At 66.8% G+C, this 53,809-nt stretch carries 63 protein-coding genes and 3 pseudogenes (1 of these 66 cut by a window edge); 43 read left to right on the plus strand and 23 right to left on the minus strand.

What is annotated here, in order from left to right:
* The 6 genes and pseudogenes from ACIQH8_RS17215 to ACIQH8_RS17240 form a co-directional block, all read right to left on the minus strand.
* Positions 1 to 612, minus strand: a pseudogene (locus ACIQH8_RS17215) (ATP/GTP-binding protein); the annotation flags it as partial.
* Positions 609 to 2,123: an SCO6880 family protein gene (locus ACIQH8_RS17220; protein ID WP_401000980.1), complete on the minus strand. Its 1,515-nt coding sequence runs from the start codon at positions 2,121 to 2,123 to the stop codon at positions 609 to 611. The gene ACIQH8_RS17220 and the pseudogene ACIQH8_RS17215, both read right to left, overlap by 4 nt.
* Positions 2,124 to 2,139: 16 nt before the next feature.
* The gene (locus tag ACIQH8_RS17225) at positions 2,140 to 3,705 is read right to left on the minus strand and encodes a hypothetical protein (RefSeq protein ID WP_401000983.1); all 1,566 of its coding nucleotides are present in this window, start codon (positions 3,703 to 3,705) and stop codon (positions 2,140 to 2,142) included.
* 2 nt (positions 3,706 to 3,707) lie between these two features.
* Positions 3,708 to 4,433, minus strand: coding sequence for a hypothetical protein (locus ACIQH8_RS17230; protein WP_401000985.1), 726 nt, complete (start codon positions 4,431 to 4,433; stop codon positions 3,708 to 3,710).
* Between the two features lie 20 nt (positions 4,434 to 4,453).
* Positions 4,454 to 4,747 carry a hypothetical protein gene (locus ACIQH8_RS17235; RefSeq protein WP_401000987.1) on the minus strand — a complete coding sequence of 98 codons (294 nt, stop codon included), beginning with the start codon at positions 4,745 to 4,747 and terminating at the stop codon, positions 4,454 to 4,456.
* A gap of 14 nt (positions 4,748 to 4,761) precedes the next feature.
* Entirely contained in the window at positions 4,762 to 5,382 is a 621-nt protein-coding gene (locus ACIQH8_RS17240; protein WP_401000990.1) for a DUF6668 family protein, read from the minus strand.
* A gap of 185 nt (positions 5,383 to 5,567) precedes the next feature.
* On the opposite strand from ACIQH8_RS17240, the gene ACIQH8_RS17245 reads away from it, so the two are divergent.
* From ACIQH8_RS17245 to ACIQH8_RS17275, 7 genes are all read left to right on the plus strand, one after another.
* Positions 5,568 to 5,813 carry a helix-turn-helix domain-containing protein gene (locus tag ACIQH8_RS17245; RefSeq protein WP_401000992.1) on the plus strand — a complete coding sequence of 82 codons (246 nt, stop codon included), beginning with the start codon at positions 5,568 to 5,570 and terminating at the stop codon, positions 5,811 to 5,813.
* Complete coding sequence (locus ACIQH8_RS17250; RefSeq protein WP_401000995.1) at positions 5,810 to 6,331, plus strand: hypothetical protein; 522 nt, start codon at positions 5,810 to 5,812, stop codon at positions 6,329 to 6,331. The genes ACIQH8_RS17245 and ACIQH8_RS17250 overlap by 4 nt, the downstream gene beginning before the upstream one ends.
* Before the next feature lie 4 nt (positions 6,332 to 6,335).
* The gene (locus ACIQH8_RS17255) at positions 6,336 to 7,403 is read left to right on the plus strand and encodes a M23 family metallopeptidase (protein WP_401000998.1); all 1,068 of its coding nucleotides are present in this window, start codon (positions 6,336 to 6,338) and stop codon (positions 7,401 to 7,403) included.
* 65 nt (positions 7,404 to 7,468) lie between these two features.
* Positions 7,469 to 8,140 carry an FHA domain-containing protein gene (locus tag ACIQH8_RS17260; protein ID WP_401001001.1) on the plus strand — a complete coding sequence of 224 codons (672 nt, stop codon included), beginning with the start codon at positions 7,469 to 7,471 and terminating at the stop codon, positions 8,138 to 8,140.
* A 115-nt stretch (positions 8,141 to 8,255) separates the two neighbouring features.
* Positions 8,256 to 8,669, plus strand: a complete 414-nt coding sequence (locus tag ACIQH8_RS17265) for a helix-turn-helix domain-containing protein (protein ID WP_401001004.1) — start codon at positions 8,256 to 8,258, stop codon at positions 8,667 to 8,669.
* Between the two features lie 87 nt (positions 8,670 to 8,756).
* On the plus strand, positions 8,757 to 8,981 hold the full coding sequence (locus ACIQH8_RS17270; RefSeq protein WP_401001006.1) for a hypothetical protein: 225 nt from the start codon (positions 8,757 to 8,759) through the stop codon (positions 8,979 to 8,981).
* Between the two features lie 220 nt (positions 8,982 to 9,201).
* Complete coding sequence (locus ACIQH8_RS17275; protein WP_401001008.1) at positions 9,202 to 11,130, plus strand: hypothetical protein; 1,929 nt, start codon at positions 9,202 to 9,204, stop codon at positions 11,128 to 11,130.
* Between the two features lie 156 nt (positions 11,131 to 11,286).
* Here ACIQH8_RS17275 and ACIQH8_RS17280 read toward each other — a convergent pair whose 3' ends face one another.
* A complete protein-coding gene (locus ACIQH8_RS17280) occupies positions 11,287 to 11,520 on the minus strand; it encodes a hypothetical protein (protein ID WP_401001010.1) in 234 nt (77 codons plus the stop codon).
* 242 nt (positions 11,521 to 11,762) lie between these two features.
* Between ACIQH8_RS17280 and ACIQH8_RS17285 the strand changes: the two genes are divergently transcribed.
* From ACIQH8_RS17285 to ACIQH8_RS17335, 11 genes and pseudogenes are all read left to right on the plus strand, one after another.
* On the plus strand, positions 11,763 to 13,241 hold the full coding sequence (locus ACIQH8_RS17285) for a ParB/RepB/Spo0J family partition protein (RefSeq protein WP_401001013.1): 1,479 nt from the start codon (positions 11,763 to 11,765) through the stop codon (positions 13,239 to 13,241).
* 457 nt (positions 13,242 to 13,698) lie between these two features.
* Entirely contained in the window at positions 13,699 to 13,932 is a 234-nt protein-coding gene (locus tag ACIQH8_RS17290; RefSeq protein WP_401001016.1) for a hypothetical protein, read from the plus strand.
* Positions 13,933 to 13,944: 12 nt separating this feature from the next.
* Positions 13,945 to 14,214 carry a hypothetical protein gene (locus ACIQH8_RS17295; RefSeq protein ID WP_401001019.1) on the plus strand — a complete coding sequence of 90 codons (270 nt, stop codon included), beginning with the start codon at positions 13,945 to 13,947 and terminating at the stop codon, positions 14,212 to 14,214.
* A 9-nt stretch (positions 14,215 to 14,223) separates the two neighbouring features.
* A complete protein-coding gene (locus ACIQH8_RS17300) occupies positions 14,224 to 14,439 on the plus strand; it encodes a hypothetical protein (protein WP_401001022.1) in 216 nt (71 codons plus the stop codon).
* 1 nt (position 14,440) lies between these two features.
* Positions 14,441 to 15,373 (plus strand): DUF3560 domain-containing protein, encoded by a 933-nt coding sequence (locus ACIQH8_RS17305; protein ID WP_401001025.1) that lies wholly within the window; start codon positions 14,441 to 14,443, stop codon positions 15,371 to 15,373.
* A gap of 320 nt (positions 15,374 to 15,693) precedes the next feature.
* Positions 15,694 to 16,107 (plus strand): DUF6573 family protein, encoded by a 414-nt coding sequence (locus tag ACIQH8_RS17310; protein WP_401001028.1) that lies wholly within the window; start codon positions 15,694 to 15,696, stop codon positions 16,105 to 16,107.
* A gap of 72 nt (positions 16,108 to 16,179) precedes the next feature.
* A complete protein-coding gene (locus tag ACIQH8_RS17315) occupies positions 16,180 to 16,512 on the plus strand; it encodes a hypothetical protein (RefSeq protein ID WP_401001031.1) in 333 nt (110 codons plus the stop codon).
* A gap of 252 nt (positions 16,513 to 16,764) precedes the next feature.
* Positions 16,765 to 17,688: a ParA family protein gene (locus ACIQH8_RS17320; protein WP_401001033.1), complete on the plus strand. Its 924-nt coding sequence runs from the start codon at positions 16,765 to 16,767 to the stop codon at positions 17,686 to 17,688.
* A complete protein-coding gene (locus tag ACIQH8_RS17325) occupies positions 17,685 to 18,149 on the plus strand; it encodes a hypothetical protein (RefSeq protein WP_401001036.1) in 465 nt (154 codons plus the stop codon). Before ACIQH8_RS17320 ends, ACIQH8_RS17325 begins: the two co-directional genes overlap by 4 nt.
* A 312-nt stretch (positions 18,150 to 18,461) precedes the next feature.
* Positions 18,462 to 18,683 (plus strand): annotated as a pseudogene (gene nrdH, locus ACIQH8_RS17330) (glutaredoxin-like protein NrdH); the annotation flags it as partial.
* Positions 18,666 to 19,145, plus strand: a complete 480-nt coding sequence (locus ACIQH8_RS17335; RefSeq protein ID WP_401001155.1) for a single-stranded DNA-binding protein — start codon at positions 18,666 to 18,668, stop codon at positions 19,143 to 19,145. The pseudogene nrdH (ACIQH8_RS17330) and the gene ACIQH8_RS17335, both read left to right, overlap by 18 nt.
* 60 nt (positions 19,146 to 19,205) lie before the next feature.
* Here ACIQH8_RS17335 and ACIQH8_RS17340 read toward each other — a convergent pair whose 3' ends face one another.
* Positions 19,206 to 19,472, minus strand: a complete 267-nt coding sequence (locus ACIQH8_RS17340; RefSeq protein WP_401001039.1) for a hypothetical protein — start codon at positions 19,470 to 19,472, stop codon at positions 19,206 to 19,208.
* A gap of 79 nt (positions 19,473 to 19,551) precedes the next feature.
* Here ACIQH8_RS17340 and ACIQH8_RS17345 point away from each other — a divergent pair, with 79 nt between their 5' ends.
* The 4 genes from ACIQH8_RS17345 (at position 19,552) to ACIQH8_RS17360 (ending at position 22,042) form a co-directional block, all read left to right on the plus strand.
* A complete protein-coding gene (locus ACIQH8_RS17345) occupies positions 19,552 to 20,442 on the plus strand; it encodes a helix-turn-helix domain-containing protein (protein WP_401001042.1) in 891 nt (296 codons plus the stop codon).
* A gap of 58 nt (positions 20,443 to 20,500) precedes the next feature.
* Positions 20,501 to 20,869, plus strand: a complete 369-nt coding sequence (locus ACIQH8_RS17350) for a hypothetical protein (RefSeq protein ID WP_401001045.1) — start codon at positions 20,501 to 20,503, stop codon at positions 20,867 to 20,869.
* Positions 20,870 to 21,044: 175 nt separating this feature from the next.
* A complete protein-coding gene (locus tag ACIQH8_RS17355) occupies positions 21,045 to 21,254 on the plus strand; it encodes an antitoxin VbhA family protein (protein ID WP_401001048.1) in 210 nt (69 codons plus the stop codon).
* On the plus strand, positions 21,251 to 22,042 hold the full coding sequence (locus tag ACIQH8_RS17360) for a Fic/DOC family protein (protein ID WP_401001051.1): 792 nt from the start codon (positions 21,251 to 21,253) through the stop codon (positions 22,040 to 22,042). The genes ACIQH8_RS17355 and ACIQH8_RS17360 overlap by 4 nt, the downstream gene beginning before the upstream one ends.
* Before the next feature lies 1 nt (position 22,043).
* On the opposite strand, the gene ACIQH8_RS17365 is transcribed toward ACIQH8_RS17360, so the two are convergent.
* From ACIQH8_RS17365 to ACIQH8_RS17380, 4 genes are all read right to left on the minus strand, one after another.
* Positions 22,044 to 22,463, minus strand: coding sequence for a hypothetical protein (locus ACIQH8_RS17365; protein WP_401001054.1), 420 nt, complete (start codon positions 22,461 to 22,463; stop codon positions 22,044 to 22,046).
* Entirely contained in the window at positions 22,460 to 22,648 is a 189-nt protein-coding gene (locus tag ACIQH8_RS17370; protein ID WP_401001057.1) for a helix-turn-helix transcriptional regulator, read from the minus strand. Before ACIQH8_RS17370 ends, ACIQH8_RS17365 begins: the two co-directional genes overlap by 4 nt.
* On the minus strand, positions 22,645 to 22,896 hold the full coding sequence (gene nrdH / locus ACIQH8_RS17375) for a glutaredoxin-like protein NrdH (protein ID WP_401001060.1): 252 nt from the start codon (positions 22,894 to 22,896) through the stop codon (positions 22,645 to 22,647). The genes ACIQH8_RS17370 and nrdH (ACIQH8_RS17375) overlap by 4 nt, the downstream gene beginning before the upstream one ends.
* Positions 22,897 to 23,167: 271 nt before the next feature.
* A complete protein-coding gene (locus tag ACIQH8_RS17380) occupies positions 23,168 to 23,530 on the minus strand; it encodes a hypothetical protein (RefSeq protein ID WP_401001063.1) in 363 nt (120 codons plus the stop codon).
* Positions 23,531 to 23,778: 248 nt separating this feature from the next.
* Between ACIQH8_RS17380 and ACIQH8_RS17385 the strand changes: the two genes are divergently transcribed.
* Genes ACIQH8_RS17385 through ACIQH8_RS17395 form a run of 3 tightly spaced genes read left to right on the plus strand, consistent with a single transcriptional unit; the run spans position 23,779 to position 26,547 of the window.
* The gene (locus tag ACIQH8_RS17385) at positions 23,779 to 24,177 is read left to right on the plus strand and encodes a plasmid mobilization protein (protein ID WP_401001066.1); all 399 of its coding nucleotides are present in this window, start codon (positions 23,779 to 23,781) and stop codon (positions 24,175 to 24,177) included.
* Positions 24,174 to 25,754 carry a relaxase/mobilization nuclease domain-containing protein gene (locus ACIQH8_RS17390; RefSeq protein ID WP_401001069.1) on the plus strand — a complete coding sequence of 527 codons (1,581 nt, stop codon included), beginning with the start codon at positions 24,174 to 24,176 and terminating at the stop codon, positions 25,752 to 25,754. Before ACIQH8_RS17385 ends, ACIQH8_RS17390 begins: the two co-directional genes overlap by 4 nt.
* Before the next feature lie 13 nt (positions 25,755 to 25,767).
* Positions 25,768 to 26,547 carry a hypothetical protein gene (locus ACIQH8_RS17395; RefSeq protein ID WP_401001072.1) on the plus strand — a complete coding sequence of 260 codons (780 nt, stop codon included), beginning with the start codon at positions 25,768 to 25,770 and terminating at the stop codon, positions 26,545 to 26,547.
* A gap of 46 nt (positions 26,548 to 26,593) precedes the next feature.
* Here the strand turns inward: ACIQH8_RS17395 and ACIQH8_RS17400 are convergent, their stop codons facing one another.
* Positions 26,594 to 26,731: a hypothetical protein gene (locus tag ACIQH8_RS17400; protein WP_401001075.1), complete on the minus strand. Its 138-nt coding sequence runs from the start codon at positions 26,729 to 26,731 to the stop codon at positions 26,594 to 26,596.
* A gap of 340 nt (positions 26,732 to 27,071) precedes the next feature.
* On the opposite strand from ACIQH8_RS17400, the gene ACIQH8_RS17405 reads away from it, so the two are divergent.
* The 9 genes from ACIQH8_RS17405 to ACIQH8_RS17445 all read left to right on the plus strand — a co-directional run bounded on the left by ACIQH8_RS17405 (position 27,072) and on the right by ACIQH8_RS17445 (position 36,833).
* Positions 27,072 to 27,506: a LexA family protein gene (locus tag ACIQH8_RS17405; RefSeq protein WP_401001077.1), complete on the plus strand. Its 435-nt coding sequence runs from the start codon at positions 27,072 to 27,074 to the stop codon at positions 27,504 to 27,506.
* Positions 27,507 to 27,537: 31 nt separating this feature from the next.
* Positions 27,538 to 28,788 carry a Y-family DNA polymerase gene (locus tag ACIQH8_RS17410; protein WP_401001080.1) on the plus strand — a complete coding sequence of 417 codons (1,251 nt, stop codon included), beginning with the start codon at positions 27,538 to 27,540 and terminating at the stop codon, positions 28,786 to 28,788.
* A gap of 11 nt (positions 28,789 to 28,799) precedes the next feature.
* Complete coding sequence (locus tag ACIQH8_RS17415) at positions 28,800 to 29,009, plus strand: hypothetical protein (RefSeq protein WP_401001083.1); 210 nt, start codon at positions 28,800 to 28,802, stop codon at positions 29,007 to 29,009.
* A gap of 37 nt (positions 29,010 to 29,046) precedes the next feature.
* Positions 29,047 to 29,760 (plus strand): SOS response-associated peptidase, encoded by a 714-nt coding sequence (locus ACIQH8_RS17420; RefSeq protein ID WP_401001086.1) that lies wholly within the window; start codon positions 29,047 to 29,049, stop codon positions 29,758 to 29,760.
* Positions 29,757 to 31,019 (plus strand): hypothetical protein, encoded by a 1,263-nt coding sequence (locus ACIQH8_RS17425; protein ID WP_401001088.1) that lies wholly within the window; start codon positions 29,757 to 29,759, stop codon positions 31,017 to 31,019. The genes ACIQH8_RS17420 and ACIQH8_RS17425 overlap by 4 nt, the downstream gene beginning before the upstream one ends.
* Entirely contained in the window at positions 31,016 to 31,453 is a 438-nt protein-coding gene (locus ACIQH8_RS17430) for a GIY-YIG nuclease family protein (RefSeq protein WP_401001091.1), read from the plus strand. Before ACIQH8_RS17425 ends, ACIQH8_RS17430 begins: the two co-directional genes overlap by 4 nt.
* 388 nt (positions 31,454 to 31,841) lie before the next feature.
* Complete coding sequence (locus tag ACIQH8_RS17435; RefSeq protein WP_401001093.1) at positions 31,842 to 32,492, plus strand: SAM-dependent DNA methyltransferase; 651 nt, start codon at positions 31,842 to 31,844, stop codon at positions 32,490 to 32,492.
* Positions 32,485 to 35,775, plus strand: a complete 3,291-nt coding sequence (locus ACIQH8_RS17440; RefSeq protein ID WP_401001096.1) for a DEAD/DEAH box helicase — start codon at positions 32,485 to 32,487, stop codon at positions 35,773 to 35,775. The genes ACIQH8_RS17435 and ACIQH8_RS17440 overlap by 8 nt, the downstream gene beginning before the upstream one ends.
* A 2-nt stretch (positions 35,776 to 35,777) precedes the next feature.
* Complete coding sequence (locus tag ACIQH8_RS17445; RefSeq protein ID WP_401001098.1) at positions 35,778 to 36,833, plus strand: Eco57I restriction-modification methylase domain-containing protein; 1,056 nt, start codon at positions 35,778 to 35,780, stop codon at positions 36,831 to 36,833.
* Positions 36,834 to 36,985: 152 nt separating this feature from the next.
* Here the strand turns inward: ACIQH8_RS17445 and ACIQH8_RS17450 are convergent, their stop codons facing one another.
* The 5 genes from ACIQH8_RS17450 to ACIQH8_RS17470 all read right to left on the minus strand — a co-directional run bounded on the left by ACIQH8_RS17450 (position 36,986) and on the right by ACIQH8_RS17470 (position 41,521).
* Complete coding sequence (locus ACIQH8_RS17450; RefSeq protein ID WP_401001100.1) at positions 36,986 to 37,447, minus strand: DUF1643 domain-containing protein; 462 nt, start codon at positions 37,445 to 37,447, stop codon at positions 36,986 to 36,988.
* Between the two features lie 621 nt (positions 37,448 to 38,068).
* A complete protein-coding gene (locus ACIQH8_RS17455; RefSeq protein WP_401001103.1) occupies positions 38,069 to 39,148 on the minus strand; it encodes an FtsX-like permease family protein in 1,080 nt (359 codons plus the stop codon).
* 86 nt (positions 39,149 to 39,234) lie between these two features.
* A complete protein-coding gene (locus ACIQH8_RS17460) occupies positions 39,235 to 39,876 on the minus strand; it encodes an ABC transporter ATP-binding protein (RefSeq protein WP_401001105.1) in 642 nt (213 codons plus the stop codon).
* The gene (locus tag ACIQH8_RS17465; RefSeq protein ID WP_401001108.1) at positions 39,873 to 40,883 is read right to left on the minus strand and encodes a peptidoglycan-binding protein; all 1,011 of its coding nucleotides are present in this window, start codon (positions 40,881 to 40,883) and stop codon (positions 39,873 to 39,875) included. Before ACIQH8_RS17465 ends, ACIQH8_RS17460 begins: the two co-directional genes overlap by 4 nt.
* Positions 40,884 to 41,029: 146 nt before the next feature.
* Entirely contained in the window at positions 41,030 to 41,521 is a 492-nt protein-coding gene (locus tag ACIQH8_RS17470) for a hypothetical protein (protein WP_401001111.1), read from the minus strand.
* A 1,008-nt stretch (positions 41,522 to 42,529) separates the two neighbouring features.
* On the opposite strand from ACIQH8_RS17470, the pseudogene ACIQH8_RS17475 reads away from it, so the two are divergent.
* Positions 42,530 to 43,433: pseudogene (locus ACIQH8_RS17475) on the plus strand (IS5 family transposase).
* Positions 43,434 to 43,501: 68 nt separating this feature from the next.
* The gene (locus ACIQH8_RS17480; RefSeq protein ID WP_401001113.1) at positions 43,502 to 44,410 is read left to right on the plus strand and encodes a DUF1214 domain-containing protein; all 909 of its coding nucleotides are present in this window, start codon (positions 43,502 to 43,504) and stop codon (positions 44,408 to 44,410) included.
* Between the two features lie 319 nt (positions 44,411 to 44,729).
* On the opposite strand, the gene ACIQH8_RS17485 is transcribed toward ACIQH8_RS17480, so the two are convergent.
* The 3 genes from ACIQH8_RS17485 to ACIQH8_RS17495 are packed head-to-tail and all read right to left on the minus strand — an operon-like array spanning position 44,730 to position 46,683.
* Positions 44,730 to 45,176 carry a hypothetical protein gene (locus ACIQH8_RS17485; protein ID WP_401001116.1) on the minus strand — a complete coding sequence of 149 codons (447 nt, stop codon included), beginning with the start codon at positions 45,174 to 45,176 and terminating at the stop codon, positions 44,730 to 44,732.
* Entirely contained in the window at positions 45,173 to 46,312 is a 1,140-nt protein-coding gene (locus tag ACIQH8_RS17490) for a helix-turn-helix domain-containing protein (protein ID WP_401001119.1), read from the minus strand. Before ACIQH8_RS17490 ends, ACIQH8_RS17485 begins: the two co-directional genes overlap by 4 nt.
* Positions 46,312 to 46,683, minus strand: coding sequence for a hypothetical protein (locus tag ACIQH8_RS17495; protein ID WP_401001121.1), 372 nt, complete (start codon positions 46,681 to 46,683; stop codon positions 46,312 to 46,314). The genes ACIQH8_RS17490 and ACIQH8_RS17495 overlap by 1 nt, the downstream gene beginning before the upstream one ends.
* A gap of 111 nt (positions 46,684 to 46,794) precedes the next feature.
* Between ACIQH8_RS17495 and ACIQH8_RS17500 the strand changes: the two genes are divergently transcribed.
* The 7 genes from ACIQH8_RS17500 (at position 46,795) to ACIQH8_RS17530 (ending at position 52,567) form a co-directional block, all read left to right on the plus strand.
* Positions 46,795 to 47,055, plus strand: coding sequence for a multiubiquitin domain-containing protein (locus tag ACIQH8_RS17500; RefSeq protein WP_401001123.1), 261 nt, complete (start codon positions 46,795 to 46,797; stop codon positions 47,053 to 47,055).
* The gene (locus tag ACIQH8_RS17505; protein WP_401001125.1) at positions 47,030 to 48,205 is read left to right on the plus strand and encodes a ThiF family adenylyltransferase; all 1,176 of its coding nucleotides are present in this window, start codon (positions 47,030 to 47,032) and stop codon (positions 48,203 to 48,205) included. The genes ACIQH8_RS17500 and ACIQH8_RS17505 overlap by 26 nt, the downstream gene beginning before the upstream one ends.
* Positions 48,202 to 48,606, plus strand: coding sequence for a DUF6527 family protein (locus ACIQH8_RS17510; protein ID WP_401001127.1), 405 nt, complete (start codon positions 48,202 to 48,204; stop codon positions 48,604 to 48,606). The genes ACIQH8_RS17505 and ACIQH8_RS17510 overlap by 4 nt, the downstream gene beginning before the upstream one ends.
* A gap of 180 nt (positions 48,607 to 48,786) precedes the next feature.
* Positions 48,787 to 49,542, plus strand: coding sequence for a hypothetical protein (locus ACIQH8_RS17515; protein WP_401001129.1), 756 nt, complete (start codon positions 48,787 to 48,789; stop codon positions 49,540 to 49,542).
* A complete protein-coding gene (locus tag ACIQH8_RS17520; protein WP_401001131.1) occupies positions 49,542 to 50,936 on the plus strand; it encodes a helix-turn-helix domain-containing protein in 1,395 nt (464 codons plus the stop codon). The genes ACIQH8_RS17515 and ACIQH8_RS17520 overlap by 1 nt, the downstream gene beginning before the upstream one ends.
* A 206-nt stretch (positions 50,937 to 51,142) precedes the next feature.
* Positions 51,143 to 51,463 carry an Lsr2 family protein gene (locus ACIQH8_RS17525; protein WP_401001134.1) on the plus strand — a complete coding sequence of 107 codons (321 nt, stop codon included), beginning with the start codon at positions 51,143 to 51,145 and terminating at the stop codon, positions 51,461 to 51,463.
* Between the two features lie 87 nt (positions 51,464 to 51,550).
* Positions 51,551 to 52,567, plus strand: coding sequence for a YhcG family protein (locus ACIQH8_RS17530; protein ID WP_401001137.1), 1,017 nt, complete (start codon positions 51,551 to 51,553; stop codon positions 52,565 to 52,567).
* 128 nt (positions 52,568 to 52,695) lie between these two features.
* Here the strand turns inward: ACIQH8_RS17530 and ACIQH8_RS17535 are convergent, their stop codons facing one another.
* Both ACIQH8_RS17535 and ACIQH8_RS17540 read right to left on the minus strand, forming a co-directional pair.
* Complete coding sequence (locus tag ACIQH8_RS17535) at positions 52,696 to 53,499, minus strand: hypothetical protein (protein ID WP_401001140.1); 804 nt, start codon at positions 53,497 to 53,499, stop codon at positions 52,696 to 52,698.
* Positions 53,500 to 53,636: 137 nt separating this feature from the next.
* A protein-coding gene (locus ACIQH8_RS17540) for a hypothetical protein (RefSeq protein ID WP_401001143.1) crosses the window boundary here: on the minus strand, positions 53,637 to 53,809 show its 3' portion. 97 nt of this gene lie beyond the right edge of the window; only the last 173 of its 270 coding nucleotides appear in the window; its start codon lies off the right edge, out of view; it ends in the stop codon at positions 53,637 to 53,639.

Here is a 53,809-nt window from a genome sequence, read left to right on the forward strand (position 1 = left end):
GAGCACCTGCATGGCGAGCTTCGCGTAGCCCGCCTCACGCAGCTGCTCGGCAGCTTCACGAGCCTCACCGGGGTCGAGGATGTTGATGTGCCCGCGGCCGCGGCCAAGGCTGATGACCTGGCCGCCGAGGGCGTCGATCAGATCCACGTAGTCGGGCTTGAGGTCGCCCAGCACGAGCGGCTGGACGCCGAAACCCGACAGCCCGAGCGCCATGCGGCGCACGAGCGTCGACTTCCCGAGCCCGGGCAGGCCGAGCACGAACACGGACGGGTTGCTGATGAGCTTCGCGATCTGGAACCAGCTGATGGGATCCGCGCAGACCGTCGCGTTCGTGAACAGGTGTCGGCCGAGCGGCACGCCGACCATCGGCGTGCCCGACCCGACCGCGAACGGGAAGAGACCGCACACCTGAACGGTGGTGCCGCGCCACTCGTCGACGGGCTGGATGATGCTCGATTCGCCGCGGCCACGGCCGAACCAGCCACGCGGCCCGGGCCGCTTCACCGCGGCGGCCTGGCGGGCGGCGCGATCTTCGAGCTTGCGCGCTTTCCGCGTCAGGCGGGTGCTGCTCTTGGTCTGGTTGCGGGGCCGGAGCTCCGTCGGCTCGATCACAGCTGCTCCTTGATCGACGTCGGCACTCGGAGGTGCTGCGGTAGCACCAGTCCGAGCGGGAGGGCCGCGGCGAACGCCGAGTCCTGCGACCCGTACACCGGGCGTAGTCGGATGCGGGCGGTCGCCGATAGGTTGTCGATCGCCGCGCGGGCATCCGCGAGGCCATCGCTGCTGAGCACGGTCGCGGTGACGAGCATGCCGAAGTTCACGAGCCCGGCGCCGGAGGCTTCCTCGTTTGCCGTGGCGATCGCCGCCCGCGCGCCGAGCACGGCGCGGGCGGACGGCTTGTTCGTCGAGCCGATGTTGAACGTCGATGCGCTCACGTCGGCCTCGACGATGCCGGCCGCTCGAGCGGCGTCGATCGGGCGGTAGAGCATCGTGATCCGCTTGCGGGCGATGTCGCGGTGCGGGGCGAGCAGCCGGGTCAGGATGCTCGACTGCACGACGCCACGCGGCGCCGTGCTCATCTGCCACGTCACCGACGTGCCGGAGTCGTGCCGGTACGAGTCCCAGCGCGCCTCAGCTGCGCTCGGGCCCACGTTGGGCCAGCTGAGCTCCGGCGGCTCGCCGGCCGCGTTCGCCTGGTCGACGTAGGGCGCGATCGCCGGGTCATACGCGATCGCCACTGCTTCGCAGAGCTCCTGCGCGTTCAGGGGGCGAGCGGCGCCGGCGCCGGTCGACGCGAGGCCGTGCGTCAGGCCCGGGAGGCGGGCTGCGAGCTCGCGGGCCATCTCTTCGGCCGAGCGCTTCTTGCCGCCCACACGCGACGTCGCATTGAACGTGATCGACACGTAGGCCTTCACCGTCGCCGAGCCAGCCGGGTAGCGCTCGACGACCTCGTTGAGAACCGACTGCGCGAGCACCGGGGCGTCGTCGTCGATGCGTAGCGCGACCGACTGGCGAAGCCGGGTGCCGGTGTCCGGCGCCGTCTCGACCGTGACGGCCGCGGCCTCGATGCCGGGCTCGTCGCCAAGGTTCGCGAGCCAGAGGCCCCAGTCGGCGACCCAGGCGTCGATCTGCTCGCGGTCGACGAGGGCCGAGCCGTCCGGCTCAGCGCCGATGACCACCGTGTAGTGGCCCGTCGCGGGCACGTAGATCATCGCGAACGGGCGGTTGTAACTGTCGCGGTGCTCGGAGAGCTTCGACGGCGCAGCAAGGCCGGGCAGCTGGAAGGTGCCCCAGTCGACGCGGCCGAGGGGGCCCGAACGGTAGACGTTCGTGCCGTTCGTCTTGGTCATCATCCAGCCGGCGCGCTCGCCCGTCCGTGCGAGCACGCTCTTGCCGTGCTTGTCCTTGACGCTCACCGTCAGGAGCAGCCCGGCGAACAACACCGCCGACACGAGGGCGGCGACGAGCCCGGCCGGAGTCATCATCATGATGACCGTCCAGACCGCGCCGAACAGCAGAATGCCTGTGCCGATCGAGCCGAGGCCCATCAGGCCGGCCGTCTGCGGTCGCCGGTAATTCCCGTAGGTGCGGGGCGCTTCCTCGCCCTGAATCGCAGTGCTCACGTTCGTTCCCCTCCACTCACGCACCACTCGGCCCGGCCGAGTCTTCTGCGGCGGAGCGAATCGCGCCCGCCGCTGCCTGTCCTGTTTCCTTGGCCTTCTGGATGACCTGTGCGCCGATCGCGACGCCGGCGCCAATCGGCCCGGCCGCTGCAGCTGCACCGGCCCCCGCACCGCCCGCGGCCGCGCCGCCCGCTGCAGACCCGCCGCCAGCGGTGCTCGCAGCTGCACCCGTCGACCCGGGGCCGCCCGTGGGCGTCGGCGTCGGCGGGGCCTGCTTGCCGCCGTTGTTGCTCGGGCTGGATCCGTTCGGCGCCGAGCTCGAGCTACCCGACGAACCGCTGTTCGACGAGGCGCGACGAATCGCGCCAGTAGCCATCTCGGCCGCCCCGGCAACGCCGGCCGCGCCGAGAGCCATCGCCGCGGTGCCACCGCCACCGATCGCGGCCGTCATCGGCGCGACGAAGCGCAGCAGCGCCGGCAGGGCGAGGATGACGATGAGCATCATCGCGAGGCCCGTCAAGATCGTCCAGATGCCGCCGCCGTCGCCGCGGAAGACGTCAGCACCGGTCATCTGGAACGCGGCCGCGTAGATGAGCGCAGCAGCCGGCTTGTAGAGGATGAACGCGATCGTCCAGCCCACCGTCTTCTTGAACCACTGGCTGCCCATCTCAGTGTTCGTAAAGCTCGCCGTCAGCGGCAGGATCCCCGCGAGGACCACCAGCATGCCGCCCCGCACGATCATGAGCGCGACCTGCACGTAGGCCATCAACAGCGCGAGGGAGCCCAGGATGAGCACGCCGATCATGCCGATGGGTGAGGTCGAGGACAGCATGACGATCGAGCCGACCGTCGTGCCGAAGCACGTCGATTCCCCGTCCGCCGGCCCGGCGTCGACATCGCAGTTCGTCGCGCCCTCGAGCACCCACACGCTGAACGCATCCGCCGCGGCCACGCTCAGGCCGATCACGGTCAGACCCGCGCCCGACACGACGATGAGCGTCAGCAGCGACTTCAGCAGGTCCTTGCCCGGCTGCGCGCGCTGCTCCCACGCCATCCGGATCCCCGCAACAATCGTCGACAGCACGGCGAGTCCGCCCACGTAGTACCAGAGCGATTGCTGCAGGAACGTCACCGTCGACGACGACCCCGAGGGAGCGACCGTCGGCAGGAGTGCCGCGACCGCGGCCGAGCCGCCTGAGATGAGCACGACCGCCAGCAGGATGATGCCGAGTCGGCCGAGGTGCCCTTCGCCCTCACCGCGGCGACGGCGAAGGCCGATCATCGCACCAACGGCGATCAGCGAGAGGATGCAGATCGTCAGGCCGATCCACATCACGTAGCCCAGGATCTCGTTGAACGCTGCTGCCTCCGGCGGAGTCTTCACCTCAGCAGCGCCCGATCCGCTCGTGAGGATCGGAGTCGGGACGGACACCCAGAGGGTGCCGATGCTCGCGAGAGCCTTCCCCCAGCCCTCCATCACCTGGTTCACCAGCTCGCGCAGCGAATCGTTCGCCGCGGCCGAGATGATGTTGCCGACGCCCTCGCGGCCCTGGCAGATGAAGTCGAGCGGATCGCAAGCCATGATTACGCTCCCGCCCATGGGATGTAGCCGCCCAGGTTCTGCAGCGCCGCAGGGGCGAGCGGGAGCCCGCCCGTCTCGGAAACGACCATCTTCCAGTCCCCGTCCTCCCAGGTCAGCTTGAGAGGCAGGCTCACCAGCTGACCGTCCGAGTAGTTGATGGCCAGGTCGACGGTCGCGCTTGAACCGTCGTAGGCCCCGATCTTGAAACCAGCGACTTGCCCGCGCGAGCTCGAGGTCTCCCCCGCGTTCTGGGCTGCTTCTTCGAGAGAATCCCGCCCCGGTCCTTCCTGAACCGCGTCGACGAGTCGCGGTCGCAGCGTCGCGTCGGTGCCGATCGCAAGGAAGTTCACGGCGGCGAAGAGGCTGCCCTCGGCCGTGTGCGCATAGCAGGAACGGAACCCGTCATCCTCGATCGAGCCGGGCCCGGCCCCCGTCCTGTCGACGGGAGCGGCCATCGTGCCCACGAGTTCCCAGTCGTTGTCGGGCGCGGCCGTGAGGCTGCTTTCCGTCTCGAAGCCAGAAAGGCCGCAGACGCTCTTGTCAGCATCTGCGACGGTGGGGGCCGAGGCAGTGGGGGCCGCCGAGGGCGACGGGGTCGCTCCCCCGCTGCCCAGCAGCATCGGCACCACCGCGATGATTAGGGCGAGGGCGATCACGCCGACGCCCATCGCCGCGAAGATAAAGCCCTTCTTGGCGAACGGGCTCCGTTCGGTCGACTGGTCGCTCATGTGGTGTCTCCGCTCGAGGCTCAGGCGCCCGAGAGGGCGCCGACGATGAAGGCTGCCGCGCCGATGATGAGAACGCCGGCGAGGATCCCGACGAACAGCTTGACGTGTTCGCCACCCTCACCGCGGCGGCTGTTGAACATGAACAGCACACCCAGGCCGATCAGCGCGAGGATGCCGGCGATGAGGCCGATCCACTTCGCCCAGCCGAGGATCGTCGTGACGCCCTCGAAGCCAGGGATCGGCTGGGGCTCCGGGTTCGGCAGCTCGGCGAGTACGCTCGCCGCGGCGATCGTGAACTCGGTCAGTGCGGACATGTTGTTCCCTTCGGTTAGCGCTGGAAGTCAGCGGAGATGGGGAGCTGAAGATCGGTGAGGATGTTGCGGGCATCCGAGGGCGCGCTGTCGAGTCGAACGGGGGCGCCGAGTCGCCAGGGCTCGTGCCACGGCAGCCGCCAGGTGCGGGGCACTCCCCCGCTGATTACCTCAGCGAGGTGCCGTAGTGGCTTGGGAAGCCGGCCCGGTGCGTCGGCGATGAGCACGAGCCCGCGCAGCTGCACGACGTCGCCGAGCTCGCCCGAGGCCCACTCGGTCGCGGCGCGCTGCGCTGCCTCCAGGCCGGCGTGGTTCGTGCGAGCGACGAGCACCACGCGATTCGCGATGCCTCGCCGCGCGGGCATCGGCCATGCGTGGCCGGCGGCGCGCGTTCGGCCGCCGAGCGCGGCAAGCGTCGATTCGCCAGCGCCGCCGTGCACGCCGAGCCACCATATGGTCGCGGTTGCGTGCTGCAGCTTCTGTGGAAGCCGGTCCGCCATATCCGGTGCCGGCACACCCGGCTGAGGCGCAGTCGGTCGCGGAGCCTCGGGCCTTGCCGTCGCCGGCGCAACGGGCGCAGCGGGTGTGGTCGACGCCTGTGGCGCGTTCGCCGTGACCCACGGGTTCGCGTTGTTCATGCCCTGAGCCCTCCCTTCCAGTACGCAAATCCCCCAGCCATTGTTAGGGGCGCTCCCCCAGGACGGAGAATCGCTCCACTCTGGTGTGAGTAACCCAACTTCGGGGTTGGTGGCAATCTTACCCGATATGCAGCAATCTATACCAATCTGCACGTATTTAACCGCAATTTGGGTATGATCGAACTGTGACCACCAACGATTCAGGGCAGCACTGGCCGGACAGCGCGCTCACCGCCTACGGCGAGACGATGACGGTCAGGGAGGTCGCGCAAGCGACGCGGCAGACGCCCCGCACGATCCGTGACCTCATCAACCACCCGAACCAGGCACACCGCCTCCCAGCCTCTAAGCTCGGGCGCGGTTGGATCGTCGGCAAGGTCGACCTTCGGGAGTACCTGATCCGCTACCGGAACATCGGGGGGATCAGATGACCACGCGTTCGCTCGCCGCCGCCGCCGCCGCCGCAATCGCGAGCGGCATCCTTCTGTTCACTGGCTGCACGAGCACCAACGCTCAGCAGCCGATCGCGACGAGCACGACGCAGCCAAGCTCGACGGCCCCGTTCACACCACCCAACCAGCCAGACGTCAGCGACGACCAGGAGCTCGTCGACGAGCCCGCCGCGGCCGAGCAGAGCAAGGCCGACGCGATCACCGCGGCGACTGCCACAATGACGGCGTTCGCGCGGCCCGACCTCCCCGCGGCCGAGTGGTGGAACGGCATGCTGCCTCTGCTCAGCCAGGAGGGCGCGGCCGCATACGAGGGCACGCTGCCCGAGACCATCCCCGTCACGGCCGTGCGCGGGGATGCCACCGTGCTCGAAGGCGCGACCGACGTCATCACGCTCGTCGAGGTGCCGACCGACAGTGGCCCCTATGTCATCACGCTCACCCGCTCGGATGCCTCGCAGCCGTGGCTCGTCGACCGCATCCGACCCAAGCAGGGGTAGCCGCATGTCGTCGCCCTCGAAGCTCGGCCTCGCCGCGGCGATCGGCCTGCCGATCGCCGTCGTCGCGAGCCTGCTCATGGTCATCCTGCTCGTCGTCGCACCCGGTGCCGCCGCATGCGGCGCGGGCCAGAGCAGCCGGGCAAACCCGAACGCGGTTCCTGCCGAGCCGATCGCCGGCTATAGCGGCGAGCAGCTCAAGAACGCCGCCTACATCATGAACGCGGCCATCGACCTCGGCCTCGACCGCCAAGCCCAAGTGCTCGGCGTCATGACCGCGATGGGTGAATCCAGCCTGCGCGTCATCAACTACGGCGACGAGGCCGGGCCCGACTCGCGCGGTCTGTTCCAACAGCGCGACTCGTGGGGCTCGCTCGCCGACCGGATGGACCCCACCACGTCAGCGGCTCTCTTCTTCCAGCGCCTCATGACCATCGAAGGCTGGCAGCAGCTCACCCCGACGCTCGCAATTCACAAAGTGCAGCGCAACGCTGACCCGTTCCACTACGAGCGCTTCCAGGACGCCGCCGAGAAAGTCGTTTCCGCCCTCGCCGGCGCCAGCGGCCAGTGCGCCGGTGGCGACCTGCGATTCCCGCTCTCGCCCGGCTACAACATGACCGACGACTACGGCCCCCGCCCTGACACCGGTGTCGGCGCGAGCACCTGGCACCCGGCCATCGACCTACAGCACTCCCCGAACCCGTGTGGGGATCCCGTTCACGCGATCCAGACGGGCACTGTCACTCTTGCGATCAACTCGCAGGTGTCAATCAAGCATCCGGACGGCTACACCATCTCCTACCTACACATGCGGATCGAAGACACGCTCGTGAAGGCCGGCGACAAGGTGACGCCCGGCCAGCAGATCGGCGCAGTCGGCAACGAGGGCCAATCGACCGGCTGCCACCTCGATCTGCGCATCAACGTCACAGGCAACACAAACTCGCAGATCGCGACGCTACAGCTCAGCCAGACCCTCGGTGCGCCCCGCGCCAACTTCGTAAACCCCGAAGAGTTCTACAAGCTCTTCGGGCTTGAACTCTGCCCGCCCGACACCTGCGCTCGGAGGTATTGATGGCTGAGAGCATCCCCAGCTACCCGATCGTCGAGGTCACGCTGGCCGAGGACGGCTCGGCACACATGAACGTCGCCGGATCACACGTCGACTTCCCAGCCGGCGACCCGGCCGCGACTCGACGGGCGATCATCGAACGCGCTACCGCCATCGCGGTGCAGCTCCACCGGCCCGTCCGCATGAACGCGACCGACCCGCTCGGCACGTGGCACAACGCCGTCACCCCGAACGGCGATGTCATCGACCTCGAGGCGCAAGGCGCCACGAGTCGCCAGCCGACCGTACGTTCGTCGAAGACCACACCCGCACCGGTGCTGGAATCGCCGACACAGATCACTCCATCGTCCGTCGTACGAACGCTTGACGCCCTGCCGCCGCAGGCGCCGGCAACCGCACCACAGGCCGTGCGCTGCACGGTCGTGTTCAGCACAGGCGAGGAAGCCATCGTCGACCAGCCCCTCATCGTGGGCCGCTCCCCGAAGCCCCAGGCGCACGAGGTCGCTGACGCGCTGCCGCTGCACGACGTATCGATGACCCTCTCGAAGCGGCACGCTCGGCTCGAACCCACGCACTCAGGGATCAACGTCACCGACCTCGGCTCAGCAAACGGGACGTGGGTCGTCACCGCTGATGGTCGCACGCTCCCGCTTACGCCCGGAGTCCCTCACCAGGCTGTGCCGGGTGACCGGATCGAGCTCGGCACGATCGTCGTCGGAACGGTCGGGGTCGCCGCGTGATACCCGGTTCTGCGCGGCCGCTGCGGGATAATGCGATGACGACCCCTGCGAGCCCTCCCCGACTCGCCGCCCCCACTGGGCGCGCGCTTCGGGCTCGCCAGAGCCGAGGCGACCGATGGACGACGACTACTGGGCGAGGTTCCCAGAAGCACTCACCACGGCCGACGTCGCCCGTGTCCTCCGCATCAGCGAGAGCACTGCTCGACGCCGGCTCGACGGCGCACAGGTGCCCGGCTACCGCCTCACCGAGCAATCGTGGATCGTCTTCCGTGACGAGCTTCGCAGCATGCTCGACGCGGTCAGCAACCGAGCCAGCGGCCCCGCGGCCGTCGTTGATGTCCTCGCTGACTACCCCGATGAGCTCGGCTACCGCGAGCTCATGCGGCTGCTCGGCAAGTCCAAGCCGACCGTGTACGCCTGGCTCGACGATGCCACGATCCCCGGCCACCAAGTTGAAGGGCGCTGGGTCGTATTCCGCCACGAGCTTCGCGCCGCGCTCGATGCTGTGCGGAACGTGCCGCGCCTGTAGCCCAAGCGCTCGACATCCGCAGGGGTGCGTGAGACACGCCGAGCGCACCTGCCAGTTTCTGTTACTTGATTCCGCTTGACTGTGCGCATGACGACCGAGCTTGGTGGACGCCCGTCCAAGGGGGAGCGCAAGTTCCTCGCTACGCGCGCGCCTCTCGCCTTGGCGACTGAGGCACAGGCTCGAGCCGATGAGCTCGGGCTGAGCGTCAACGACTACCTGTCGCTGTTGCTTGCCCACGACCTCGGGCTGCCCGAGTTCGCTCCCAAGCCCAAGGACCCCACGCGATTGGAGCTGCCAATCCCAGCCGCCTAACGAGAAAGAGCCCGCCGCTTGCGCGACGGGCCTCTCCAAGTATTGAGCTCAAACCCTCAAAGTTTGGCGACCACGAGGTTCGAGCTAGCTCCCCCAATAAGTGCCCGTGGAGGGAAGGCCCTTTCACGTCCATCTACTGAGAGTTGGTGGTGTCATAGTAACCCGTGCTCCCGGGTACCGCCCCGCCATTGGTGGCGATTTGACCCGCGGCGTGTCGTCGATGAGCGACGACCCGTGGGAGCTCACCCGACACCTCAGCCCGCGCGGATCCGTTCGCGTCGACACCGAGGGCGCCAACGACTACTGGCTCACGCACCGCGTCGACGACGACGCCCCCTCGACCCCGTGGGCGATGAACCTCGCCGGCCCTGACGGCCGCTACCGCTTCGTCTGCTTCGACCTCGACGCGAAGAACGGCAACGCCGCCTACGACGCCGGCCGCCTCTCCTGCTGGCTCGACGAGATCAACATCCCGCACCTGGTCTGCATCTCGGGCCCCGCTGGTGGCCGCCACGTCTGGATTCGGCTCGCCGACGCTGGCGTCGACGCCGAGCTTGTCGCCACGATCGCGCACCTCACCACGCAACTGCTCCCCTCTCTCGACGTCAACCCGCTCGTGAACGCGGCGACCGGCTGCGTCCGCCCGCCATACACACCGCACCGTCGCGGCGGCCGCTCCGAGCCGCAGGGCGACGTCGCCGTGCTCGAGCACCAGGTCGACGTCGACCAGCTGCTCGAGCTACGCACGTTCCTCGTCGACGCCGGCGCGAGCATCGCCCCGGCACCGGTCAGCCTCATCAAGGGCATGGCACACGACGGTGCCGGGCACCCGCACCTCATCGGAGCCAAGCGCGACGTGTCGGCGAGGACCCGCGAACTCATCAACGCAGCGCCGGCCGAAGACACCAGCCGCACCCTCGCCGCGGTGCTCGTCGGCTGCGCCCGCGCCCGCTGGCGCTTCGCCGACGTGAAGGCGATCGCCGAGCACTCCCCCGGGCTCGAGCACGCCCGCAGCCGCCCGGGCGCCAGCGGCACCCGGCACCCGCGGCCGCAGCGCCAGGCCGACATGACCCTCGCGGCCGAGTGGTCGCGCGCGGTCTACTTCGCCGCACAGAACCCTCTCGACTACGACGTCGAGGATCCCGAGTTCGTCGACCGCGCGATCGCCGTAAGCCGCGCCGTGGGCGCGTGCCAGAGCCTCGCCGACACGAACCCCGGCCGGTGGGGCCTCGATGGTGCCTCACGCGCCCAGCGAGGCGCGCAGGGCCGACCGAGCCACCGCGCCGTGCTCGACGCGGTGTGCCTCTACCTCGTGCAGGCCGCCCGTGCAGACGTCGAGGTCGACACCCGCCGGCTGTCGGCCGACACCGGCTACGGCCGCGAGGCGTGCCGCCTCGCCCTCGCCGCGCTCTCCACGCCCGACAGGGAGGACGACCACGAGAGCTCGTGGCTCGTGCGCGTCGACGACCCTCACGGGATCCACGGCGCACGCTTCCGACTCTCCGAACGGTTCTCCACAGAAGAAGGAGAACCAGAGTGGGCACAAGCAGCCATGCGCCCCGCCCCGACCGCGGCCCCACCAACCGCCCTACGCACCTGGTGGATGAACACTCTGAGCTCGCACCTGCAGGCGCTCGCACACGACGTGTTCTCCGCACCCGGAAGCTTGGGGCGAACTGCAGGACGCGTCTACGCTCAGCTGCCCGAGGAAGGATCCGCCGAGCTCAAGCAGCTGCAGCACATGGCCGGTCTCACCCGGCCCCAGCTGCAGCGCGCACTCCGCCGACTCCACCGAGCCGGCCTCGCCCTGCGCACGCGCACCGGCTGGGCCCGACCGGTGCCGGATGCCCGCACTGCGGCCGCTGTCGAGCTGGGCGTCGACGGCTTCTTGCTCGAGCGCCGCAACCGCTACAACCTCGAGCGGTATCGGTGGGCCTGGTGGAGTGCTGAGTGCGCGTGGATGCGCAAGCGGCACAAGAAGCGCCGCGGCCGCCGCGCACCGACCGGCGTTGCACTCTTCGCTCAGAACGATCGTCCCGACTTCCCGAGGTATCCGCGCAGCTCGGCCGGGCATCCTGACCACTCAATCGCGCTCGAGCTCGCCGCCGGCGTGCTCGCCCCACCCCGTCTGGAAGCCGCGGCAGCGTAGTCGATGGCAAGGGCCGCTCGCGGCCTGCGGCAGCCCTTGATCGAGCGACCACCCTCGACCCCAATGTGCACAGCCCAGCTATCCCAGGGCTCACCTGCACACAGTGGGGACGACGGGGCCCGGCCGCAGCCCCCTCATGCCGGCGTCGAACGCCGGCTACCCCTCGAACTCCTGGAGGAACCTCGCCCATGCGGCATCCGCATCGTCAAGAGAGGCATGATCGCTCAGGTGCACCCGCTGCAGGGGCATGCCCTCGATCTTGAGCTCGGCCCGCAGCTGTATTCCGCCATCGCCGGTCGACTGATCGATGCGCACCACCGCCGCGACGTGCTCGGGGTTGACCCACAGGGTGGGCCGGCCGTCGCTGCCAGGAAGCGGGATCAGCTTCATGGCCCGAAGCCTAACGAGGAGCCGCTGCGCGGCCCTGTGTTTCTGCGTTTTGTTTGCCTTTCCGGCCGATCATCGTAGCTCCCTCCCGGGCCTGCACTCCGGGCTTTTCGCGGCATATCCTCCCTCGGTCGCAAGCTCCCTCAGTCCGGTATTCCACGACCCTCCGCTCCGGCCCTCCCGGTCGCTATCGATTTCTCTCGCCGGAAGGCAAACAAAAACGGTTGACAACCAAGGAGAGAGCAATGGCAACCGACACCACCACCCGACCCGCTGGCGTCGTCGAGCACATCGACCCGCAGAGCATCATCATCGAGGCCAACGTGCGCCCCGGCGACACGATGAAGCCGCTGACGAAGGAGTTCATCGCGACGATCCGGGAGCACGGCGTCGTCATGCCGGTGCACGGCTACCGCGACGAGCAGGGCATCGTGTTCGTGCGGATGGGCCAGCGCCGCACCCTCGCCGCCCGCGAGGCCGGACTGGCGACCATCCCCGTGTACATCGTGGACGGCGACCAGAGCACCGCCCGCCGCATCATCGACCAGTTGATCGAGAACGAGCAGCGCGCCGACCTGACCGAGGCCGAGCGCTCGGCAGCCTGGCAGCAGCTCGCGTTCGAGGGCATGACGCCCAACAGCATCGCGAAGAAGACAGGCACAAAGGTCGCCCGCGTCAAGCAGGGCCTCGCCGTCGCTGAGAACGCCGTCGCGACCGCCGCAATCGTCGAGCACGAAATCGATCTGGAGCAGGCTGCAACGCTGATCGAGTTCGAGGACTCCCCCGAGGTCGTCGCCGAACTGATCGAGATCGCCAAGGCCGACCCCGAGCAGTTCCAGCACGCAGCCCAGCGCGCCCGCTCCGCTCGCGAACTCGCCGCGAAGATCGAGGAACACGCCGCACCGCTGCGGGAAGCCGGGTACGAAGTGCTCGCCGAGCGCCCCTACTGGGACAACGAGGACTACCTCAGCATGCATCGGCTCCGCACCGCCGACGGCGAGAGCGTCGACTCCGAAACACTCGCGACCCTCGACGGACGCGCCGTGCACGTCAGCCTGTGGCGGGTCGACGACGAGCCCCGGTTCGAGTTCTTCCTGCGCGGCTGGAAGGAAGCGGGCTACCGCGACCGCGACGCGGAGCGGGCAAGCAGCAACAGCGGCCCGATGAGCGAGGAGCAGAAGGCCGAGCGCAGGGCGCTCATCGCCAACAACAAGGCGTGGGCGGCAGCCGAGGTCGTGCGGCGCGAATGGCTCACCCAGTTCATGAGCCGCAAGACGCTGCCGAAGGACACCACCCAGTTCATCGCCCAAGGCCTCACGTTCCACCGAGGCGACGTCTACCGCGTGATGCAGGGCGGCAACAGCCTCGCTCACACGCTGCTCGGCATCGATCAGGGCACCGGGTGGCGGGCCGACAAGTTGTACGAGTTCGTCGTCGCGAACCCGACCAAGGCGCAGCACGTCAGCCTCGCGATCGTGCTCGGCGGGATCGAGGACAACACCGACAAGGGCGCGTGGCGATATCCCGACGACGAGAAGGCGGCCTACCTCGCCCAGATCGCCGCGTGGGGCTACACCCTCTCCGAGGTCGAGCAGTTGGTCATCGACGGCGCTGCCGCGAAGGCCGCCGCCCGCGCCGAGGCTGGCGTCGACTACGAGGAAGACGAGTTCGACGGCGAGGACTTCGACGCCGACGAGTTCGACGCCGACGAGTTCGAGGACTGACCAAACAGGCCGGGCGGGCGACCAGCCCGCCCGGCCCTCTCGGCCGAGCAGCCGGCGAGGGGCGACCCCCTCGCGCTCCCCCGTGCTCGAGGCCGGCGTCCTGTCAGCGGGTCATGGTTGAATTGCGCTCAGCCCAAGGATCCCCCCATCCTGGCAACGCCCCCGGCGCCTCTCTCCAAACAGCGTCGGGGGCTTCTTCGTGCGCGGCTGCGCCGCGCGGGCCCGGCGACGGAGCGCCGGACAACGAGCCGCTCCGCGGCCGGATCTCTGGGTTTTCTCGACCTGTCTGGCCGTTCATCGTAGGTCGCTCCACGGCCTACGTGCCGGGCTTTCGCGGCATATCCTCACTCGCTGCGCTCGCTCCGGTATTCCACGACCCGGCACTCCGGCCGCTCCGCTCCCAATCGATTCTCTTTGCCAGACAGGCCAAGAAAAACGTTGGAGAGAAGGAGAGCTCATGACCAACGACCTCGCAACCCACCTGCGTAAGCAGCTCGTTCGGAGCCTCGTGCAGCGCGCGATCACGTGCCCCCTCACCGGGGCCGTGCTCGACGTGCACACCGTCGCCGTCGTCAACGACGCGGACGGCGACCCCGCGATCGTCCTCTCCCCCGAGGGCGCGGAGGCGATCAAAAACGACCCCACCCGAATCGCGGCGCTCGACGCCCGCGGCTACCACTTCGCAGCGTAGGAGGCACCCGAGATGACCACCCAGACCCAGACCCCCGAACCGCGCCCGTACTGGAAGGGCGAGCAGCAGGCCGACGGAACGTGGCAGGAGGTGCCCGACTGGGACGCGATCAACGCCGCCCGCATCGCGGACGGCGCCGACGTGCCCGGCATCGTGACCCGCGACAGCCTGCTCATCAACGCCGACATGGCGACGCTGTGGAAGCAGCGCACGCGCAAGCACCCCCGAGAGCGGTTCGTCGTCGAACTGACGCCGAACGGCTCCCGCATCCGGGCCGCCTAGGCGGCGGCCGTGCTCACCCTCACCACCCCGGACGGGCAGACGGTCACCGCCCCGGACGAGCTGCACCTGGCTGCCGAGTTCGGCGAGCAGGTCGACGGCATCGACTGGGAAGCCCTCTGCCCGTTCGAGGATCACACCCTGACGTGGGAGTACATCGAGTTCTTCGCCCTCGTGCGCGACGACTCGATGCCCGGTTACAGACTTACAGACTCCGAAGGATCCTGACATGCTCACCATCACCCACACCCACGAGGCCGGAACGATCATCGAGGGCACCAGCAAGGGCGACGGCTCGGCCGCGGTGCTGAAGGCCAACCGCTGGCGCTGGGGCCGCAGCATCGCCGCGTGGTATGTGCCGAACAGCCGCGACCACCGCCCGAACCGGCACCGGATCGAGGCGACCGCGGCCGCGCTGCGCGAAGCCGGGTTCGAGGTCGAAACCGTCATCGACGACACCACCCGCACGACGGCCGAGGTCGAGGCGGGCAAGATCGCCCGGCAGGCCGATCGCGTCGACGCGCTCGAGGCCAAGGCCGAGCGCAAGAGCGCGGCCGCAGATGCCGCGTGGGAAGCCGCCAAGCGCGACCTGGCCCGCCTGCCCGAAGGCGGCGAGCCCATCAAGATCGGCCACCACTCCGAAGGCCGCCACCGCGCCGCGATCGCCCGAGCCGACCGCAGCATGGGCCACAGCGTCGCCACGCAGGCCGAAGCCGACCGCGCCGCCGAGCGGGCCGAGACAGCGACCCACACCACCGGCGCCCGATACAACCCGGTCACCGTGGCGAACCGCATCGAGAAGATCGCCGCCGACATCCGCCGAGTAGAACGCCAGATCGAGGCCGACCGCTACGACCCCGAAACCGGCTACCAGCCCGCGAGCGACGAGCTCAAGGCCGCCCGCGCGAAGCGGGCCGCGCCCCGTCTCGCCGAGCTGCGCGACCAGCTCGAATACTGGGAAGGCGTGCGCGCCCAGCAGATCGCAGACGGCACCGCGACCGGCTACACCCGTGAGCAGATCCAGAAGGGCGACCTGGTGAAGATCCGCGGCCACTGGCGCGAAGTCGTGCGCACCAACGTCAAGACGGTGAGCCTCACGACCGGCTACAGCTGGACCGACACCGCGCCCTATGCCGAGATCCAGGCGCACAAGCGCCCCTAGCTCGAGGCAGCGGGCCGGCCCGGCGCGGCCGGCCCGCGAGGGGCGACCCCTCGCACTCCCCCGCCGGCGGCCACAGGCCGCAGCCCGGCACGGAGGCCGGGCGATGAGGCCGCTGCGCGGCCCGCCCCTTCGGCGTTTGTTCGCCATTCCGGCCGATCATCGTAGCTCGCTCCGCCGGCTACGTTCCGGGCTTTCGCGGCATATCCTCACTCGCTGCGCTCGCTCCGGTATTCCACGACCCTGCTCTCCGCCGGCTCCCGCTCGCAATCGATTCTCTTGCCGGAACGGCAAACAAAACGGTTGAGAGAAGGAGAGAGCTCATGACCAGCACCGCGGACTTCTGGGCCAATGCCGAAGTCATCCACGCCTACTCACGTGCACAGGCGCTCGTCGACGGCGTGCTCGTCGACGCCACGGGCACCGCAAGCCAAGCAGGCTACCGCGTGCCCGTCGCCCTCACGCGCGGCGCGTGGGCGGCCGCCGTCGAATGGAGCCGCGACGACGGCCTGCAGGACGAGGCCGGCCGCCTCTGGGACGTGCTCTGGATGGGCCTGCACGCCGCAAAGCGCGCGAGCGGCCAGAACCGCGTCGACTTCCACGTCTACGTCGTGCCCAATGACGACGACGGTGCATCCGGCTACGGCCGCGCGTGCGTCGTGCACCTCGCACTGCACATCAGCCCCGGCGACAACGGCGAGCCCGTCATGACGATCATGCTCCCCGACGAGGACTGAGCACCGAGCAGCCCGCCCGCGAGGGCGGGCCGCTCCCCAGCCGACCGAACCCAACGCATCGAAGGAGCCACCATGACCGTCCAGACCATCGACGTCACTCCCACTCCGGCGCAGTACGTCAACGTGATCTGCCACTTGCTCACGAACGTCTACCCCACCGAGCACCAGCACCTCACCCGCTACCAGCTCATCACCGCCTGGCACGCCGTCGAGCGCGACGCCCGCGCGCTCTATTCGGACGTCGGCAAGCTGCCGCGCCCGCTCGTCGTCGAGCTCGCGAAGCTCCGCGTCGCGCAGGCCGCCGTGATCCCCGATCACCCCATCACCGAGGCGACGACTTACGCCGAGCTCAACGCCATCGACCCAACGCCCGAACTCGAGGCGATCGCGAAGGCCGGCCTCTAACCGGCCGCCTGTGAGGGGGCAGCCAGCCCCCTCACACTCCCCCGGCGAAATACTGGCAACACAAGTAACGCAAGTAATGCGTGCAATGCTGACAACGTATGTAATACTGACAACGCAGGTAACGCAAGTAATGCTGGCAACGCTGGTAACACTTAGAACACTTGCAACGCTGGCAACGCATTCAAGACACGCAACACAAGTAACGCACTGAACGCTGACAACGCTGGTATCACTTGCAATAGGGAGAGCCGAATGACCACCATCAACCGCGTAGCGCTCGAGCGCTGCATCGCCGTCATCAACGGCAAGGGGGGAGTCCTCAAGACGACCCTGGTCGCGAACCTCGGCGGCATGCTCGCCGCGAGCGGCTACCGCGTGCTCATCGTCGACCTCGACCCGCAGGGCAACCTCGCCGAAGACCTCGGCTACACCGAGGACGAGCGCAACGACGAGGGCCAGGCCCTCGCGGCCGCGCTCATGTTCGGCACGCAGCCGCAGCTGCTCGAGGGCGCGCGGGAGAACTTGGACGTGCTCATGGGCGGGCCCGAGCTCGACAGTGCGTCCGCAGGCCTCGCCGCCAAGCAGGCGAAGAACCCCGAAGGCGCGAAGCTCTCGCTGGCGAAGATCCTCGAACGTCTCGCCCCAAACTACGACTTGGTGCTGCTCGACTGCCCGCCCGGCGACGAGATGCTGCAGACCAACGCCATCGCGGCCGCCCGCTGGGCCCTGGTTCCGGTCAAGAGCGACAAGTCGAGCCGCAAGGGCCTCACCGCTGTCGCCAAGCGGCTCGACGCGGTGCTCGACGTGAACCCCGGCCTCGACCTCCTCGGCGTAGTGCTGGCCGATATCGACTCGGGTGCCCACCGCGTCGAGCGCGAGGCCCGACAGCACGTCATCGAGCTCTTCGGCTCCGATGCCGTGGTGTTCAACACCACGGTTCGCCACTCGGTCGCGACCGCAACCGCGGCACGCGAGCGCGGCCTGCTGGTCGCCGAGCTCGACGAGTTCGTGAAGAACGGGCCCAAGTGGTACGAGATCCGCCGGGGTGAAGCCGAGGCAACCGGCCTCGCGCCGCGCACGGCAACCTCCGTGGCTGACGATCTGCAGGCGATCACGGAGGAGGTCGTGGCGCGGATAATGGCTGGTGAGGCCGTCACGCAGGAGCAGATGGCATGACCGACGCACCCAGGAAGATCGGGGGGCTCGCCCCGCGAGCCGGGAGCGACGCGCCGCTGGGTCGACTGCTCCGTGAGAACCGGCCCACACCGCCCGCGGCAACGGCCGAAGCAACTTCCCCGCCCGTCGACGTGCCCGATGTCGACAAGACACCGGCCCCCGTGGCGGCCGCCCGCACGGCGAGCACCGCGAAGGCGCCGCGGAAGTCGAAGCCGACGCCGAAGCGGAGTGCGACGGCTGACACTGGCAAGGGAACGGTCACGTTCTACATGCCCCATAGCGATCGTGAGCGAGCTCGAGCAACCTTCAAGGCGACTGCCCATCTCGAAGGCGACGAGAGCTTTTCCGACTTCCTCACCAAGGCAGTGAACGCCGAGGTCGCTCGGCGCGAGCTCGAGCATGGCGGCCCGTTCGCTGGCGGGGACAGGCCACTGCCGACCGGCCGCCCGATGCGCAGCTGAGCCGCCGCCCGGCACGGAGGCCGGGCAGCGGGGGAGAGGCGCCACCGGCGCCTCGTCGACGCGGCCTCACGGCCGCGGCGTTCCTATCGCCTGACCTTCGTTCCTGACGCGCAATCATGGCCGCCCGCGGCCTACGCGCAAGCCCCTGCGGGGCCGGCTCTCCCGAGACTTTCCGCACGCGGTCGCTCACGCTCCCTTACTTCGCGCGGAAACTCTCTCCTTCGCCGCCCTCCGGGTTGACGCTCCGCCGCTTCGGGCGGCACATGCCCCGCCTATCAGGAACGAAGGCAACAGCTGAGCGAGGTGGCAGAGATGAGCGTCAAGGTCTACACGAAGCCGTCGTGCGTGCAGTGCAACGCAACCTATCGGGCGCTGGACTCGCGAGGAATCGGGTACGAGGTGATCGACCTCAGCATCGACGACCGGGCGCTCGAGGAGGTCAAGGCCCTCGGCTACCTGCAGGTGCCGGTCGTCGTGACTGCCAACGACCACTGGTCGGGATTCCGGCCGGACAAGATCGACGAGCTCACGTCGGGGGGGGGGGGGGGGGGGGGTGAGGCAGCATCGACGCGGATCCAACGCAACGCCATCGAACGAGACGAACAGAACCGATACGCAAGGAGTAGAGCAATGGCAACGCGCACCATCACCGGAAACCTGGCCGCCGACCCCGAGGTCGTGCAGGCCGGCAGCATCAAGATCACCAAGTTCCGAGTGCTCGAGAACACGGGGGAGTACCGCCGCGGCGAGTACCTCGAGCACGACACCCCGACCGTGCACTTCGTCGAAGCGAAGTTCGAGCTCGGCGAGAACGCCGTAGCGACCCTGCACAAGGGCGACGCCGTGATCGTCGTCGGCCGAGAGCACACCAACAGCTGGGGGGAGGGCGACCAGAAGCAGTATGGCCGCGTGATCGAAGCCGACAACCTCGGCCCGAGCCTCGCACGAGCCGTCGCCCAGGTGCGACGCACCACCCCCGAGGATGACGGGCAGTGACCCGTGGGGGCCGGCCACCCGGTCGGCCCCAGCCTCGATGGCGGGAGAGTGCCCGGTCGATCAGGGTTCTGCTCGCGGCCGGCCGGGTGGCCGTCGCCGCTCTTCGATCCCTTCGAGGTCCTTCGCCGCCCACACCGCGCCGCCATTCAGCTCACCGATGGGCGCCGGCAGCCAGGTCACGCCACGTCGGCGAGTGGTGCGAAGCGTCGCAGGCGTCACGCCAAGGCGCATCGCCAGCCGGCCGACGTCATACAAGTCGGCCGGGCCGGGACCGGGGTCGACCCCGGCGACCGGCCGACCGGCCGATGAAGTATTGCGCCCGCTCATACCCGCCAGCATAACAGCCACGCACACGCGCCATTTATGGTAAACTGACACGCAGACGATTCAATTACTGGGAGGCATCATGGCAGCGATCGACCACCAGACCACGACACCGACCGGCCGATGGATGCAGTGGGTTCGTCGAGTTCTACGCCAGACATCCCAGCGCCCGCCGGCCACCGGGCGACCGGCGGCAACAAAGTTCGACTCCTACTCACGGTGGCCGGTCATCATCCTCTCGGCCGCGGCGGCCGTGTCGATCTGGGGCGGTTGGGTGGAGCTCGGCCGGATGGCCGGGTTTGGTCCGGTCAATCTCCTGCCGGGCATCACCAACCTCGAGGTGGACTTGTCCATCACGCTGCCGATCGGGATGGAGACGTACGCGGCCTGGGCAATGGGCGCATGGTTGACGAAGAAGAGCATCGATCCGGCCGCCCGCGCGTACGCGAAGTGGTCGACCTTCGTCAGCCTCGCGATCGGCATGAGCGGCCAGGTCGCGTATCACTTGCTGTCGGCCGCTGGCGTGGAGCGTGCGCCGTGGCCGGTCGTCGTGGGCGTCGCTTCGGTGTCCGTGGCCGTGCTCGGCATGGCGTCGATGCTCGCCCACCGCCTCCACGTCCCGGCCGAGCGACCGGCCACCCCCGGGTTGGTGGACCAGCCGCCGGCCGAGCCTGTCGGCCAGATCGACGTCGACGTGCTGCTCGCCGACCTCGACATGGTGCAGCCGGCCGCGGCGCCTGACTCGGAGGATCGGCCGGCCGGTCGGAAGCGTCGGCCGGTCACTGCCGACGAGCGAGCGACGATTGTACAGCTGTCCGAGAGCCTGTCCGAGCGCGAGGTCGCTCGACGCATGAAGCGCTCGCGCGACACCGTGCGGCGCGTGCTCCAAGAGGCCGGAGCGAGCGAGTCGGCCAGCGAGGCGCCGGTCGCTGCGAGAACGACCCAGACGTGGCCGGTCGGTGCGGCCGCGTAACCGAGCCTCGAGGCCGCCGCCATCGATACACGTCAGAACTGTGAGAGAGGATCAATCCATGAGTGAACAGCCGGCCGTCGTTGACGATGCAGACGAGGCTTACGAAATCATCAAGTCGATCGCGCGTCGAACCGTGACCGGCTCCATCCCCGCACCGGTCATCTACGCCCTCGTCGGGAACCTCAAGAGCGCCGGCGGCTACACGCTGGCCGAAGTACTGCGGAACATGGCGAACGGGCTGCAGGCGAGCTTGAAGACCCACGACGTCTACGACAACGGCGGCGACGCGGCAGCGAACGCCGACCAGGCGGCCGCCGAGCTCAAAGCCGCCGCGAAGCTCGCCGAGCAGATCGGCCAGCATCTCGACGCTGCACAGACTGCGATCAACCAGCAGGGCTACCGCCCGCGCGAGACCAGCGGGGACTAACCCCGTTCTCGCCTAGCGACTCTCTCCCGTCTAGGCGATCGTCTGGCGACTCTCTCCCGCCGGACTGATGCAGGGCCGGCCTTTCGGGGCCGGCCTTTTCGATTGGCCGCTTCGAGCGGCCCCCTGGGCCCTGTCAGGGCGCGCGGTACGATTGAGGGCGAGGGAGGATCCCGCGATGAGCACGAAGACCGCACCGATCACGGCCGAAGAGGTCGCGCGTCGTCTCGAGATCCTGGCCGACACCCGCCACTCGATCGAGATGGAGGGCGGCAGCGTGCCGGCCGACACCGAGGCTGTGCATCAGCGCTGGGCGCACGGCGAAATCACCCTCGAAGAGATGCGCGCCGAGATCGATCGTCTGTACCCGACGACGGCGCCGCGGTGACGTCGGACGATCGCCCCTGGGAAACCGGGGCGACCGAGGACGAGCGCTGGGAGGGGTACCTGATCCCGGGTACCCACATCCTGCGGAATCTCTCGCCGCGGCCGCTACAGAGCGTGGCTGCGCTGCGCGCGTTCGAGGACTCGCATGTTCGTAGCCGGCTGATCGAGCTGCGTATGGAGCCGATCGAGGGGAACTACGACACGGAGCACTGGCGGGCGATTCACCGACACCTGTTCCAGGACGTCTATGCGTGGGCCGGCGATCTGCGCACGGTGAACATCTCGAAGGGCAAGTTCTTCGTCGCGCCGGAGCACATCCGCGGGGCCGTCGACGACATGGCGCGCGCCCTCGCCGAAGAGAACCACCTCAAGCAGCTGTCACCGCTGCGGTTCGCTGACCGGCTCACCGACTACTACCACTACCTCAACACCGTGCATCCGGGTCGGGAGGGCAACGGGCGCACGCAGCGGGCGTTCTGGGACGAGTTGGCCCGCAACGCCGGCCACCGTATCGACTGGCGCTCGGGCATGTTCCAGGAACGCAACGACGCGGCCTCGCTCGAGGCCCGCGTGAACGACAACATTGAGCCGCTGCGCGAGATGATGCGCGAGTGCGTCGTGTCGACGCCACAGTGGGCGGCACGCCAGCAGGCGATCGCCGCGGCGCGCCTCGCGGCCGCCGACTCGACCGGGCGTGCATCAGGCGCAGGAACGCCGCAGGCGGGGGCTCAGAACCCCCACCTGACGTCGCAATACCGCGGCCCCCAGGATCCCGGCCGCGGCTACTGAATCACCGCCCGTAGCCGTGTGATCCGGCCCTGAGCTCGACGCCTGGACGCCGGGGAAGTGCGGGCGTCGCAGCTCCCGTCGATATCGGCCGCGCGCCGGGCGCCGGCGCCGAGTCTGCCATCGCCATGCGCAGCTGCTCGCTGAACCCGGCCATGCGCTCGCGCGCGGCCGCGGTCGCGGCCGCAGGTTCGGCCGGCTGCTCGGCTGCGAGGCTCGCACGAGTCTCGGCGGGCAGCTTGAAGCCGGCGGGCAGAAGCCGCTCGGCATCCTCGAGCGTGGGCAGCGCGCCGAGCTCGTCGCCGCCGAGGTCGTGGAGCTCTTCGTGGTGCTCGTCGAGGCGCTGCACGAAGTAGCTGGCTTGGTGGACGTCGTATCCGATCGTCCAGGTATCGGTGCCGAGCTCGAAGCTGTGGCGGCTCATCGGGTTCCCCTTCCATCCATCACGGCGGCGCGGAAGTACCGCACCGTGCGAGGGCCGAGCTCGACGCTCGCCGGCGCGGTGCCGGCGACTCGATCGGCCTCGAGTTCAGTGGTCGAGACTCCGAGGATGCGCGCTGCCTCGCGGGGCAGCAGAAGCAGCTCGGCCTCGAGTGTCGCGGCGCTCACGCGACCGCTTCGACGACGGCGTGCCGGGCGGCGAGCTCGTCGATCTTGTCGGGCCGGAACCCCGTCCATTCGTCGTCGCCGGTGACGACCACGGGCGCCTGCAGCTTGCCTCGCCGGCGCAGCTCGTCGAGCGCCTCCGGATCGGCGCTGAGGTCGACCACTTCGTAGTCGATCCCGTGCGCGTCGAGTGCGCGATACGTCGCGTTGCACTGCACGCACGAAGGCTTGGAGTACACCGTCACAGCCATCGTCTCTCCTTCACCAGGCCCCACCATTTCGGAGGGCATCCCATCTGATAAACGGAGTGATTCAGCGGAGCGGAGGTGTGCAACCCCCCACAGCCTCAGTCTTGGTTCTTGGTGCGGAGCACCGTCCCCAGCCACCCATCCCGCACGCTCGGGGTTGCATGCCTCCGAGCCGCTGAAAGAATGCAGTGGTCAGATGGGATGCCCGCACGACTGAGGCCCGTCGAGCAGAGTCTCGACGGGCCTCAGTCGCAAGTACAGCGCGCGTAGCGCGTCACTCTTCGGAGTGCTGCTCCATAGCCTCGGTGCCACGCTTCGCGGACGTGCGCCGACGCGAACGAGGCGCCGCCCTGCCGGGCTCGGGAACCTGCGCCTGGCGCAGCTCCTTCGCCGACCATCCGGCGCCCAGCGCCGCATTCCATGCGCGCTCGTGCTCGGCGACCGCGGAACGGGTCTTGGAACCCCACTCGGCCTCGAAGTCGGCCAATGCCCTCTTGTACTCGGCGTCGATCGCCACGGCCACGTGCGCCGCGTTCGCGACGCGCTCGACGGCCGCCACACGCTCGTCGCTCTTGGCTCGCTCGAGCTCACGAGCGATACGGATTGATTCGGAGAGGTCGGTCGTCGTGTCAGTCATAGCCCCCAGCGTAACGAGCACTTCCGACGCCGACTGGTTCGGCGTTTCGTGCGGGTGCGGCTGCGCCGCGACCCGACGTTGCCGCCTGCCGCTTGCTCCGTCCGGGGCTGAGCCTCGGACGGAGCAAGCTATAGAGTTACCGCCGGTAACTCGCTTTTGATGCTGGACTGAGGAGTCCAGCACCGGCATACTGGCGTATGACGCCCCGCAACTTGCGGGGTCGCTGCGCTAGGCCGGAAGGGGGCGACGTGACCGACGAGAACGAGCGCCGCCTGTTCGGCCGCACCCGTCGTCGCAACGCGCCGGCGGGGGAGAAGCGCGACATCGTGTACCGCGTGGGCTGCACGCTCGATGAGTCGACGCAGCTGCGCGCTCGTGCCGTGGTCAAGGGCGTCACGGTGCCTCGACTGCTGTTCGAGGCTGCGATGAACGAGCACGTCGAGACGACCACCGACCGCAAGGAAGCGATCGCCGAGCTGTTCGCCGTTCGCCGTCTCCTGGCGAACATCGCGAACAACACGAACCAGCTGGCGAAGTTCGCCAACACGGAGTCGACGTTCCCGACTGAAGCGGCAGCCGTCGTCGACGAGTACCGCGCACTCGTTCCCGAGATCCAGGCCGTCGTGCGGAGGCTCGCCGACTCATGATGCCGAACGTCACGCGAGGCGACCGCTTCGGCGGTCTGCTGACGTACCTCGCAGGTGAAGGTCGTGCCAACGAGCACACCGAACCTCACCTTGTGAACGGCGACGCGGCGACGTTCACGATGTACGGCGACGGCGAGCTCGACCGTGCAACGTCGCTCGCGATCGCCGCCGACCTCGACGAGCCGCGTACCGCGTTCGGCGTCGAAGTGAACGGCGGCCACGTCTGGCATTGCTCGCTCGCGATCAAGGCCGAGGACGGTCAGCTGAGCGACGAGCAGTGGGCTGCGATCGCTCAAGACTTCGTGGATGAGATGGGCTTCACCGCGACCAGCGGCAAAGCGGACTGCCGATGGGTCGCAGTGCGACATGGCCTCTCGAAGGCCGGCAACGATCACATCCACATCGCCGTCAACCTCGTGCGCGAGGACGGCACGAAGGCGTCGATTCACAACGACTACTCGCGTGCTCAGAAGGTGGCCGGCGAGCTCGAGAAGCGGCACGGCCTGACGGTGCTGCAGTCGCGCGGCGCCGGCATCGGAGAGCGCGGCGAGAAGCCCGCCGAGCGCGCCACGGCCGAGCGCATGGGCGCTGCCGAAGTCGCATCCGTTCGACTCGAACGCGCCGTCCGTGCGGCCGCTGGCGCGTCGCTCGACGAGGGCGAGTTCGTGCGCCGGCTCCATCAGGGCGGCTTCATCGTCCGGCCGCGTTTCGCGAACGGACGCGAGGACGTGGTGACCGGCTACAGCGTCGCGCTGCGACCCCAGCCGGGCGTCCCCATCGTCTGGTACGGCGGCGGCCGACTCGCACGTGACCTCACCCTCACGCGACTGCGCGAGGGATGGCCCGACAACGTGACGAGCTCGCAGCACGCCGTCGACGAGTGGCGCGCAACATGGCGCAACCCGATGAAGTACACGGCCCAACACCCGGGCCGCGAGACGCAGGCTCCGACGCCGGATGTGTGGCACGAGCACACGCAGCAGGTCATCGCTCTACGTGACCAGTTGCGCAGGATCCCGGTCGACGATCGCGCGACGTGGGCGATCGTTGCGAAGGAGACGAGCGCCGCGTTCGCCGCATGGTCGGAGCGCCTCGAGCCGACGCCGGGCCCGCTCGCTGATGCCTCGCGTGCACTCGCTCGAGGTGCGCAGATCCGCGCCCACCAGGTGCGGCCGCGACCGTCCGGCATGGCGTCCGCCGCCGGCGCCGCCACGCTGTTCGCGATGGCCGCGAAGGGTGGCCAGGGAACCGCCGCCGAGGCGCTGATGTTCCGGCAGATCATGAAGACCGCGCAGGCACTCCACGGCATGTACCAGGCGTCTGCCGACTCGCTCGAGGCGGCACGGATCCGTGACGCGCTCGGCGCGAAGCTCGACGCCGTGCGCGAGCGGATGCCGCAGCTGCAGGGCGCGTCGACGGGCGCACCGGTTGACGCGCGGGCGGCCGAGGCGGCGCGCATCGCACAGGCCGGTCAGACGCCCATGCGGGCGCCCGGCTCACCGGTCCGTCAGCCGCTCGATCCGCAGCGGCCGACCACCAACGTCACGCCGACCGAACGCGGCGGACACGAGAGATAGAAGGGGGGCCGTCATGAGCGACAGCGACGGCATCGAAGAGGCGTTTGAGGGCGCGCTGCGAACCTCGCTCGCGGTCGCCGGCCGACTGGGGGAGCAGCTGGCACGGATGCGTGAAGAAGCACTCCGCCGTGCCGAGGCTCGCAGCCTGCAGGAGGCCCGCGAGCTGCAGGGCAGGTTCGACGCCGAGCGCGCCGCGGCGCGTGCCGAGCTCGCGCCCGTGCACGAAGCCAGCTGGTGGGATCGTGCCGGCACGGAGAACATCGCCCGCGCCTACGAGACGGCCACCACCTGGTCGAAACACGACGACGACGCACGCCGTGCGAACGAGCGAATCCGCGAAGAGGTTCGGGCCCGCTACGGCGTCGACGTCGACCGCACTGGCGCCGACCCGGCCGCCGTGCGCGAGGCCCTGGCCCGCGTCGATGCCGACCGGAACCTTGCCGACGCCGAGCGCTCCCGCGCCGACGAAGAGCGCGCCGAAGCGGCACGTCTGCTCGAGCACGCCGATCGTGTCGACGCGGCCGCCGACCGCGACCAGGACGCCACGGCAACACCAGTCGATGCACGCGAGGGCGCCGAGGTCGAGTGGGACTCGGCCGAGCGTCGCGACGCGCACGCCGCAACGCTCGACGGCAAGGCCAACGCCGAGGCCATCAACGCCTGGCGACAGGCTGACTCCGACAACGCGAAGCACCCCCGCGAAGCGGTGCGCCGCGCCGGCGGGAAGAGCCCGAAGGCACGCAAGTCCCGGCCCGGCGGCGACCGCGAGATGCAGCGCGGCCGCGGCCGGTAGCACTGGCATCGAAGCGGTGAGGGGGTGGCGATCGCCGCCCCCTCTGTCATGTGCCGAACCAGCTGAGCAGCTCCGGCACGAAGTCGGTGACGATGAACCAGGTGATGGTCGCCGACCCTGCGATGACGCGCACGAAACGAGCGCGGAGATCGCGTCGACGTCGACGAAGCTCACGCCTGGTCATCGCCGACGAGCGTGACCTGCGGTGAAGGGAGCGCCGACGTCGACGCGGTGCATCGTCAGACATGGCCGGGCCCTCCCTTCCTTTGCTTCCCATGGGCTGTAATACGCCGCTGAAATCGGGCATGCCCATCGCAGGAAGTTCTGCGAGGGTCGGACTCGCCCGCCTACCTACAAGGGGTGGGTGCGGCGGGGCGAAGTCGCCAAAGTTCGTACGGAAGGAGAGAGGGCCAGGGCTGCCGGCTGTGCTCAAGAATGCACGGCCAGCGCGAGATCAAGTTCGCGGGCGGGGAAGGGGCGTGCCTACAATTCGAACATCAGTTCGAATGTTGGCAGGGGGTCCCATGCTCGCTGTCCTGGCGCCGGTCAGCGTCGTCGACGTGCCGCGACTGCTCGCTCACGCGGCGCCCGTCGCCGTGTCGGCGGGTTTTCCGTCGCCGGCGCAGGACTACTACGGCGGCCCGGTCGATCTGAATGAGCACCTGATCAAGGATCCGGTGAGCACGTTCATCGTGCGGGTGTCCGGAGACTCGATGATCGGCGCGGGGATCTACGACGGCGACGAGATCCTGGTCGACCGCTCGATCGACCCGCGCCCGGGACACGTTGTCGTCGCTGTCGTCGACGCCGAGCTCACACTGAAGCGCCTCGCATCCCGAGGTGGCCAATTGCGGCTTTGCTCGGAGAATCCGGACTACCCCGACATCGAGATTGCCGAGGGGTCCGAGGCGTCGATATGGGGCGTCGTTACCGCGAACATCCACCACCAGCATGTCTAGGCGAGGGCCGCGACGTATCGCGCTCGTTGACGTGAACAGCTTCTACGTCAGCTGCGAGCGGGTCTTCAACCCGCGACTCGTCGGCCTGCCCGGTGTCGTGCTCAGCAACAACGACGGATGCGTCGTCGCGAGGTCCGACGAGGCGAAGCAGCTCGGGATCGAGATGGGAACCCCGTGGTTCCAACTCGCCGCCCAGGCGCCGCACTGGGGCCTCTGGCATCGCTCGAGCAACTACGAGCTCTACGGCGACCTGTCGGCGCGCGTGATGCGGCTGCTTGCCAGGTACAGCGCATGGCAGGAGGTCTACTCGATTGACGAGAGTTTCATCGGGCTCGCAGGCGACGTCGACGAACTCACCGAGCTCGGCCGCCGGATCCGTGCCGAGGTGCGGCAGGCCATCGGCCTGCCGGTGTGCGTCGGCATCGCCTCGAGCAAGACGCTCGCCAAGGTCGCGAACAAGGGCGCGAAGAAGCACAAGCACCTCGGGGGAGTGGTGCACTGGGACGTCTACCCCGACGAGCAGAAGACGAGGATCCTCGACTCGCTCGAGGTCGACGAGCTCTGGGGCGTCGCCGGCCGCACCAAGAAGCGGCTCGCCGAGCTCGACGTGCACACCGCCCGCGAGCTCCGCGACTCCGACCCCAAGCTCATCCGCAAGAAGTTCAGCGTCGTGCTTCAGCGCACCGTCTACGAGCTGCGCGGCACACCGTGCATCCCGTTCGAGTCGGAACGGGCCGCGAAGGACCAGCTGATCTACTCGCGCATGTTCGGCCAGCCGGTTAAGACAGCCTCCGAGATGCGCCAGGCCCTCTCGATCTATGCCCAGCAGGCGAGCCGCCGGCTCCGGAAGCAGGGTTCGGTCGCGAAGCAGCTGCAGGTATTCGCCGCGACGAGCATGCACAACCCCCGCCCCTACGTGTCGCACCACCGATCGGTGCGACTGCCGGTGCCGGCAGACGACCCGATCACGCTGACCAAGGCGGCGATCGCCGCGCTCGAGCACGAGCTCGTCGACGGCGCCTGGTACGTGCGCGCCGGCATCGTGCTCATCGACCTCACCCCGAAGGCCAGTCACGCAATGCTCGACCCGTTCGTGCCCGCGTTCGAGCAGCGCAACCTCGGGCAGCTGCTCGACCAGGTGAACCGGAAGCAGGGCAAGGGCATCATCGGTGTCGGCATGGCCGGCCTGAAAGGCGGGCCAGTGTGGAAGATGCGCCGCGAGCAGTTGTCGCCCCGTTACACGACGCACTGGAACGAACTCGCGATCGCCAAAGCGGTCTAAGGTACGGCGAGATGACTGAGTATCCAGCGATGGCGACGTGGCGGCCCGGCGTGCACGTCCCGCACCAGAGAGTCGACGAAGCACTCGACCTGCTGCAGCGGTTCGACTACGACCGTGCCGCCGGGATCATCACGGCCGCCGAGTGGCCGGCTCGCGCCGAAGAGCTCGCGGCCGAGCTCGCGGCGGTGCTGCGCCACACCACCCGAGCCCCGCGCCCATAGACCGAGCGGCGTCGGCGCCGCGGGATAGCCTCGCAGCATGTGCGGTCGGTTCACACTCAATGAGAGGCCCGCGGATCTCGCGGCCGCAGTCGGGGCGCTCGAGGGTGACTTTTCCAGCTGGCGGCCGTCGTACAACATCCCGCCCACCGCGACGATCCCCGTGCTCGTGGAAGCGAAGCTCCCCGAGTCGGAGGCGTTCGGCCGCCGCCTCGAGCCGGCACGGTGGGGACTGGTGCCCGCCTGGAGCAAGGAGCTCAAGTTGAAGTTCCCGACCTTCAACGCCCGCTCCGAGGGCATCGCCGAGAAGAACACCTGGCGCGGGCCGCTCAGATCTCACCGCGCGATCGTACCGATGGACGGCTGGTACGAGTGGACGGGGGAGAAGGGCGCCAAGGTGCCGCACTTCATCCACCACCCGGACGGCGAAACGCTCGGCGTCGCTGGCCTTTACTCGTGGTGGCTCGACCGCTCGAAGCCCGCCGACGACGAGACGAGGTGGACACTGACCGCGACCATCCTCACCTCCGATGCCGTCGACGAGCTCGTGGGCATACACGACCGTTCCCCGGTGCCGCTTCCGCGCGAGCTGTGGGACTGGTGGCTTGACCCGTCGCTCGTGGGCGACCAGGCGATGGTCGACGAGGCCGTGAAGGCTGCGTTGCCGCTGGCCGAGCAGCTCGAGGTCTACTCTGTGCGGCCGTTCAAGGTCGGACAGGACGGGCCCGCCCTCATCGATCCGGCCGACGTATGAGCGAGAGCACGGCCCAGTCAGGGCCCCTCGTCTACCCGCGACCCGAGCTTCGCCTTGCCGACCGGATCGAACTCCGAACGCCTGGACGTCGGGTGCCGAAGTTTGATCCCGATCGGATCGACGGATGCGGCCGGCCGGAGATGAATCGCTTGCAGAGGTCGTTCTACGTGCGCGAGTTCCAGCCGGCGTTCCTCGCAGGCGAACCGGTCGACGTGGAGGGGCAGCGAGGCTACGCGCTTGTGATGCTCCATGACCTCGTCGACGGCCGCGCCGAGGACCCCGAGGCGATGCAGGAGGTTCGCCGCCTGGCGACGACATACCGAGAAGCCGATTCCATCCCGAATGCCAGGGCAGTGTTCGCTGACACGTACTACGCGGTTGGAGATTTCGCCGGGGGTTTCCGGTCGCAGGGGTACGCCGTGGGGCTCCAGGAGTACCTCGCCCTCACCGAGCACCTCGTCCACCCTCGCGTGTCAGCGATGAGCATTCCCCGGTGGGGTTCCAGCTACATGACGAAGAAGAGCTACGGCAACTACTTCGACGTGCTGGTGACCCTCCAGCAGATCCTCGACGACTTCCACGACGCCAACGGCATCAGCATCATCGAGGACTTCTGGTTGCGAATCACTGCAGATATGCCGATCGAGGACGTCGCTAGGTCGATCGAGCACGAGCTGGTCGACTGGATCGATGGTGCAGCTGTACGTCATCGGCTGACAGAGCATCGCGAAACCGAAAACCGCGGCTTCCACCCATTGGTCTTCCGTGGCTTCCCCGGGCTCGAGCGGCGAGTCGAATGGCCGGCGCCCGTGCCACGCTCCGGCCCGTGGCTTGGCTTGGTGTACGCCAAGCTGCGAATGCTGTCCCGCGCAGCCGAGAACGCGTACCGGGACGGTGTCGGCGTGCCGAGGGTTGGCGAAGGGCTCGTCTCCGAGATGACGCTGCTCCAGGAGATACGGAGCGCATTCCCGGACGAACAGATCGTGCACCAGTCCCGTCCGGGTTGGCTCGCGCCTCAGAGCCTCGACATCCATATCCCGAACCGGGACGTGGCGATCGAGTACCAAGGCATCCAACACACACGCCCGATCGAGCGCTTCGGCGGTGAGGCCGCATTCGCCGTCCAGCAGGAACGCGACGCCCGTAAGCGCGCAGCCTGCAATGCAGCCGGATGCACTCTCATCGAAGTGCACCCCGGATACGACCTCGATGAGGTGGTCGCGACCGTGCGGGCCGCTATCGAGAAGGCCGGCGCATGAGCACGAGCACGGCCGCGCTCTCGGCCGAGTGGCAAGTACTCCTGGCCGTCCCCACCGTCACCGTCGGCTCCCTCGCTCGAGCAGACGTGCCGATCGAACCGGGCGTCTATCTCTGGCGGCGCGACGGCGAGGTGCGCTACATCGGCGCGGCGTCGTCGCTGCGTCGACGAGTGTGGGCCAAGCTCCTCGGCCGAGGCGTCAGCCTCGGCGCATCATCGCTGCGCCGGAACGTATGCGAGCTCCTGCACGGGATCCCGACGACCGTCACGGGCGGGAAGAGCCGCCAGAAGGTGACGCCCGCGCAGGCGGCCGCGATCCGCGACTGGCTGAACGGCTGCACGATCGCCTGGACCGTCTGCAGTTCTGCCGCCGACGCCGCGGCGCTCGAGGGGCGGCTGCTCGACGAGTACCGGCCGCCGCTCAACCGGAAGTAGCCGCGGCAGAGGCTCCCAGCTGCGCAGCTGCGGCTCGGTCGTGAACCACGGCTCGCAGAACTCGATCGGCAGCTTCAGCACCTCACCCATGCGGGCACGCTACGCCGATCGACCGAGGAGCACTGGCGGCGATCCACAGGCGTAGCGTGTGCCCATGGCGATCCCGTTCGCGGTGTCGCCGGCGGGCGACACGGAGGTCAAACCACCGCGGGCAACGAACCTGTCGGCCCGTACCGCTAGCGTCTAATCCGAAGCTTCGGCTTGCAGAAATCGGAGTGCATGTGTCGCCATCACCAGATGACCGGTCCGCCGACTTGCTCGACAAGTCGGCCGACGACCCCGCCGCGACGGCTTCCATTGCTCGTCTTCGGTGGCATGCGGGGCACCAGTGACGGTGACAGAGACGATTGTTGAGAAGCAGGTGGTGAAGTCGCGGCACCGTGTGAAGACCTACGGCGAGGTCTTCACACCGCGTCACATGGTCGACCGAATGCTCGACTTGGTCCGCGAGGAACTGGAGACCGGCCCCGACTTCGTCGACAAGACCTTCCTCGAGCCCGCGGCCGGCGACGGCAACTTCCTTGTGGCGATCCTGCGACGCAAGCTCCACGCGATCGAGAAGCGATACCCCGCCGAGGAGTGGCCGCAGGAGTCGCTGTTCGCGTTGGCATCGATCTACGGCGTCGAGCTCCTGGACGACAACCACCAGGACGCGAAGGCGATCATGCTCGCCGAGTTCCTGGGCTTCCATCAGGCCGATGGCACTCCAGTCGGCCCGGACACCGACTTGCACCAGGCGGCAGAGTTTCTCATCGACACGAACATCGTCCGCGGCAACACCCTGACAGGCCAGACTCCCGAGGGTCAGGACATCCAGTTCTCGTGGTGGAACCGGATCACCGGCGCCCCCGGCATGGTGCAGCGCAAGCCGTTCACGCTCGCCTCGCTACGCGACGACGGCTTCGACTTCACTGTCTATGACAGCTATCAGGTGTGCCGGATCGACAAGGTCCACGAGGAAGTGAGGGCCGATGTCTAGTCCGAAGATCAGCACCTTCCGCGAGATCACCCCGCTGATCTACTCCTGGAAGACCCCGGACGTCCCCAAGTACGACGGCTGGGAGAAGATTGGCTACACGGAGCAGGAGAGCGCCGACGCCCGCATCGCCCAACAGGCGTCCCAGCTTTCCGTCGAGAAGCAGAAGGTGTGGTCCCGGCGGGCTCTGTTCACGTCGGAAGCCGGCGGGCGCTTCACGGACAAGGACTTCCACGCCTACCTCAAGCAGCAGGGCGTGGAGCGTGAGACCCAGCCGAAGCGCACGGAGTGGCACCACTTCGCCCCTGCGCCCAAGACGTCGCTGGACTACCTCAACGACTTCGCCGGCCAGGACTTCCGCGACCTGCCGAGCAGCGGCGGTGAGGACGACTACAGCCTGCGCACTGAGCAACAGGAGGCCGTCGACCAGGCTGTGGCCGCCTTCGAGGCAGGCAAGAACGAAGTTCTCTGGAACGCCAAGCCGCGGTTCGGCAAGACGCTGACCACCTACGACCTGATGCGGACCCTGGACGTCCGTCGCGTTCTGATCGTCACCAACCGCCCTGCGATCGCGAACTCGTGGTTCGACGACTTCACGCGCTTCATCGGCCACCAGACGACGTTTCGCTTCGTCTCGCAGTCCCCCTCGCTCGCCGGCCGGGCAATGTCGCGCGAGCAGTGGGTCGCCTTCTCGCTCAACCATCTGGACGAGGACCCGCGCATCGTGGAGTTCCTCTCGCTGCAGGACCTGAAGGGCTCGCGGTACTTCGGCGGTTCGTACGACAAGCTCAATCACATCGCTCAGTCCGACTGGGATCTGCTCGTCATCGACGAGGCTCACGAGGGCATCGACACCATCAAGACTGACGTCGCATTCGACAAGATCAAGCGCACCCGGACGCTGCACCTGTCGGGTACGCCGTTCAAGGCCCTGGCCAACGGCAAGTTCGATCTCGACCAGATCTTCAACTGGACCTACGAGGATGAGCAGACAGCCCGGCAAACCTGGCATGACAACGGCCAGGAGAACCCGTACGCGGCGCTGCCGACGCTCAACCTGCTGACCTACCAGATCTCGCGAATGATCACGGAGCGTCTGGCCGAGGGCGTCGCCATCGACGAGGACGAGGCGAACATCGACTACACGTTCGACCTCAACGAGTTCTTCGCGACCAAGGACAACGGGTTCTTCGAGCACGAGGCCGAGGTCATCAAGTTCCTCGACTGCATGGCGACCAACGAGAAGTACCCGTTCTCGACCCCCGAGCTGCGCGACGAGATCCGCCACTCCTTCTGGCTGCTGAACCGCGTCGCCTCCGCGAAGGCCCTGGAGAAGCTCCTCAACAAGCACGACGTCTTCAAGGACTACAAGGTCATCCTCGCCGCCGGCGACGGAAAGACCGACGACGACACCGACGCGGTGGCTGTTGGCAAGTCGCTCGATAAGGTGCGCACGGCCATCGCGGAAGCCGAGAGGAAGCCGGATGGCAAGACCATCACCTTGTCGGTCGGGCAGCTGACCACGGGCGTCACAGTGCCCGAGTGGACCGCCGTCATTATGCTCTCGAACCTGTCGTCGCCGGCGCAGTACATGCAGGCGGCGTTCCGTGCACAGAACCCTTGCACCTACGAACGATCCGGGCACGTGTACCAGAAGCAGAACGCGTACATCTTTGACTTCGCACCCGAGCGCACGCTGACGATCTTCGATGTCTTCGCCAACAACCTGAGCCCGAACCCGTCAGACGACCAGCGGGTGCGGCAGGAGAACATCCGCACGCTGCTGAACTTCTTCCCGGTGCTGGGCGAGGACGCCGAGGGTCGGATGATCGAGCTCGACGCCTCCCAGGTCCTTACGTTCCCGCAGGTATTCAAGGCCCGCGAGGTCGTGCGCCGCGGGTTCCTGTCGAACCTGCTGTTCGTGAACGTCGCCGGCATCTTCCGGTACTCCGAACACGTCAAGGAGATCCTGGACAAGCTGCCGACCGCGAAGCAGGGCAAGGTCACCAACGGGCAGCCCATCGAGATCCCGCAGCCGCCGCCCGTCACCGACCCGGACGGAAAGGTCCAGGTCGACGTGGAGACCGTCATCAACCCCAAGGTCGCCGAGCTCGGCAAGCCCGTCTACAGCATCGAGGACATCCCGACGCCCGAGCCCGATGCCCCGGTATCCACGGCTGCGACGGCGATCGCGAAGGCGGTGACCGAGCAGAGCCGCTCCAAGCGCGAGGAGCTGAAGGAGGCTTACGGGCTCACGGCCGCCCAGGTTGAGCGCGACGTGAAGCGCACCGAGCAGTCCGTGAAGGGCCAAGTCGAGCGCGCATACACTGAGCACAACATCGCGAGCAAGCACCTCGAGGACGAGCTCAAGAACGCGGCCACCGAGGCGGAGGCCGAGGTGGTGCAGGCCAAGAAGGCCGAACAGAACGAGGCATTCCAGGCGAACATCCTGGCCATCGTCGACGGGGCGATGGACTCGATTGTGCCCGACGTCGTCACCCGCGAGGAGACCAAGAAGGAGCAGAAGCGGGCGAACCAGACGATGGACGACGCCCGCTCCCATCTGCGCGGCTTCGCCCGCACGATCCCCATGTTCCTCATGGCGTACGGGGACCGCGACCTCCGTCTCTCGAACTTCGACGACTACACGCCCGACGAGGTGTTCGTGGAGATCACCGGGATCACGGAAGAGGAGTTCCGCCTTCTACGCGACGGCCAGGAGGTCACTGAGGAGGATGGAAGCGTCACGAAGATCCCGGGCCTGTTCGACGAGGTCGTCTTCGACCAGGCCGTCCAGGAGTTCCTGGACAAGAAGGAGGCGCTGGCCGACTACTTCGACGACGCGCAGACCGAGAACATCTTCGCGTATATCCCGCAGCAGAAGACGTCTCTGGTCTTCACCCCGCAGCCGGTCGTAAAGATGATGGTCGACACCCTCGAGGCGGAGAACCCGGGTGTCTTCACCGACCCGGACAAGACGTTCGCGGACCTGTTCTCAACAGCGGGTCTGTTCCTGATGGAGCTTGTGCGCCGCCTCGACACGGGTCTCGCCGAAGTGTTCCCCGACCAGGACGACAGACTGCGGCACATCCTGACCTCGCAGGTCTTCGAGATGAGCCACAACAAAATCCTGCACCACATCACCATCGAGGCCGTCTCCGGCGGCGTCCCGGAGCGCAGGGCGTGGATCAAGGACTCCGGCCACTTCAAGGTCGGTGACCTCGCCCGGATGACCAAGGAGGAGCGGCAGAAGATGGTCGACGACATGCTGACGGAAGGGCACTGACCATGAGCAAGAAGTTCGACGTCGTCATCGGCAACCCGCCCTATCAGGAGGATTCGGTCGGTGAATCGACCCATAACATGCCCGTCTACGACAAGTTCATGGACGCGGCCTTCGAGGTCGGCACCAAGGTCGTGCTCATCACGCCAGCACGATTCCTCTCCAACGCGGGCTTCACGCCGAAGCCGTGGAACAAGAAGATGCTGGCGGATGAGCACCTGACGGTCGCACATTTCGAGCCCGATTCAAACCGCCTCTTTCCCGGCCTGGCGGACCCCATCAAGGGTGGCATCGCCGTCACCTACCGCGACTCAGAGCGCAAACTGGGCCCGATCGGCTTCTTCACCAAGCACCCAGAACTGCACGCCATTCTGCACAAGGTCGAGTCGTCGGGTGGCCCTTCGCTCACTGACTTGGGCATTACTAACGACCGCCAGCATCGCTACACGGACAGGATGCACGACGAGAGCCCTGACGCACGGGCCCTGATGTCGAAAGGCAACCCCTACAAGCTCGACGCCAGCGCCTTCATGCGACTTCCATCCCTCTTCCACGAGGAGCGGCCCTCCGACGGGCATGACTACGTTCAGGTACTTGGCTTGTTGGGGAAGAAGCGGACCACACGTTGGCTCCGCCGCGACTACATCACCGGCCCTCGTTCGTTCACTGCTTATAAGGTTGCAGTCCCTGAAGCGAACGGGTCGGGGTCGACAACAGACTTCTTTGGCGTAGCCCTGAACAACCCGACTGTGCTCGGGCCAGGGATCGCGGTGACCAGCACATTTCTCACCATCGGCTCCTTCGATACCCAGGCGGAGGCCGAGGCGCTTCTGAAGTACGTGAAGTCGAAGTTCGCTCGAGCGATGCTCGGCATCCTCAAGGTGACGCAACACACCGCCGCGCACACTTGGCGATACGTCCCAAACCAGGACTTCACGTCGGACTCTGACATCGATTGGACGAAGCCGATCTCAGAGATCGACCAGCAGTTGTATGCCAAGTATGGCCTCGACGCCGACGAGATCGCCTTCATCGAGGACAAGGTCAAGCCGATGGAATGACCGCTGGAGAGGCGACCCAGAGGTTGACGCGCCCTCCGCACCGGAACGTCGATAATGCCACGCCAGGGCGTGGTGACTCGCCGTCTATCCGATGCTGCGGGGGAGCAAGTGCCCGATGCTCGAGCGTGGCGAGCTATCTGCTCGCCACGCGGTTACGGCATCCATTCGATCAGCGGCGCATCGTCAAGCACGTAGAGCGGATGTGTCGGTTGTCCACCCTTGTTGATCCCCAAGGCGTAGAGCGGTGGCAGCAGCGCCACAACCTGGGCAACGCGCGCAGGGTCGGCGTGGTTGCCCCACCCCGCGACGACGGTGCCTGTGACGGCAGCGAGCACGCGGTCGTTCTCCGGTCCTACCGGGTCAGCTGCAGCCTTCATGACCTTCGGCGACGTGGAACGGAACGCGTACAGGTTCACGATGACCATGCCGCCGAACCCTTGGCGCTTCGCGAAACTCACGCACCGGCGCATTGTCTGATCGAGCTTCTGCGCGTCGGCGGTGCTCGGGTTCAGCAGCACGAACGTGATCGTCGGCAACGCTTCGTCCCAGACACGAGTCAGCGAATATCGGTAGTCGCCACGAATGTCCGCCGTGGCGGAAACGAACTCAGTCATCGGCACCTCTCTCGGCCGGATCATACGGTCAGCTAGCGACAGGCGCGTTCTGTCGGGTGAGTGATTTACCGTCTCATCAGGGATTTAATCGGACATAAGGCAGATTATCGGCACTGAAAATCGCCTTCAGGGATTGCCAATCCGTAAGCGAAGACGCGATCCTACGCCATCCAGCCCGGCGTTCCCAACATCGTGCGTGCCTCGGTGAGCCAGATCGCCTGAGCGATACGACAGTCGAAGGGGCGCCGGTGACCTTGGAAGTATGGGATCGGGACGCCGTTACACGCGCCGCGGGCAGCGTGCGGGGGCATGGCCTTGTCATCGAGTCACGCGGGGTCCCGATCGAGGGACTTCATCTCATCCGCGTAAGCGATCTTGAACCCTTCATCGCCGGGACCAGGCGACTGCTTGGAACCCCACCGGGCGAAGAATAGGCCCATCGAGGGAGTAGTGCCCCCAAGACGTGGAGTCGCGGGCGGCGGTCTCGTCGCGAAACCCGCCAGCAAGAAATGCCCGGTGACGGTGGCTGAGAGGCGACAGCCGAACGCGTTGAGTCGACGAACTCGCGGCCTTCGAATACGAGGCTCTACCGGCTGGCGGCCAGGTGAAACTGCACCTGCTCTATGGCACTCGCAGCTCTCTGATTGGTTCGCGTTGCGCTGCTATCGCCGCAGGAATGAGGGCAGCCACGACTGCTACGAGGACCGCCAGGACGGACACTCCAACGATGTAGGTCAAGCTGGGTATCGGGTCGTTCGCCAGCAGAAGGACGAGAACTGCGATCACTGAACCGGCTGCAGCAGCACCAGTAGCAACGATCGCGGTCTGTGTCGTGATGAGGGCAATGATTAGCGGCTGGGATGCGCCAAGCGCTCGTCTACGGCCGAAGTCCTTTCGGCGCATCGTAACCATGCCGAATAGAAGTACCGCCACCAATAGTGCGGTTAGAGCAAGAATACCGAGGGTAAGGCTTCTCCCGAAGGTTCCGAGCTGACCTTCGATCAGCGCTCGAAGAGTGGCGAGAGACTCACTGTTCTGTACCTGTACTTTGCTCGGATCTTCAGCTGCGAGCACCGATTTCACCGCTTCGGTGATCGGTGCGACTAGGTCTGGCCTTTCCGAGATGACGATGAGCGCGCTGATCGGAGCGTCGACGTCGTCGACCGATCTGGGGGCAATGAGCACAGGCTCGAGGAACCCGAGATAGTCAGGCGGCGCAATCTTGCCGCCGATCGCATACTCATTTCCATCCCTGAGGGCGATGCCGCCAACCGGGTCTTCCAGCCCGAGCTGAGCGAGAGCCAACGGAGAAGCATACGCAACGTCGCCGTCGCCGGGTAGTGGCTCCGGCAAGCCCAAAGCCGTCCAGTCGGCCGCCCAGGCTTCTCGGAGCGCAACTCTCGTGCCACCATCAAACGCTGTGTTTTGCGCGTCCTCGGCAGCCCCGAACGCGGCGGACCATTCAATTCCCTCGATCGCTCCGATTCGGTCAAGTACGCCGGCAGTCAGTCCAGCACCTGGCTCGGCTCGGACAACAAGCGAACGCGTGCCGGCGGTGTCAATGGAGCGGATCACTTGTTGTTCTGCCCCGACCGTTCGGCCGGAAGTGAGAAGCACTGCGGCGCACATGCCTGCGATCACGACCGCGGTAATCGCTGAGACAACAGGCTGTGCGCGCGCGGATGCGATCGCCTCACGCACGACTCTTGAGCTGAGACGTGAGCGTGAAGATGGGACAGATCCCGCAACGACAGGAACGTGACGAGTCTGGCTTGAGGCGGTCAGGGTCACAGCATGAGCTCCCGGTCGCATCGTTGTACCAATAACGGATCGTGGGTAACGATGATGACCGCGGCGCCACGGCTGGCTTGGTCGTAGAGTGCTCTAAAGACGACATCAGACGATGCGGGGTCGAGGTTGCCAGTTGGCTCGTCGGCGAGGACGATGCGTGGATTGCCAAGTAGTGCCCGGCAGAGCGCGATCCGCTGTGCCTGACCGCCGGAGACTTGACCGGGCTTCGCGCTCGCCCGCAGAGCGACTCCGAACTGGTCCATGAGCTCGTGTGCTCGATTGACTGCGACCGCCCGGTCTCCACCGCGGTACAGCACGGTTTCAAGAATGTTGTCGATTACCGTACGGGCGGGATCGAGTGCGGCGTCTTGAAATACGAACCCGAATGTCGAAGCGCGTAGGGATGCTCGTTCCCGATCGGAGCGTCCTTGTGCAGGCGATCCATCGATTAGCACCCCTCCGCTAGTCGGTTTGAGCATTAGGCCAAGCAGATAGAGCAGTGTTGACTTGCCGCGGCCTGATGGTCCAGTCACGGCTACGACTTCACCCGGGAAGAAGTCCGCTGACCAGTTCTCAAGAAGCGAGGTATTTGGCTCGTATCTGAACGAGAGCTTCTCCGCGGTTAGGGTCGCGCTCATGATCCTGCTTTGCGCGATGCTGTCGAGTCCTCGTCCGTTGCAGGGATGCGCACCCGCATGCCTTCAGACGCGCCTTCGATAACCGACATTCCGCGGGCTGAAGCGATCACCTGCACGCGATGCTTTTGCCCGTCGTCGTCCACGACCGAGACGGTGCGATCGGCTGACGAGAGCAGTGCGGCAGAGGGAACGACGAGGCCTTCAACGGCGGGCGTCGTTTCGATAGTTGAAGGCAATCGGACTTCCTCATCAAGAGGAATGGTGCTGCAGTCGTCGCCGCATATCCGGGCGCCGCCAATACCTTGTAGTTCGACATCAACCTGATCGGCCGATTCAGCCGAATCGGTTTGGGCGGCAACTTCTGCGGTCCATGCCGATCCATCGGGCGCGTTCAGCTGCACTGGAGTGCCCGCAGGCATGGAAGCAGCCTGAGTCCGCGTGGCGGGGATGGTGAACGCTGGCTCAGTCGAGAGCGCTAAGAGGGCGGGCTCGCCACCGGAGAGCACTGCACCACGAAACACCAACTCGTTGTCCAACGCGACTTGCAGCGGGAGCGACGGAACGAATATCACGTCACCGAGCTGAACTACGCCGTCACCCTCGACACCAAGCGACCTCTGCCAGGTCTTCACAGCGGACTCGGTGACCCAGCCAAACTGACCGTCGATGTCGCCGTCGTAGAAGCCGAGGTCGGCCAGCATCTGCTGCACTTGCTCTACGTCGTCTCCGTGATCCTGTCTGGCGAGGGACCTGAATGCGGGGACCTCGCCTACAGCAATGACTACGGGCCTCAAGCTGACCGAATAGACGACCTCGCCGGGATGCACCTCGCTGCCAGACTTGATAGCGACTGACGTTACTGTCCCGGCCGCCTGATTCATGGCAATCGGGTCCTGCCGCCACCGCACAACCGTGTTCAGCCGTACCGAAGAGCCGACCTCGCCCGCAGTAACACTGACATAGGTGTACGGCGTTTCAGCAAGTACGTCTCTGGGCGGAGCAAACACGGCAGTGATCGACCAGCCTGCGATGAGTCCAACGCCGAGTAAGCCGAGAGCCCCAGCGATGCGGCGCCCTCGCGCGGCTCGCGTCAACCGGACGGGTTCAGTGTCGTTGGTACCATTTGGCATCTCAGTCCCCGAGCGTGCGGCCATCAAACACCGAACGACCAGGCGGGCTGAGGACAGGCGATGTTTGTTTCGCGCCATTCGTCATCCACCGAGGCATCGACATTCGAGTCGGCGTATGCCGACCATCGGAGTCCCTGGAAGGTGTCGATGAACTCTTGCTTCGATGGCGGTTCCCCGACTTCGAAACCGAGGTCGATCAGGCACTCGCGCGTTGTGAGTTCGTCCTGGTAAACATCCGAAATCTCGTCGGCTCCCATGTTCTGGATCCGATCATTTATCGGCTGCCAGCAAGCTTCAGCATCTTCATCAAACAGATCTCGTTGAGCCGTTGGGATGGTGGCGCTACTCACTTCGATCCCTCCGTCCCACGTGAGTGTGACGTCCCAGCCCTTCTCCTCCAGGCACTCGTACACTTGATTGGATGCAGGCGAGAGACTGAGCCCCTCCTCAAGTGCCTTCGCGCCAGGGCTTTCGGGAGTCGAGGCGCACCCCGCGAGCGTAAGCGTCGCCGCCACGAGCACAAGGCTGTTCCTCCACTTACGGTGCATCACGACGTCCCCTCTTTGAGCTCTGATCTCTCGACGATACGGTACCCCGACGCGTCTTTCACGTGCATCTGTCGAGACGCGAAGGCGAAGTATCCTCAGCTGTGCATCTAGGTCTCGACAAATCCGCGCTTCCGCATATATCGTCCCGAGCAAGGTCAGGGATCGGCCTGGGATGAGGGGTTCAAATGAGGAAGCTCGGTTCACTGGTAGCGGCTGGAGCGATGGCGGTGGCGCTTGCCTTGGGGACGGCGGCTCCAGCACATGCCCAGTGGGGAAATGGGTCGGCTACGTGTACATCGACATGGTCGTACACGCGGGCGAATGCCAATGCTCAGCTCAAGCACTACCACGAGACGAGCGGATACTGGGCACAGACCTACAAGCCCGCTGGGATCTCCAGTTGGAAGAAGTATTGGCAGCCGGGACCTGTCTACATGGAGTTGTCGACGACAACCGGTGGCTTCAGTGGAGCGGTCTACGGCTGCTCTGCTTGAGAAGCACACGGCCGTGGCCGGATGGGCAACCGCCTAGCCGGCCACGGCTGTAGTCAGGATCCGCGCGCAGCGTGGTCCAAGGTCAGTCTCCGGACGCGCCGCGGGAACCAGAAGGCCGAAGAGCGGCGGCCCTTGGATTGAGCTGCCATAGTCGCCGGCCTTCAGTTCCGGATCAGCACATACCCTTGCCGTTTCGATTCCTGAAACCTGTCGCGGAGCTCTTGAGCCGCCCGAGTCGCGAGTTCAGGCTCCGGCGGAATGCGACAGCCTAGACCACCGCCGGGGCCATACCCGGGCCCGGCGTCAGGAGCGCATCTGAGTTCCGGCGGAACCTGCCTTGAAACCTCGACGCAGATGTCGTGCAAGTGATGCGACGAGCATTCGACCTTGGCGTGGACGTATCGATCTGGCTGCGGCACGAGCCCTCCCCTAGGCGGTGTTGCTAAAGCCATTCAAGGGGTGGATCGGCGAGTCTTGAGTCGTGTCGCGTGATGTGATCTCTGACGAAGTCTGGGCCGTGATAGGGCCGTTGTTCCCGAAAGTGAAGGCGACAGGCAGGCCACCGGCGGATCGACGAACCGTAGTCGAGGCGACGGCGTGGCGATTCCGGACCGGTGCTCCGTGGCGGGACGTGCCGGAGCGCTTCGGGAACTGGAACACGATCTACAAGAACTTCAACAGGTGGTCCGAGCAGGGCGTGTGGGCGCGGGTTCTGGAGACGACGCAGTCGCTCGCTCAGCAGTCCGGCGATCTGGATTGGGTCGCGTCGATTGACTCCACGATCGTGCGCGTGCATCAGCACGGCGCAACCCTCCGCCGCGTCACAGGGGGCTCTTTCGAACTACAAGAAGTTCGGCGAGGAGCCGCCTGACCATGCGATTGGCCGCTCCCGCGGCGGGTTGACGACGAAGAACCACCTGGTCTGCGACGGGAAAGGTCGCGCGCTCGCGTTCATCCTCACGCCCGGGCAAGCGGCGGATACGAGCATGCTGGCGACCACGCTGAGCGAGGTCCGTGTTCCGGGCGCGAAGGGCAGGCCACGCTCTCGGCCGGACCGGGTGCTCGCGGACAAGGGCTACCCGTCGAAGGCGAACCGGGCGTGGCTGCGCGAACGCGGGATCGCTGCGACGATCCCGGAACGTGACGATCAGATTGCCCACCGGCGCAAGCGCCGCGGGCGCCCGATCGACTTCGGTGATCAGCAGCGGGTCCGCTACCGTGGCCGTAACGTCGTCGAGCGGTGCTTCAACAAACTCAAGCAGTGGCGCGGCATTGCGATGCGCTCAGACAAGACGGCCCGCAACTACCACGCGGGCCTCTGTCTCGCCGCTACACTCCACTGGCTGAACAGCCTCCCGCGCACGCGAGCTGAATCGCTAGGGTGAGTCGCAAGACCACGATAGGAGCGATGATGGCGACGTCGGTGACACCCGAAACGTATATCCGCGCGGAGGTGGATGGCCGATTCGCGGTGTTCCAGCAGCGCGCGGGCGGCGCCGTGAACGAGTTCTACCTGATCTCCCGGCCCGTACCGACCGATGAGCAGCCAGTGGTGCGGATGAACCGGGACACCCTGTACGGCGGCAGCGTGGTGGACACGTCACAGGGTGCGAGAGTGTTCATCCCCGAGGTCACCGACGGCAGGTACGTGTCGCTGATGCTGATCGACAACGACCACTACACGATCGACGTGCTCCATGAGCCGGGTTGGCACGAGATCACCTCACCCACCCGGTACTGCGCCGCGGTTCCGCGGGTCGAGTTGCACGACATGCGCGATGAGGATGAGATCGCGTACGTGGCGGGCATCCTGGGGCAGTTCAAGATCGATGCGAACAGTGCCGAGACTTTCGCGCCCGAAGACTGGGACTGGGACTCGATGTTCGCGCTGCGTGCGCAGTATGAGCAGGAGTTCCGTACGTACACGCAGTACCCGTCGGGGTGGATGGGTCGCCGTGGTGAGGTCGACGAGGAGACGCGGCACCTCGCGGTGGCCGGCGCGTGGGGGCTGTTTCCTGAGCAGGAGGCGGTCTACATCAACTACACCGGCCCGGTGGACGCATCGAAGGCGTACACCGCGAGGTACACGGTGCCGCCCTGCGACGCGTTCTGGTCGATCGCCGTCTACGGTGATGACGCGTTCTTCCACTCGTACAACGCCACCCTCAGCCCCGAAACGACCGTCTACAACGAGGACGGCACCTTCACCGTGTACTTCGGGTCCGAAGAGGTCGTGGGCGACAAGCCCAACCGGCTCGACATCTCACAAGGCTGGAACTTCCTGTTCCGCGTGTACAAGCCGCACGACAGCGTGCTCGCGCGCGAATTCACCCTGCCCGACGTCGTCGAATACACCGGCTAACCCGCAACCAGTACTGACCGTCACCGACACGTCGGGACCCTCGCCTCTGTCGCGGGAATGGTCAACCCCGCCGCCGCCCATGCAAGTCAGACCGAAACCCGCCGCACCTCTTTAGCAACACGTCCTAGCCGGTTTGCGTTCACCATTTCAGGAGCCACCGACACACGCGTCCGCTTGCGTATCTGTCTCCGCCGAGGTTGGTTGCCTCGTCGCGAGCCAAGCGACGGCCCGGCCGTCAACATCACCGCCGGGCCCTCCCGTCGTTGGCCCATACCGAATTGCGGACAAAACGGATGGGCAGCAGCAAGGCGCCGTCCGTTCAGGAGGACAGCTTCTTGCGAATGACAGCAAGCCTGGTGGCAGCTAGTAGATAGCCCGCAACGGCGGCGGTCGTTGCGATTGCGGTGAGTGTCGTGACGATGACATCGCCCGCTTGTGGGCGGCTGAGGCCCGCGTAGGCGAGCAGCAGTAACAAGACTCCGATCGATACCGTGGCCAGGAGGCGGGAGAGGCTCCTCAGCACGTCGGCGGTGCCCCCGTCTGGTGGGTACATCCGCAGGGCCGTGCGGACAGCCAGTTCGTTGCGGGCAAATGTGAGTCCTCGCCGGCCCGGGGAGTCTTGGGGCAGGTCCCGGATCGCGTCGTTGAGGAGTATGAGACGTCTCAGGCTTGCATGATCGCCGCGGATGACAGCCCAGTTCGCGATCAGCGTGACGAGGGCAGTGAACACGGCGACGCTCGCGGCGGCAACCTCCCCAGGGGTCACGAGGGGATCGGGTTGAGTGCAAGCTCCGCGGCGATGTCCACGGACTCACGCAGTTTCGCGAACTTGCGCCAGTCCCCCGCCGCGAACCCGTACTGACCTGCCAAGATGCCTGGCGCCACATTCAGGCGCGCCGCCAGGTGTCTTAGACCTGGTTCGTCTTCAATGTCGAGGAGCTCTGCTCGATTGGTGCCCTGCATGATCAGCGACTCTGCGAACTTATTCGCGGCAGTTTCCTGTCTGTCGTGGTCATCGTCGGCGCCCCTTGCCTTCTCCACGTCGAGGTACGTGGCCCGTTTCGGGTGCAAGAGGACGTGGCCGATCTCGTGAAGGAGCGCGAACCAGAACACGTCGAGGAACTTGTGCCTGCCGGTCAGGGCAATGACGGGATGCGTCGCGTGGAGCCAGCGCGACGCGCCGGTGATTCTCGTCTTGTCGACCTCGGGGACGAAGACGAGGAGGACACCCGCGCTCGCGAGCAGGTCTTGAGCTCGACGGAACCCGTCCTCAAATGGCAGCCGAGTTAGGGCCGGCACCTGGTGCGCGATCGTCTTCAGCGCGTCGGCGTCGTACTGGTTTGCCATCGGAACCAGCCGTTCGGCTTCGACTTCGGTGAGCCGGAGCCAGAGGGCGGTTGCGTACGGGTCGATATCGAACTTCTGGCTTCGCTTGTAGCTGGCCTGCGGTGTCAGCCAGACCCGATCAAACGCGTGTGCGTCGGCGACTTGGAAGAAGCGCAGGAGAGAGTCTGCCTGGTCCGCGAGTGACATGGCGTCGTCAGTTATTCGCCGCGATCGAAGAAGACGAGCGGGGAACTTCCGCACCCATGCGGCCAGCGTCGCGAACGACTCCTGGGCCGATAGGCGCACCCGGTGCGCCTGCCACGTCGCTTCCATCCGCAGCCAAGTGTCGGCCGAGGCGCCGAGGACTCGCTCGAGCGAGACCGCGACCTCCGGCGTGAGCGGCACGTGGCCCTTGACGATCTGATTGAGGTGTTTTGCACTGATGTTGGCCCGCGCGGCAATGTCAGCCTGCGAGAACCCGCCGGCCTCGAGTTCGCGCAGGATCATCCGCCCAGGAGGTACGGCCCAGTCGGGCGAGAACTCCTGAGGGGCGTAACGCAGGACTGCTGAGTCCATCAGCTCACCATCCGAAACGCCGTACCGCCCGCGTTCAGATTTTCGACAAGGAGGGCCGGCGCCTGCCCGGCGACATCCCAGAAGCGTGCCTCCGTCGGCACGATGATGCGCTCCCCCGTCTTCGTCAACGCTGATCCGTGCATCTCAACCTCCTCCAATCGAACCGTCACGTGCATCTGGCCACGGCGGGGATCCAGTACCGGCTGGACCTGCAGGCTTCGATAGCTCTGCAGCGCCGCCAAGTCCCGGGCGTGGCAGATCGTCGCCAGCAGATCCTGCACGGTTGCCTCGCTCGCCGGCCAGCGCCGAGCGATCTCAGCCGAGGACAAGCAGGTGCGATGCAACTCAGCATCTCGCCACGCCAGATTCACCTTTACCTCCTCGGTAAAGCCCCCTGTGGTAGAATGGGTTTACCAGTTGGGTAAAGCGTATCGCAGTCGGCGTGCGTCCGCCCAGCACGACACCCTGAAAGGGGAACGGACATGGCCAACGCCAGCACCGGTGGACACCAGACCACCATCGTCATCAATGCCCGCCCGCAGCCGTGGGGCGAAAACAAGATCTCGTTCGAGCAGCTCGTCGCGCTCGCCTACCCGAACCAGCCCGTCACGGATCGCGAGGACGTCACGATCCGGTACTCCCGCGGCCACGACGGCCACGGCGCCGGCACGCTCACCACGGGCAAGGACGTCGCCGTCAAGGAGGGAATGGTCTTCGATGTCTTCCGCACCACTCGTTCGTGACCCGGACATCGCCCGGCTCCTCGACGACGGCTACGACATCAGCATCGAGGGTGACCACCTCATCATCCGGCACATCCCGTACCTGACCGCGGCCGGCGTCGTTGACTACGGCTTCCTCGCCTACCCGGTGAGCATCAGCGGCGACCGGATCGTGCCACAGACGGACCACCGCATCTGGTTCGGCGGCTCACAGCCCCACCAAGCGTCCGGCCGACCCCTGCGATCGGTCAGGGCACAGCGCCGGCAGATCACCCCGGCCCTGCAGGCACAGTACATGCTCTCCAGCAAGCCCGGGCCCAACGGCTACCCCGACCAGTACACCAAGGTGACAACGTACACCCGGATCCTCGCGCACGAGGCACAGGCAGTGGACCCGTCTGCGACCGCGACTCCCGGGACCTCCTGGGCGGTCGTGGACGATGACAGCCCGTTCGTGTACCGGGACACCGCAACCTCACGCGCCGGCCTTGCCGCCCTCGTCCAGCGCTTCCACGGCGAGCACATCGCCATCGTGGGTCTTGGAGGCACCGGCAGCTACATCCTCGACCAGGTCGCCAAGACCCCCGTCTCGACGATCAACATCATCGACGGGGACGTCCTGGAGAACCACAACGCGTTTCGCGCCCCCGGAGCCGCATCACTCGAACAGCTGCAAGCGCGTCCGAACAAGGTGGACTACTACCGGTCCGTCTACTCACGCATGCACCGCGGCATCGTGGCGCACCCGGAGTTCCTCGACGAGACCAACCTCGGACTCCTCGAAGGAGCCACGTTCGTGTTCCTCGCCTCGGACGAGGCGAGCACGAAACCCGTCATCATCGACTGGCTCGAGACCCGCGGCATCCCGTTCATCGACGTCGGAATGGGCATCGAAGAAGTCGACGGTCGCCTCGCCGGTCTGCTCCGCGTGGTGACCAGCCTCCCCGGGCACCGCGATCACGTCGCGAACGGCAACCGGATCCCCACCGCAGCCGCCCCCGACGACGACTACGGCCGCAACATCCAGATCGCCGACCTCAACGCCCTCAACGCCGTCCTCGCGGTCATCCGCTGGAAGCGTCACCTCGGGTTCTACGCCGACGGCGCTCGCGAAGGCTTCTCCACCTACTCGCTGTACCTCAACGAGCTCGCCAACGAGGACCCCCTGTGAGGGGCAGGATCCCCGAACTGCGCCCCGAGTTCGTTGACACCTTCCCCACCGAACTGCAGCCCGGGATTATCTACATCTCGATCCAGTACCGGACCTGCGGGCACCTCTGCTGCTGCGGATGCGGCGAAGAGGTGATCACCCCCCTCTCCCCCGCGCGATGGCGATTCACCTACGACGGACACGCCATCTCGCTCGCACCCTCGGTCGGGAACTGGTCGCTGCCCTGCCAGTCGCACTACTGGATCACAGCGGGCAGGGTCATCTGGGCCTACGCGTTCACACCGGAAGAGATCGCGGCCGCACGGGCCGCGGACCGAGCGGCCGGCGACTCAGTTCGGAGTGTCGCCAAGACCCGGCACTGGTGGCAACGCCCACTAGGCATCAACAGGCATTCGCGCTAGCCACGGCCCGCTTTCGACCGCAATGGCCGATCCCCGGCCCTGAGCACAAGTCTTCCCAGTGCGCCGGACTACCGCCTTTATGGAAGTCAGACGCGACACACCGCCGTGGAAATGACCAAAATGTGTTTGAGACTGAAGGTGTCGTCTATGATTGTGCTTGGTCAACCGATAGGAGCCATCATGCAGGAGCCCACCAGCCTCGACTGGAGGTCGGAGTTCTCGGACGAGGAACTCGCCACGCTGCGGTCGGCGATTCCGTCGGCGATCCATCGGAGCCAGGATCGGTCGGCCCGCGCGCACACCGAGTACCAGGATCCGGATGGTGAACAGGACGTATACGGCGTCGGCATGGCCCGCGGCGCGCAGAAGGAGCTCCAGGCGCTGATCAAGGGAATGGACCGCTACCGCGAGCAGCGCGTGCCTGGCAGCCGCCGGGTCCTGCCGTATGTCGGCGACACGCTCCTGTTCCTGCAGCGCGTCGGCAAGCAGATGCCCCGCAACCACCGCCGCTACCGGCTGAGCTACCTCCCCGAGCAGCGCCGAGACGTGTTCCTCGAGACCAGCAACGTCAAGTACACCGAGCCCGGCGGTCTGTTCGATCTGCCCCGCAACAACACCGAGGACGGGGACGATGTCGCTCGCCTGTCTGACATTCTCGACATCGCCGGCGATACCTCCAACCGGCTCACACTGATCGTCCCGTACTACAGCAGCACCCCGTTCTCGGTCGGCACGATGTACTGGGCGCCGGCCCGGCTGAACGGCCGGTACCTCGAGTTCACCGACCCGGAGCGACTCACGTTCGCCCGCCAGGCCGGTGCGGAAGGGGCGATGCGGTCGAAGCCCCGCCCGGCCGGAGGCTTCGCCGACGGCCAGCGTCCCCGCACACCGGCCAGGCTCCGCCCCCGGCCCGAGGGTGAGAAGGGCCACAACTGATGGCCGAGCAGCCGACCCTGACCGACATCGCCCGCCTGTTCGACCCGTCGCGCCTCACGCAGGCCCGCCGCCTCTGCAAGCTCACCAAGTCACAGCTGCACCAGATGGTCGGGGTGTCCGCCGCCGCGATCGGGCAGTATGAGCGCGGCGAGGTCACGCCCCGCGCCGAGACGATTGCCGCGCTGGCGGACGCCCTCAACGTCCCGCCGGGGTTCTTCGCTCTCGGGCGTCCGCGGGTCCAGGTTGAGATCGCGGAGGCGTCGTTCCGCCGTCTCCGTGCCACCACCGTCGGGCAGCAGCAGCAGGCCACAGCCTACGTCGAGCAGGCCTGGGAGCTGAGCTGCTACCTCGAGGAGAGCGTCGAGTTCCCGAGCCTCGACATCCCGAACTGGGCGATCCCGGAGTCGGAGGACGTGCCAGACCCGATTACCGCCGCCCGGGCCATGCGCGCCCACTGGGATCTTGGGTTCGAGCCGATCAAGCACCTCGTCTACGAGATCGAACGGCACGGTATCCTCACCGTCTTCTTCTCCATGAAGCAGGACGGAGACAAGGACGACAAGAGCCGGATCGACGCCTTCTCCACAACGGCGCTCCCGCGGCCGATGATCGTGCTCACCCCGGACAAGGCCGATGACGTCATGCGTCACCGCTTCTCGGCCGCGCACGAGCTGGGCCACATCGTCCTCCATCACGGCCGCCAGGGAACCGACAGTCAGATGGAGCGGCAGGCCGACCAGTTCGCCGCCGAATTCCTCACCCCGCGCGACATCATCAAGGATCAACTGCCGGCCCGGGTGAACTTCAATCGACTGGAGGAACTCAGCCAGTGGTGGGGCGTGTCCGTTCACTCGTTGTTGTACCGGCTTCGTGAACTCGACCTCGTCTCCGAGTCCACCTACCGGCGCGCGTTCATCACGCTCAACAGCTTGCCGCGTCGGTCGCAGCCGATCCGCGACTACGAGGGCGAGCAGCCGGAACTCCTGAAGAACGCCATCGAACTCCTCGACGGCGTCGGCGTGAGCTTGAGGGACGTCGCCGCGGAGCTTCAGCTCCCGCCCAAGCGGATCCGTCAGCTTGCTGGTATCGACGACCCCCAGCCGAAACTCTCGCTGGTCAGGTTCTCAGACGACCGCCGAACGACGGCGGCGACCCACGACGATGTCGTGAGTGACACCGAAGAGGAAGGAGCCGACATGGCTCACCGTTCCGCAATCACCGGCCGCTACATCTCGAAGGCCGCGGCCGCTCGTCACCCGAAGACGAGCGTCACCGAGTCCGGAGGGAACAAGTCGAGCGGCACGCACCACCGCTCGACCATCTCTGGCCGATATATCTCGGGCGCTGCTGCTGCTCGTCACCCGAACACCAGTGTGACGGAGAACGGCAAGTAACACCGGAACGGGAGAGGGCGCTCGATCTCAGGTCTAGTGAGATCGAGCGCCCTCTTCTTGTGTCACTTGAGCTTGACACTGCCGCAGTCTACTGGGCCGACCGAATCACCCGTGATCGCGCAGCAAGTCGTCTCGGTGTCATGAAGTGGGGTCACTATGCTGCAACGCGGGCTGAAGCCCCGACTCAGCAGAGAGGAAAGCCAGCATTGTCTAAGAAGACGGTCATCACGCTCATCGACGACATCGACGGCACGGAGGCAGCCGAGACAATTACCTTCACCGTCGACGGCGCAAGTTACGAAATCGACCTCTCGGCTGACAACGCCGCCAAGTTCCGCGCCGTGCTCGAGCCATACACGGCGGCAGCCCGTAGGAGCGCGCGTCGGTCCACTCGTCGTGGCGTCAGCTCCGACGGCGCGACGTCGAAGGAAATCCGCGCCTGGGCGGCCGAGACTGGCGTTGAAGTTCCGGCTCGCGGCCGCATCCCCGCCGACGTGCAAGAGCAGTACCGCGCGGCCATCCGATAGCCGGCGCAGCGAGCAGCGACAGCGCGAGAGCCGACGCGCCAGCGCGGCCACGGCTGCGCTGTCGCCAGTGGTCAATATTCTCGGAGCATGGTGGCAGAGCTCGCAGTTCCGGACGACTACGTCGCGGTGCTCGGCGAGCTGAAGCAGCAGATTCGACACGCCCGATACCGCGCGCAACGCAGAGTGAACGCCGAACTCATCAGCCTCTACTGGCGGATCGGCAAGACGCTCGACGAGCGCACCGCCCTGCCCTCCTGGGGCGAGGGCATCATCAACAGGATCTCGGTAGACCTGCGGACCGAGTTCTCGGACGCCAAGGGGTTCTCACCGCGCAACCTGCGATACATGCGTTCGTTCGCGCGAGCGTGGCCAGACGCCGACCGCTTTCGGCAGCAGCCTGCTGCCGAATTGCCCTGGGGCCACATCATGGTCCTCCTCGACCGACTCGACGATCCGGCAGATCGCGAGTGGTACGCCTCGCAGGCGGCCGCGATCGGCTGGTCTCGGGCGGTGCTCGAGCATCACATCAAGACTCGAGCCCGTCTCCGATTCGAGGCGGCGCCGACCAACTTCGACCGGGTCCTCGACCCGGGTGCGTCCGAGCTTGCGCAGCAGCTCACGAGAGACCCGTACGTGTTCGACTTCCTTGAAGTCGATACCGATGCCGTCGAACGGGATGTCGAGCAGGCCCTCGTCGACCGGATCATCGACACGTTGCGGGAGTTCGGCAGCGGATTCAGTTTCGTAGGCCGCCAGGTGGCGTTCGACGTCGACGGCGACGAGTTCTTCGTGGACCTCCTCTTCTTTCACGTCGAGCAATTGCGATATGTGGTGGTCGAGCTCAAGGTCGGCAAGTTCAAGCCCGAGTACACCGGCCAGCTCGGTTTCTACGTCGCACTCGTCGACGATCGCCTCCGCAGGCCGCAGCATGCCCCAACCGTTGGACTGCTTCTGTGCACGAACAAGAACGACCAGGTCGTGCGCTACGCCCTCGCCGGCAGCACCCAGCCGGTCGGGATTGCAAGCTATGACCTGCTCTCCCCCGCCGAACAGGCCGCCCTTCCGTCCGAAGCCGATCTAGCGAGGGCGCTCGACGCGGAGTGAGATCACATTTGGCAGCAGACTGCTGCCAAATCTGATCCCACTCTGAAAAAGCCCTGATCTGGGAGTCGCGATAGAGCAGGTAGGTCCGCTCTCGGGGCAGACCCTCTTGGTGAACAGGTGCGGGCCGTCTAGCGCTCGTGACCGTGAGGTGCGCGGGATTGCCCTAGCCGATCTCGAGCGATTCTGGCTGGCGACGTGGCGGAAGGCTTCGGCGGAGCCATCCCGGCGTATGCCACGCGCACCGCCTCAAGCGCGCGTCGACGAACCTCGGCATCCGTGTCGAGCGGATCCTTCCCGACTAGCTCGCGAGCACGGGAGTCGAGCGTCACGTCGTCGCGGAGCTCGTCGCCGTGTTTCCGAATGTGCGTCTGCACAGCGTCGAGGAACGCATTTCGCCGGCGGACGAGCGCCGAGTACCGTGCCCATCCCTGCAGGAGGTTTGGGTCGACGTCGCCGGCGGCGATGCGGCGGACCTCCGCCCTGCTTCGGCGCCGGCTGAAGAACTGCTCGGCGGCCGCGAGGTTCGCTCTGCGCTCTGAAACGAGCGTTCGGCGCACCCGACGAGAAGGCAAGCCGACGCTCTGGAGTCTCCGCTCGAGCTGCTTCTTCTCGCGCTCGTGAGCGCGGTACTTCTCGCGTTGCTCCTCGCTCGGCGTCCACCTGTCCGCCGACTCCTTGCGACGGGCGGCATCCTGACGTCGCGCCTCGCGCAGCTTCTCGGGGTCACGGCCCTCGCGGGATCGACGGCGAGCTGCGATCGCTTCCTTGTTCCGGTGGTAGTACTCACGCTGCGCGGCGCGGTACTTCTCGGGATTCTGCTCCTTATAGCGCTCCCGAGCCTCTCGCCGCTTCTCCGGGTTCTGCTTGGCCCACTCCCCTACCCGCTCGACCTCGAGTCGCCGGCGTTTGTCGTCGGCCGCCTTCGCGCGCATCCGGTCACGGTTGCGCTGTCGGATCTGCTCAAGGTTCTGTTCTCGGTACTCGGTCCGGTAGTTGGGGTGAGCGTCCCACCATGCGCGTCGACGCGCGCGAGCGCGCGCCAGACGCTCCTCCTCAGGGAGCGGTCGGTTCACTGCTCGGCTGAGTCCGGCGCCGCCAATTCCGTCAACGCGACGAAGACTTCTTCGCGGTACTCGGAAGGGTCGACGATCGCGCGGCCAAGCAAATCGCGAAGCGCGTCGCGCTCGTCCCCGGTCAGCTCGGCCAGGGGTTCCATGCAGAAGTCGACGTCGTCGCTGAGGC

This window comes from Agromyces sp. GXQ0307, assembly GCF_044769845.1.
Lineage (GTDB): Bacteria > Actinomycetota > Actinomycetes > Actinomycetales > Microbacteriaceae > Agromyces.

Excerpts from the sequence above, each read along its gene's own strand:
- ACIQH8_RS17225 (WP_401000983.1), bottom strand. The coding sequence starts at position 3,705 with ATGGCTTGCGATCCGCTCGACTTCATCTGCCAGGGCCGCGAGGGCGTC.
- ACIQH8_RS17230 (WP_401000985.1), bottom strand. The coding sequence starts at position 4,433 with ATGAGCGACCAGTCGACCGAACGGAGCCCGTTCGCCAAGAAGGGCTTT.
- ACIQH8_RS17235 (WP_401000987.1), bottom strand. The coding sequence starts at position 4,747 with ATGTCCGCACTGACCGAGTTCACGATCGCCGCGGCGAGCGTACTCGCC.
- ACIQH8_RS17240 (WP_401000990.1), bottom strand. The coding sequence starts at position 5,382 with ATGAACAACGCGAACCCGTGGGTCACGGCGAACGCGCCACAGGCGTCG.
- ACIQH8_RS17250 (WP_401000995.1), top strand. The coding sequence starts at position 5,810 with ATGACCACGCGTTCGCTCGCCGCCGCCGCCGCCGCCGCAATCGCGAGC.
- ACIQH8_RS17255 (WP_401000998.1), top strand. The coding sequence starts at position 6,336 with ATGTCGTCGCCCTCGAAGCTCGGCCTCGCCGCGGCGATCGGCCTGCCG.
- ACIQH8_RS17260 (WP_401001001.1), top strand. The coding sequence starts at position 7,469 with ATGAACGTCGCCGGATCACACGTCGACTTCCCAGCCGGCGACCCGGCC.
- ACIQH8_RS17265 (WP_401001004.1), top strand. The coding sequence starts at position 8,256 with ATGGACGACGACTACTGGGCGAGGTTCCCAGAAGCACTCACCACGGCC.
- ACIQH8_RS17270 (WP_401001006.1), top strand. The coding sequence starts at position 8,757 with ATGACGACCGAGCTTGGTGGACGCCCGTCCAAGGGGGAGCGCAAGTTC.
- ACIQH8_RS17275 (WP_401001008.1), top strand. The coding sequence starts at position 9,202 with ATGAGCGACGACCCGTGGGAGCTCACCCGACACCTCAGCCCGCGCGGA.
- ACIQH8_RS17280 (WP_401001010.1), bottom strand. The coding sequence starts at position 11,520 with ATGAAGCTGATCCCGCTTCCTGGCAGCGACGGCCGGCCCACCCTGTGG.
- ACIQH8_RS17285 (WP_401001013.1), top strand. The coding sequence starts at position 11,763 with ATGGCAACCGACACCACCACCCGACCCGCTGGCGTCGTCGAGCACATC.
- ACIQH8_RS17290 (WP_401001016.1), top strand. The coding sequence starts at position 13,699 with ATGACCAACGACCTCGCAACCCACCTGCGTAAGCAGCTCGTTCGGAGC.
- ACIQH8_RS17295 (WP_401001019.1), top strand. The coding sequence starts at position 13,945 with ATGACCACCCAGACCCAGACCCCCGAACCGCGCCCGTACTGGAAGGGC.
- ACIQH8_RS17305 (WP_401001025.1), top strand. The coding sequence starts at position 14,441 with ATGCTCACCATCACCCACACCCACGAGGCCGGAACGATCATCGAGGGC.
- ACIQH8_RS17310 (WP_401001028.1), top strand. The coding sequence starts at position 15,694 with ATGACCAGCACCGCGGACTTCTGGGCCAATGCCGAAGTCATCCACGCC.
- ACIQH8_RS17315 (WP_401001031.1), top strand. The coding sequence starts at position 16,180 with ATGACCGTCCAGACCATCGACGTCACTCCCACTCCGGCGCAGTACGTC.
- ACIQH8_RS17320 (WP_401001033.1), top strand. The coding sequence starts at position 16,765 with ATGACCACCATCAACCGCGTAGCGCTCGAGCGCTGCATCGCCGTCATC.
- ACIQH8_RS17325 (WP_401001036.1), top strand. The coding sequence starts at position 17,685 with ATGACCGACGCACCCAGGAAGATCGGGGGGCTCGCCCCGCGAGCCGGG.
- ACIQH8_RS17340 (WP_401001039.1), bottom strand. The coding sequence starts at position 19,472 with ATGAGCGGGCGCAATACTTCATCGGCCGGTCGGCCGGTCGCCGGGGTC.
- ACIQH8_RS17345 (WP_401001042.1), top strand. The coding sequence starts at position 19,552 with ATGGCAGCGATCGACCACCAGACCACGACACCGACCGGCCGATGGATG.
- ACIQH8_RS17350 (WP_401001045.1), top strand. The coding sequence starts at position 20,501 with ATGAGTGAACAGCCGGCCGTCGTTGACGATGCAGACGAGGCTTACGAA.
- ACIQH8_RS17355 (WP_401001048.1), top strand. The coding sequence starts at position 21,045 with ATGAGCACGAAGACCGCACCGATCACGGCCGAAGAGGTCGCGCGTCGT.
- ACIQH8_RS17365 (WP_401001054.1), bottom strand. The coding sequence starts at position 22,463 with ATGAGCCGCCACAGCTTCGAGCTCGGCACCGATACCTGGACGATCGGA.
- nrdH (WP_401001060.1), bottom strand. The coding sequence starts at position 22,896 with ATGGCTGTGACGGTGTACTCCAAGCCTTCGTGCGTGCAGTGCAACGCG.
- ACIQH8_RS17380 (WP_401001063.1), bottom strand. The coding sequence starts at position 23,530 with ATGACTGACACGACGACCGACCTCTCCGAATCAATCCGTATCGCTCGT.
- ACIQH8_RS17390 (WP_401001069.1), top strand. The coding sequence starts at position 24,174 with ATGATGCCGAACGTCACGCGAGGCGACCGCTTCGGCGGTCTGCTGACG.
- ACIQH8_RS17395 (WP_401001072.1), top strand. The coding sequence starts at position 25,768 with ATGAGCGACAGCGACGGCATCGAAGAGGCGTTTGAGGGCGCGCTGCGA.
- ACIQH8_RS17400 (WP_401001075.1), bottom strand. The coding sequence starts at position 26,731 with ATGACCAGGCGTGAGCTTCGTCGACGTCGACGCGATCTCCGCGCTCGT.
- ACIQH8_RS17405 (WP_401001077.1), top strand. The coding sequence starts at position 27,072 with ATGCTCGCTGTCCTGGCGCCGGTCAGCGTCGTCGACGTGCCGCGACTG.
- ACIQH8_RS17415 (WP_401001083.1), top strand. The coding sequence starts at position 28,800 with ATGACTGAGTATCCAGCGATGGCGACGTGGCGGCCCGGCGTGCACGTC.
- ACIQH8_RS17420 (WP_401001086.1), top strand. The coding sequence starts at position 29,047 with ATGTGCGGTCGGTTCACACTCAATGAGAGGCCCGCGGATCTCGCGGCC.
- ACIQH8_RS17425 (WP_401001088.1), top strand. The coding sequence starts at position 29,757 with ATGAGCGAGAGCACGGCCCAGTCAGGGCCCCTCGTCTACCCGCGACCC.
- ACIQH8_RS17430 (WP_401001091.1), top strand. The coding sequence starts at position 31,016 with ATGAGCACGAGCACGGCCGCGCTCTCGGCCGAGTGGCAAGTACTCCTG.
- ACIQH8_RS17440 (WP_401001096.1), top strand. The coding sequence starts at position 32,485 with ATGTCTAGTCCGAAGATCAGCACCTTCCGCGAGATCACCCCGCTGATC.
- ACIQH8_RS17445 (WP_401001098.1), top strand. The coding sequence starts at position 35,778 with ATGAGCAAGAAGTTCGACGTCGTCATCGGCAACCCGCCCTATCAGGAG.
- ACIQH8_RS17450 (WP_401001100.1), bottom strand. The coding sequence starts at position 37,447 with ATGACTGAGTTCGTTTCCGCCACGGCGGACATTCGTGGCGACTACCGA.
- ACIQH8_RS17460 (WP_401001105.1), bottom strand. The coding sequence starts at position 39,876 with ATGAGCGCGACCCTAACCGCGGAGAAGCTCTCGTTCAGATACGAGCCA.
- ACIQH8_RS17490 (WP_401001119.1), bottom strand. The coding sequence starts at position 46,312 with ATGGACTCAGCAGTCCTGCGTTACGCCCCTCAGGAGTTCTCGCCCGAC.
- ACIQH8_RS17500 (WP_401001123.1), top strand. The coding sequence starts at position 46,795 with ATGGCCAACGCCAGCACCGGTGGACACCAGACCACCATCGTCATCAAT.
- ACIQH8_RS17505 (WP_401001125.1), top strand. The coding sequence starts at position 47,030 with ATGTCTTCCGCACCACTCGTTCGTGACCCGGACATCGCCCGGCTCCTC.
- ACIQH8_RS17515 (WP_401001129.1), top strand. The coding sequence starts at position 48,787 with ATGCAGGAGCCCACCAGCCTCGACTGGAGGTCGGAGTTCTCGGACGAG.
- ACIQH8_RS17520 (WP_401001131.1), top strand. The coding sequence starts at position 49,542 with ATGGCCGAGCAGCCGACCCTGACCGACATCGCCCGCCTGTTCGACCCG.
- ACIQH8_RS17530 (WP_401001137.1), top strand. The coding sequence starts at position 51,551 with ATGGTGGCAGAGCTCGCAGTTCCGGACGACTACGTCGCGGTGCTCGGC.
- ACIQH8_RS17535 (WP_401001140.1), bottom strand. The coding sequence starts at position 53,499 with ATGCGCGCGAAGGCGGCCGACGACAAACGCCGGCGACTCGAGGTCGAG.